General features: G+C 52.4%; 46 protein-coding genes (2 of these 46 running past the window's edge). 23 read left to right on the forward strand and 23 right to left on the reverse strand.

Annotated elements, in window-relative coordinates; translation table 11 throughout:
- Together ACN0XZ_RS14370 and ACN0XZ_RS14375 are read left to right on the forward strand one after the other, a co-directional pair.
- Nucleotides 1–122, forward strand: partial view of a hypothetical protein gene (locus ACN0XZ_RS14370; RefSeq protein WP_417458477.1) — the final stretch only. Its footprint begins 2137 nt before the window's first position; the window shows 122 of its 2259 coding nt (coding positions 2138–2259); its start codon lies off the left edge, out of view; it ends in the stop codon at nt 120–122.
- Nucleotides 122–1987 (forward strand): hypothetical protein, encoded by a 1866-nt coding sequence (locus tag ACN0XZ_RS14375; RefSeq protein WP_417458478.1) that lies wholly within the window; start codon nt 122–124, stop codon nt 1985–1987. The genes ACN0XZ_RS14370 and ACN0XZ_RS14375 overlap by 1 nt, the downstream gene beginning before the upstream one ends.
- A 3-nt stretch (nt 1988–1990) precedes the next feature.
- Here the strand turns inward: ACN0XZ_RS14375 and ACN0XZ_RS14380 are convergent, their stop codons facing one another.
- The gene (locus ACN0XZ_RS14380; protein ID WP_417458479.1) at nt 1991–3700 is read right to left on the reverse strand and encodes a formate--tetrahydrofolate ligase; all 1710 of its coding nucleotides are present in this window, start codon (nt 3698–3700) and stop codon (nt 1991–1993) included.
- Nucleotides 3701–3877: 177 nt separating this feature from the next.
- On the opposite strand from ACN0XZ_RS14380, the gene ACN0XZ_RS14385 reads away from it, so the two are divergent.
- The 5 genes from ACN0XZ_RS14385 (at nt 3878) to ACN0XZ_RS14405 (ending at nt 8847) form a co-directional block, all read left to right on the forward strand.
- The gene (locus tag ACN0XZ_RS14385; protein WP_417458480.1) at nt 3878–4432 is read left to right on the forward strand and encodes a GNAT family N-acetyltransferase; all 555 of its coding nucleotides are present in this window, start codon (nt 3878–3880) and stop codon (nt 4430–4432) included.
- 4 nt (nt 4433–4436) lie between these two features.
- A complete protein-coding gene (locus ACN0XZ_RS14390; RefSeq protein WP_417458481.1) occupies nt 4437–5099 on the forward strand; it encodes an RluA family pseudouridine synthase in 663 nt (220 codons plus the stop codon).
- 288 nt (nt 5100–5387) lie between these two features.
- Entirely contained in the window at nt 5388–5534 is a 147-nt protein-coding gene (locus tag ACN0XZ_RS14395; RefSeq protein WP_417458482.1) for a hypothetical protein, read from the forward strand.
- Between the two features lie 97 nt (nt 5535–5631).
- A complete protein-coding gene (locus ACN0XZ_RS14400; RefSeq protein WP_417458483.1) occupies nt 5632–6813 on the forward strand; it encodes a type III PLP-dependent enzyme in 1182 nt (393 codons plus the stop codon).
- 150 nt (nt 6814–6963) lie between these two features.
- On the forward strand, nt 6964–8847 hold the full coding sequence (locus ACN0XZ_RS14405) for a hypothetical protein (protein WP_417458484.1): 1884 nt from the start codon (nt 6964–6966) through the stop codon (nt 8845–8847).
- 68 nt (nt 8848–8915) lie between these two features.
- Here ACN0XZ_RS14405 and ACN0XZ_RS14410 read toward each other — a convergent pair whose 3' ends face one another.
- Nucleotides 8916–9695, reverse strand: a complete 780-nt coding sequence (locus tag ACN0XZ_RS14410; RefSeq protein WP_417458485.1) for a hypothetical protein — start codon at nt 9693–9695, stop codon at nt 8916–8918.
- Between the two features lie 23 nt (nt 9696–9718).
- A complete protein-coding gene (locus ACN0XZ_RS14415; RefSeq protein ID WP_417458486.1) occupies nt 9719–10420 on the reverse strand; it encodes a hypothetical protein in 702 nt (233 codons plus the stop codon).
- Nucleotides 10421–10682: 262 nt separating this feature from the next.
- On the opposite strand from ACN0XZ_RS14415, the gene ACN0XZ_RS14420 reads away from it, so the two are divergent.
- The 4 genes from ACN0XZ_RS14420 to ACN0XZ_RS14435 all read left to right on the forward strand — a co-directional run bounded on the left by ACN0XZ_RS14420 (nt 10683) and on the right by ACN0XZ_RS14435 (nt 15446).
- Complete coding sequence (locus tag ACN0XZ_RS14420; RefSeq protein WP_417458487.1) at nt 10683–11765, forward strand: class I SAM-dependent methyltransferase; 1083 nt, start codon at nt 10683–10685, stop codon at nt 11763–11765.
- Between the two features lie 83 nt (nt 11766–11848).
- Nucleotides 11849–12946: a non-hydrolyzing UDP-N-acetylglucosamine 2-epimerase gene (gene wecB / locus ACN0XZ_RS14425; protein WP_417458488.1), complete on the forward strand. Its 1098-nt coding sequence runs from the start codon at nt 11849–11851 to the stop codon at nt 12944–12946.
- Between the two features lie 22 nt (nt 12947–12968).
- Complete coding sequence (locus tag ACN0XZ_RS14430; protein ID WP_417458489.1) at nt 12969–13883, forward strand: sugar nucleotide-binding protein; 915 nt, start codon at nt 12969–12971, stop codon at nt 13881–13883.
- A 3-nt stretch (nt 13884–13886) separates the two neighbouring features.
- The gene (locus tag ACN0XZ_RS14435; protein WP_417458490.1) at nt 13887–15446 is read left to right on the forward strand and encodes a glycosyltransferase family 2 protein; all 1560 of its coding nucleotides are present in this window, start codon (nt 13887–13889) and stop codon (nt 15444–15446) included.
- A gap of 2 nt (nt 15447–15448) precedes the next feature.
- Here the strand turns inward: ACN0XZ_RS14435 and ACN0XZ_RS14440 are convergent, their stop codons facing one another.
- Genes ACN0XZ_RS14440 through ACN0XZ_RS14455 form a run of 4 tightly spaced genes read right to left on the reverse strand, consistent with a single transcriptional unit; the run spans nt 15449 to nt 19861 of the window.
- A complete protein-coding gene (locus ACN0XZ_RS14440) occupies nt 15449–16990 on the reverse strand; it encodes a hypothetical protein (RefSeq protein WP_417458491.1) in 1542 nt (513 codons plus the stop codon).
- A gap of 15 nt (nt 16991–17005) precedes the next feature.
- Nucleotides 17006–17980 (reverse strand): radical SAM/SPASM domain-containing protein, encoded by a 975-nt coding sequence (locus ACN0XZ_RS14445; protein ID WP_417458492.1) that lies wholly within the window; start codon nt 17978–17980, stop codon nt 17006–17008.
- Nucleotides 17980–18693, reverse strand: coding sequence for a WbqC family protein (locus ACN0XZ_RS14450; protein ID WP_417458493.1), 714 nt, complete (start codon nt 18691–18693; stop codon nt 17980–17982). Before ACN0XZ_RS14450 ends, ACN0XZ_RS14445 begins: the two co-directional genes overlap by 1 nt.
- Before the next feature lies 1 nt (nt 18694).
- The gene (locus tag ACN0XZ_RS14455; RefSeq protein ID WP_417458494.1) at nt 18695–19861 is read right to left on the reverse strand and encodes a DegT/DnrJ/EryC1/StrS family aminotransferase; all 1167 of its coding nucleotides are present in this window, start codon (nt 19859–19861) and stop codon (nt 18695–18697) included.
- Between the two features lie 215 nt (nt 19862–20076).
- Here ACN0XZ_RS14455 and ACN0XZ_RS14460 point away from each other — a divergent pair, with 215 nt between their 5' ends.
- Nucleotides 20077–21084 carry a class I SAM-dependent methyltransferase gene (locus ACN0XZ_RS14460; RefSeq protein WP_417458495.1) on the forward strand — a complete coding sequence of 336 codons (1008 nt, stop codon included), beginning with the start codon at nt 20077–20079 and terminating at the stop codon, nt 21082–21084.
- Here the strand turns inward: ACN0XZ_RS14460 and ACN0XZ_RS14465 are convergent.
- The 7 genes from ACN0XZ_RS14465 to ACN0XZ_RS14495 all read right to left on the reverse strand — a co-directional run bounded on the left by ACN0XZ_RS14465 (nt 21081) and on the right by ACN0XZ_RS14495 (nt 30999).
- Complete coding sequence (locus ACN0XZ_RS14465) at nt 21081–24359, reverse strand: glycosyltransferase family protein (RefSeq protein ID WP_417458496.1); 3279 nt, start codon at nt 24357–24359, stop codon at nt 21081–21083. The two genes, ACN0XZ_RS14460 and ACN0XZ_RS14465, sit on opposite strands and share 4 nt — an antisense overlap.
- A gap of 44 nt (nt 24360–24403) precedes the next feature.
- Nucleotides 24404–26071, reverse strand: coding sequence for a tetratricopeptide repeat protein (locus tag ACN0XZ_RS14470; RefSeq protein WP_417458497.1), 1668 nt, complete (start codon nt 26069–26071; stop codon nt 24404–24406).
- 32 nt (nt 26072–26103) lie between these two features.
- On the reverse strand, nt 26104–27162 hold the full coding sequence (locus ACN0XZ_RS14475) for a D-glucuronyl C5-epimerase family protein (protein WP_417458498.1): 1059 nt from the start codon (nt 27160–27162) through the stop codon (nt 26104–26106).
- Nucleotides 27163–27176: 14 nt separating this feature from the next.
- Nucleotides 27177–27968: a cytidylyltransferase domain-containing protein gene (locus tag ACN0XZ_RS14480; RefSeq protein ID WP_417458499.1), complete on the reverse strand. Its 792-nt coding sequence runs from the start codon at nt 27966–27968 to the stop codon at nt 27177–27179.
- Nucleotides 27969–27978: 10 nt separating this feature from the next.
- Nucleotides 27979–28944, reverse strand: coding sequence for an ATP-grasp domain-containing protein (locus ACN0XZ_RS14485; RefSeq protein WP_417458500.1), 966 nt, complete (start codon nt 28942–28944; stop codon nt 27979–27981).
- Complete coding sequence (pseI, locus tag ACN0XZ_RS14490; protein WP_417458501.1) at nt 28944–29999, reverse strand: pseudaminic acid synthase; 1056 nt, start codon at nt 29997–29999, stop codon at nt 28944–28946. The genes ACN0XZ_RS14485 and pseI overlap by 1 nt, the downstream gene beginning before the upstream one ends.
- 82 nt (nt 30000–30081) lie before the next feature.
- Nucleotides 30082–30999 carry a hypothetical protein gene (locus ACN0XZ_RS14495; protein ID WP_417458502.1) on the reverse strand — a complete coding sequence of 306 codons (918 nt, stop codon included), beginning with the start codon at nt 30997–30999 and terminating at the stop codon, nt 30082–30084.
- 265 nt (nt 31000–31264) lie between these two features.
- Here ACN0XZ_RS14495 and ACN0XZ_RS14500 point away from each other — a divergent pair, with 265 nt between their 5' ends.
- The 4 genes from ACN0XZ_RS14500 to aroQ all read left to right on the forward strand — a co-directional run bounded on the left by ACN0XZ_RS14500 (nt 31265) and on the right by aroQ (nt 37351).
- Entirely contained in the window at nt 31265–32500 is a 1236-nt protein-coding gene (locus tag ACN0XZ_RS14500; RefSeq protein WP_417458503.1) for a TIGR03862 family flavoprotein, read from the forward strand.
- Between the two features lie 70 nt (nt 32501–32570).
- Nucleotides 32571–35366: an ATP-binding protein gene (locus ACN0XZ_RS14505; RefSeq protein WP_417458504.1), complete on the forward strand. Its 2796-nt coding sequence runs from the start codon at nt 32571–32573 to the stop codon at nt 35364–35366.
- Between the two features lie 92 nt (nt 35367–35458).
- Nucleotides 35459–36352, forward strand: a complete 894-nt coding sequence (locus tag ACN0XZ_RS14510; RefSeq protein ID WP_417458505.1) for an alpha/beta hydrolase family protein — start codon at nt 35459–35461, stop codon at nt 36350–36352.
- A gap of 21 nt (nt 36353–36373) precedes the next feature.
- Nucleotides 36374–37351: a gamma subclass chorismate mutase AroQ gene (aroQ, locus tag ACN0XZ_RS14515; RefSeq protein WP_417458506.1), complete on the forward strand. Its 978-nt coding sequence runs from the start codon at nt 36374–36376 to the stop codon at nt 37349–37351.
- A gap of 19 nt (nt 37352–37370) precedes the next feature.
- Here the strand turns inward: aroQ and ACN0XZ_RS14520 are convergent, their stop codons facing one another.
- Nucleotides 37371–38585 (reverse strand): M24 family metallopeptidase, encoded by a 1215-nt coding sequence (locus ACN0XZ_RS14520; protein WP_417458507.1) that lies wholly within the window; start codon nt 38583–38585, stop codon nt 37371–37373.
- 158 nt (nt 38586–38743) lie between these two features.
- Between ACN0XZ_RS14520 and ACN0XZ_RS14525 the strand changes: the two genes are divergently transcribed.
- A complete protein-coding gene (locus ACN0XZ_RS14525; protein WP_417458508.1) occupies nt 38744–39901 on the forward strand; it encodes a glycosyltransferase in 1158 nt (385 codons plus the stop codon).
- 144 nt (nt 39902–40045) lie between these two features.
- Nucleotides 40046–40576 carry a PAS domain-containing protein gene (locus tag ACN0XZ_RS14530; protein WP_417458509.1) on the forward strand — a complete coding sequence of 177 codons (531 nt, stop codon included), beginning with the start codon at nt 40046–40048 and terminating at the stop codon, nt 40574–40576.
- On the opposite strand, the gene ACN0XZ_RS14535 is transcribed toward ACN0XZ_RS14530, so the two are convergent.
- The 4 genes from ACN0XZ_RS14535 to ACN0XZ_RS14550 all read right to left on the reverse strand — a co-directional run bounded on the left by ACN0XZ_RS14535 (nt 40573) and on the right by ACN0XZ_RS14550 (nt 44988).
- Nucleotides 40573–42132, reverse strand: a complete 1560-nt coding sequence (locus ACN0XZ_RS14535; RefSeq protein ID WP_417458510.1) for a SulP family inorganic anion transporter — start codon at nt 42130–42132, stop codon at nt 40573–40575. The two genes, ACN0XZ_RS14530 and ACN0XZ_RS14535, sit on opposite strands and share 4 nt — an antisense overlap.
- A 182-nt stretch (nt 42133–42314) precedes the next feature.
- Nucleotides 42315–42587 (reverse strand): hypothetical protein, encoded by a 273-nt coding sequence (locus tag ACN0XZ_RS14540; RefSeq protein WP_417458511.1) that lies wholly within the window; start codon nt 42585–42587, stop codon nt 42315–42317.
- 65 nt (nt 42588–42652) lie between these two features.
- On the reverse strand, nt 42653–44452 hold the full coding sequence (locus ACN0XZ_RS14545) for a monovalent cation:proton antiporter-2 (CPA2) family protein (RefSeq protein WP_417458512.1): 1800 nt from the start codon (nt 44450–44452) through the stop codon (nt 42653–42655).
- A complete protein-coding gene (locus tag ACN0XZ_RS14550; RefSeq protein WP_417458513.1) occupies nt 44449–44988 on the reverse strand; it encodes an NAD(P)H-dependent oxidoreductase in 540 nt (179 codons plus the stop codon). Before ACN0XZ_RS14550 ends, ACN0XZ_RS14545 begins: the two co-directional genes overlap by 4 nt.
- A gap of 222 nt (nt 44989–45210) precedes the next feature.
- On the opposite strand from ACN0XZ_RS14550, the gene ACN0XZ_RS14555 reads away from it, so the two are divergent.
- Nucleotides 45211–45585 carry an energy transducer TonB gene (locus ACN0XZ_RS14555; RefSeq protein WP_417458514.1) on the forward strand — a complete coding sequence of 125 codons (375 nt, stop codon included), beginning with the start codon at nt 45211–45213 and terminating at the stop codon, nt 45583–45585.
- Here ACN0XZ_RS14555 and ACN0XZ_RS14560 read toward each other — a convergent pair.
- The 4 genes from ACN0XZ_RS14560 to ACN0XZ_RS14575 form a co-directional block, all read right to left on the reverse strand.
- Nucleotides 45566–46468 carry a LysR family transcriptional regulator gene (locus ACN0XZ_RS14560; RefSeq protein WP_417458515.1) on the reverse strand — a complete coding sequence of 301 codons (903 nt, stop codon included), beginning with the start codon at nt 46466–46468 and terminating at the stop codon, nt 45566–45568. The genes ACN0XZ_RS14555 and ACN0XZ_RS14560 overlap by 20 nt on opposite strands.
- Nucleotides 46469–46548: 80 nt before the next feature.
- Complete coding sequence (locus ACN0XZ_RS14565; protein ID WP_417458516.1) at nt 46549–49758, reverse strand: TonB-dependent receptor domain-containing protein; 3210 nt, start codon at nt 49756–49758, stop codon at nt 46549–46551.
- Nucleotides 49759–49811: 53 nt separating this feature from the next.
- Nucleotides 49812–50801 carry a FecR family protein gene (locus tag ACN0XZ_RS14570; RefSeq protein WP_417458517.1) on the reverse strand — a complete coding sequence of 330 codons (990 nt, stop codon included), beginning with the start codon at nt 50799–50801 and terminating at the stop codon, nt 49812–49814.
- A gap of 38 nt (nt 50802–50839) precedes the next feature.
- On the reverse strand, nt 50840–51442 hold the full coding sequence (locus ACN0XZ_RS14575; RefSeq protein ID WP_417458518.1) for an RNA polymerase sigma factor: 603 nt from the start codon (nt 51440–51442) through the stop codon (nt 50840–50842).
- Between the two features lie 644 nt (nt 51443–52086).
- On the opposite strand from ACN0XZ_RS14575, the gene mobA reads away from it, so the two are divergent.
- The 4 genes from mobA to ACN0XZ_RS14595 all read left to right on the forward strand — a co-directional run.
- Nucleotides 52087–52647 (forward strand): molybdenum cofactor guanylyltransferase, encoded by a 561-nt coding sequence (gene mobA, locus ACN0XZ_RS14580; RefSeq protein WP_417458519.1) that lies wholly within the window; start codon nt 52087–52089, stop codon nt 52645–52647.
- Between the two features lie 240 nt (nt 52648–52887).
- Entirely contained in the window at nt 52888–53094 is a 207-nt protein-coding gene (locus ACN0XZ_RS14585; protein WP_417458520.1) for a cold-shock protein, read from the forward strand.
- Nucleotides 53095–53346: 252 nt separating this feature from the next.
- Nucleotides 53347–56619, forward strand: a complete 3273-nt coding sequence (locus ACN0XZ_RS14590; RefSeq protein ID WP_417458521.1) for a S41 family peptidase — start codon at nt 53347–53349, stop codon at nt 56617–56619.
- 23 nt (nt 56620–56642) lie between these two features.
- A protein-coding gene (locus ACN0XZ_RS14595; protein WP_417458522.1) for a dipeptidyl-peptidase 3 family protein crosses the window boundary here: on the forward strand, nt 56643–57671 show its 5' portion. Its footprint extends 696 nt past the window's final position; only the first 1029 of its 1725 coding nucleotides appear in the window; its start codon is at nt 56643–56645; its stop codon lies off the right edge, out of view.

A 57671-nucleotide genomic window follows, 5' to 3' on the forward strand; every position in this document is an offset into this window, starting at 1 on the left:
TGGGTCAGGCCCTGTGGGCCATGCTACCGAGCGTGACAGCACCACCCCGCGGCAGGGACAGCTTCATATTATTCTCAGACCCGCTGGCGTCGGACATGATGGAAAAAGGGATGAAACCGTAATGTTTGCTGACTGGGTTATCACATCCCCCTCAATGCTTGTTGTTTTTGCCATGCTGGTGCTTTTTGTCTCCTGCATCTCTGTGCTTCGCGCGGCAAGAACACGCATCACAAAGCCGAGCCGCTGGTGGGGTGTTATCACACTCAACCTTATCGCTTACTGCACGATTGCCCTTTTGTTGTGGCAGCCCATGAAACCCCGTGAGGTGACCGGCGCCATCACACTGGTGACAGACAGGGGCTTCGAGGCTGAAGCAAAAAGCGGCTATGCGGCCCCCGGTGTGCTTCATGGCGGCGAAACGGCGGGCCTGACACCACTGCCGAGCGTTCAGATCCTGCCTATGCGGGAGCCAGACCTCGCGACCCTCAACCTTCAGGGCCACGGCCTTTCAGCCAGCGATCTTGCTGCTCTGCCGAGCGATATTCAGGTCAACTGGCAGGCACCCGTGCTTTCAGGGCTAACCGGCGTGCGCTGGCGTAAATCCCTGCCGCTTGGGGATAAGCTTTTTGTTAGCGCCAGCTATCACGCGCCCGAGGGCCGTGAGGGCGATATTTTCACCGCTGAGCTTAAAGACCCGGCTGGCAATACGGTTGAACAAGCACGACTGAAAAGCGGTGACCGTTTTATGCTGTCTGCCACACCGAAGCTTGACGGGCCGTTGATGTATTCGCTCACGCTCGCAGACCGCCTGGGCACACCGCTGCAGCAGGAGAATATCCCGGTTTCCGTTCAGATGCCTGCGCGTGTGAGCATGTTGGTGGTGCAATCGGCACCCTCATTTGAAGCTCGTCATCTGCTTGAATGGGCGGCCCGTTTTGACGCGGAGTTATCTGTGCATACCCGCATAAGCAAGGACCGTTATATCCGCCAGGCCAGCGAAGGCACTGAGGATACTGGCTTGCCGCCGCTTTCAGGCCCGTCACTTACGAGTACAGACTTCCTCCTGCTCGACGGGCGCATGCTCACACTGATGAGCGCGGACGAACGCATCCAGCTTGAAGAAGCCATAACAAGCGGGCTTGGTGTGCTTGTGATCGCGGACAGCGTGCTTCTGGGCGGGCTTGAGGATGCTCCATTCTCGCCGCTCAGTGGTTTCCGCGCGGCAGCTATTGAAAGCCAGACCACAAGCGCCGTGCCGGTGTGGGCGGGTGGCGCAAACGAGACAGCACTGCCGATCCTGCCGATGCAGCTTACCAATCCGGACGCTGAAGTGCTCATTCGCACCGCAACGGGGCGCGCGCTTACCCTCGCCACCAATGTCGGGCTTGGTAAATTTGCGCTGACCACACTCCGTGACCGGCATGTGTGGGCCACCAGCGGCGACAATGCCACTTTCGCGAATTACTGGTCTTTCATCTTGTCCAACATTGCCCGGCAGGGCCGTGACCACATGTTGCTGCCACAGGCAGAAAGCACCATCGCACGTGCGCAGGAGATGGTACCTCTTTGCCTGCTCTCAAAAAACGAGGCTATGGGGCTTAAAATTGAGGCGATGACGGGCGATTTGGTACGCCACACTCGCGCCACACAAACCAGCACACTTTCGCCACACCACTGTGCTTTTTTCCAAAGCGACGCCCCCGGCTGGTATCAAATATCGATCGAAAATTCTGATACTTTAGCGAACGACGCCAAAGCAGGCACGGCAGATGCAGCCTATATTTACCTGCATGGGCCGGATGAATGGCGCACAGACGACCAGTTTAAGCGGCAGAACGCAAGCAAACGGTATCTGGCGCTTCGCCAAACTGAGGGGCAGGGCAACGTCTCCCGGGACCTGCTCCAGAAGGCCATTCCGACCTTCTGGCTCTGGCTGATACTGGTGGTTTCCGCAAGCCTTCTTTGGCTTGAACGCAAGCTCGACTAGGCTTTAGAAAAGCCCGACAACCCTGCCGTCGTCGCCCACCCGGATCGAGTTGGCGGCAGGCACTTTCGGTAGGCCCGGCATGGTCATAATATCCCCGCAAACTACCACGAGGAACTCAGCGCCCGCAGAAAGCCTGACCTCCCGGATCGGCACGACATGCCCTGTAGGCGCGCCTTTGAGGTTGGGGTCCGTCGAGAAACTATACTGGGTTTTCGCGATACAGACAGGGAAATGACCATAGTCCGCCTCCAGTGTCCTGATCTGTTCCCGCACCTTTTTGTCGGCAATGATATCGCTGGCGCCATATAGCTCTGTCGCGACCGTGTGGATCTTGTTCCAAAGGTGCACATCGTCGCTGTATAGGGGCTCAAACTCGCTGCCACCCTCATCCACAAGCTTCACCACGGCCCGCGCAAGCTCTTCCGCGCCAGCGCCGCCATTGGCCCAGTGGTCGGCCTCGACCGCCTCCACATGCAGCCCCTGGCAGAGGGTTTTCACCAGATCAAGCTCAGCCTGGGTGTCAGCTGAAAAACGGTTGATGGCAACCACTACCCGCATCCCAAACCGCTTGAGGTTTTTGATGTGCCGCTCAAGGTTCACAGCACCGCGCTTAAGTGCCTCGAGGTCTTCACGACCCAGTTGGTCTTTCTCAAGCCCGCCATGCATCTTGAGCGCGCGGATCGTCGCCACAAGTACCGCCGCATCCGGCTTCAAACCGCCCTTGCGACATTTGATATCAAAGAATTTCTCAGCGCCCAGATCAGCACCAAACCCGGCTTCCGTCACCACATAATCCGTGAGCTTCAGCGCCGCTTTTGTCGCGATCAGCGTGTTACAGCCGTGGGCGATATTGGCAAAAGGCCCACCGTGGATAAACGCTGGGTTGCCCTCAAGCGTCTGCACCAAATTGGGTTTGATCGCGTCTTTCAGAAGGGCTGTCATCGCACCGTGGGCGTTGATATCCCGCGCAAAAACCGGCTTGCGCTCCCGCGTGTAGCCGATGATGATATTGCCGAGCCTGCGCTCTAGGTCCTTGAAATCCGTGGCAAGGCACAGGATAGCCATCACCTCGCTCGCCACCGTGATATCAAAACCAGCTTCGCGCGGCGCGCCGTTCGCAACCCCACCGAGCGAGGTGGTAATTTGCCTGAGCGAGCGGTCGTTCATATCCACGGCCCGGCGCCAGGTAATGCGGCGGTTATCAAGCCCGGTTTCGTCGTTCTGCCGCCAATACACATGGTTATCGATCATCGCGGCCAGCAAGTTGTTCGCGGCACCAATGGCGTGAAAATCACCGGTGAAATGAAGATTGATATCCTCCATCGGCACCACCTGGGCATAACCGCCGCCTGCGGCCCCACCCTTCATGCCAAAACAGGGGCCAAGGCTTGGCTCACGCAGGCATATCATCGCCTTTTTACCGATACGGTTCAGCCCGTCCCCCAACCCAACGGTGGTGGTGGTTTTTCCTTCACCAGCCGGCGTTGGCGTCACGGCTGTCACAAGAATAAGTTTGCCGTCTTTTTTGCCTTCGCGCGCCTTGATGCCCTCAAGCGACAGCTTGGCTTTATAGTGGCCGTATGGCTCAAGCTCTTCCGGTTTGATGCCAAGCTTGTCTTCCGCTAGCGCCATGATCGGTTTCATGGCGGCTGCCTGAGCGATTTCGATATCGGATTTAGGTTGCGCGTGCTGGTTCGCCGATGTGTTGGCCATCGCGTTATGCTCCGTGGTTCCTGGCTGCTCGTTTCGGCGGCCTTGTTTATCCCTTGCTGTGCAGTGTGGGCGCGGCTGCCGCGCAAGTCAACGCCCAGCTGACGTTGCGTTTATCTTGCCTCTAAGGCGCGGACTGATAGACTGTGCGGCCACGCTAACCTGCGAGCAAACCGCATCATGACAAATGAACGCCCCGCCCCTTCCGCTTTCACCCACCGTGTGGCCGTGGAGGACGATATCCCCATACTCCGCAGCATCATGAACGCGTCCATATCAAAACTGCAGACGGGCTTCCTCAATCCGCTGCAAGTTGAGGCGTCGTTTGAGCTGATGGGCATGGATACCCAGCTTATCAAGGACCGCACCTACTATGCGATCCTGGACGGTGAAGAAATCGTCGGTTGTGGCGGCTGGTCTCGCCGGGCAACGCTTTATGGTGGCAACCATACTAAAGGCCGCGATGCCCGCCTGTTGGACCCCAAGGTTGAGGCTGCCCGCATCCGCGCCATGTACACCCACCCGGCGCACGCACGCCGCGGCATTGGCCGCCTGATTATGGATTTATGCGAAAAAAAGGCTGCGGAAGAAGGCTTCACACGTTATGAGCTGATGGCGACCCTGTCGGGCGAGCCGCTCTACCGCGCGTGTGGCTATAAACCAATCGTGCACGAAAACGTGCCAACGTCCTCAGGGGTGGCTGTGCCGCTGATTAAAATGGAAAAACGCATCTAGTGTCATGAGTGCTCCCACCCTGAAAGATTACGACCCACCAATGGGGCCGCTTGATGTCATCTATGTTGATGATGACATTCTGGTGCTCAACAAACCCGGCGGGCTGCTTTCCGTGCCCGGGCGCACACCTGAAAAGCATGATTGTCTTGCCACCCGCGCGGAGGCCGAGTTTACCGGAGCCCGCATCGTTCACCGGCTGGATATGGAAACCTCAGGCGTTATCATCATGGCCCGGCATATGGACGCGCTCAGGCACCTTGGTCGCCAGTTTGAAGACCGGAAAACCGACAAGATTTATGAAGCCCGCGTTTATGGCCATGTGGCCCGCGATGAAGGGGAAATTGACCTACCGCTTCTGATCGACTGGCCCAACCGGCCAAAACACCGCGTGGATTTTGAGAACGGCCGGTCTGCTTTCACACGCTATAAAGTGCTGGAGCGGGATGAGAAAACCACCCGCGTGGCGCTCTATCCTGTTACCGGGCGGTCGCATCAACTCCGGGTGCATATGCTCAGTCTCGGGCATGCTATCCTGGGTGACAATCTCTATGCGGAGGGCGAAGCCTTTACCCTGGCTGACCGCCTACTTCTTCATGCCCGTGAGTTGACGGTCACGCATCCGGAGACGCTTGAATCGATGACTTTTACGGCGCCAGTGCCATTTTAAGGGACTGATCGGCCACGAGAATCAAGCCCAAAACTGGCCGAAAAACGCCACTTTAAAACTCCAAATACGGCCTCCGAAAAAAAGTCTTGCATTGCGACTAAAAAAAGCGCAAATGCCGCTCAGACGTAAAAAGCGCACGTGCCACGACTCCCGGGCAGACCTGTCGCTCCCCAACGGTAAATAAGGGGATGACATCCGGTAGACACGTACGGGTAACGACGCAAATCGTCCTTTGTTGATTGGGGTACGGCCAAGCCGGACCAAAGTTGATTGAAGGGGTTTGCCGGAATGATCCGCACGACAAAAATGGGCGCGCTTTCGCTACTGTCTGCCTCCCACGAATTTGAAGCCAACCGGCAGTTCCTGCCGCGCGAGATGTTTGATTATTTCTCAAGCGTCATAGAGCTGACCTATATCACCGCGCATCCTGCGTGATGCGCCAAACACCGGCTTATGCTGGTGGTCCTGTTCCGGCACCGATGAATGATCAGGTGCCAGTTTCTGTCATCCTTTTTAGATAGGGATCAGGTCGATGCAGGTTATTGAAGCTTTCCGCCCACTACCACAGAATGAAAACTGGGCGCTTGAGGGACTTAAAACATACATGAGCGCGGAAGAAGCCATTGCCGGTGAGCAGTGCAACGATTCTGTGCACCTTTTCTATCCCGAAAAGCTGATGGAAACCGCTGGCCGGTTCCTTGCTGGCTTTCGGGGCACGAACCTTTATGCGGTGAAAGCAAACCCGCACGAAGCTGTGTTGAAGCACCTGTGGAAAGCTGGCGTGCGTGACTTTGACGTGGCATCGCTTCGTGAAGTTGAGCTCGTGGCTAAAACGCTGCCAGGCGCGAACCTCTATTTCATGCACCCGGTGAAAAGCCGTCAGGCTATTCGCTATGCCTACGCCATGGGCGTACGCGGCTTCTCTTTTGACAGCCTTGATGAGCTTGCGAAAATCGAGGAAGAAACCAGTGGTGCTTCCGATCTGAAACTGTTCCTGCGTCTCGGCGTGGTGGTGAAAGGCGCAGCCTATGAGCTTAGCGGCAAATTTGGCGCAACCCTTGATATCGCGCCTCTGATCCTGAAGCGCGCGCGCATGTCCGCTCAGCGTCTTGGAGTTTGTTTCCATGTTGGTTCTCAGTGCATGAACCCCCGGGCGTTCGCCGATGCCATCACACAGGCAGCAACTGCAGTGAAAACAGCGGGTGTGCATCTTGATGTGATCGACGTAGGTGGCGGCTTCCCTGTGGCCTACCCCGGCATGGAGCCTCCCGCGCTTGAGGAATTTTTCCGTGTGATCCACAAAGCGCTGGATGACAATGGCTTCGGCGACACTGAAACCCTCTGCGAGCCCGGCCGTGCGCTCGTCGCGGAAGCGGGCGCTGTTGCGGCCCGGGTTGAACTCCGGAAAGGTGGAGACCTGTACCTGAACGACGGCACCTATGGTGCGCTGTTTGACGCTGGCGTTCCCGAATGGCCGTTCCCGATCCGCCTCGTTGCGGCAGACGGCCGCGAAACCTCACTTGAGACCATTGGTTATCGCGCCTATGGCCCCACCTGCGACAGCTGCGACAAGATGGCGGGCCCCTTCCCGCTGCCCGCAGACGTGCGTGAAAGCGACTGGGTGATCTTTGAACACCTCGGTGCTTACGGCCACTCAATGCAAGCGCGCTTCAATGGTTTTTATTCAGAAACCATGGTCGCAATTGTATCGTAAATGATTGACGCATCTCGGGCGCTTCGGCGCCCTGGATATCCACCCCCTCGGGGCTTTCCCGAATACCCTTTTTAGGGGTAAGTTATATTCTCAAGCGCAAAGTCGATGTCCATAGGCACTATCTGGCCAGAGTTTTGGGGATGAAAACACGTGAAGAAGAAACTATTCGTCACAATATTTATGGGCCGAAGTGGCTCAAAATACTTGCGCAGCCTGATCAATCAGCATCCTGACATAGCAGACTACGGCGAAGCGTTTCATAACCGGGCGCAACATTTTCCGGAGGGTCAAGATCCTCGCGTAAAATTAACCACTATGTTGCTAAGCCCTGAGAGTCTGGTTGGTTTCCAGTATCGCTATCCTCGACACCCACAGGAATTTCCTGAAATCATTGAGGTATTGGAGGAAAACCAAAAGAATATCCGCATTATATTTCTAGAGAGAAAAAACAAGATCAAAGGTGCAATCTCACAGCAAAATTGTGAGAAGCTTAAAAGAGAGACCGGACATACCCACTTCTATAAACATCTGAACCAAAAACAAGAGCCGCTCGAACTGGATATAGATAGGGCGGTGAAAGAAGCTCTTGAACGCGAGCGATTAGATGCTCAGTTCGGGGCTTGGGCCGAACGTTTCTTTGAAACCCTGCATATTACCTATGAAGATCTTTGCATCGACGCCGCGACAGAACTGTCACGAGTATTTGATTTCCTTGATGTACCCAGACTCAAGAATACAGACTCACTACAGTCTAACTTTGTCAAAGTGATGCCCAACCGCTTGCAAGATGCGGTTCTGAATTACTCTTCCCTTGAGACTGCCATCAAGACAATTAATCGAGATCACTGGCTCGATAACTTTACGGTCAAGCCGAAACGTCGCACTATTCACCCTAGACAAGAACAATTATTTGAAGATGCGCGAGAGGTGGCGGATTTGAATTGCCGGCTCATCGCAAGCCAGTATGCGTATGCTGCAGCTCCATATTTCTTTGAGCATATTCCAGCATTCAAGACCAATGGCGGAGACATGGGGCGTGTCATTACTCAGAAATCGACTGAAATTCTTCAGTCCGATGATTTGGGGATCAGTTGGCAAGGATACGATATAGAACGAACATATGACCGTTGTTTTACTCTCGCGAGTGGCACGCATCTCTTGCAAAATAACAGCGGTACAATTTCTCGTTTCGACCAGGAATGGCGACACCTGGGAGATGTGGAAACCGGGCTATTCCCTTGGCATGGCAGTTGGAGCATCGACGAGAACGTCAGCAACAGAACCGTTATCTGGGCCGAATATCCTTATGCTGCGCCCTGGATAAAAGTATGGCGTTCTGTGGATGACGGGAAAACTTGGCAGATAGTCTTCAAACAGAAAGGGCAGTCGTTAAATCCTGCTGGAGGAGAAGTCCGGCACTTTCACACTTGCCAACACTGCACCACAAAGAAGGGACGATGGTATCTTTCCAGTGGCGACACGGAAAATCAGTCGAAATTGTGGATAAGCGAAGATGACGGTGCCACTTGGGCCGAGATCCGCCTTTCAACAATAGACGGTATGCCTGATAGCATCCCGCAACATCTACACGGTCGCTTGTTGCGCTTCACCTCTCTAATCCAAACGGAAACTCATCTGATATATCCGACAGACGACACTTTCAGAGGGCACGGTGCGCTCGTTGTTGCTCTGGAGAAGGCCGATCCATCCAACGCCACGGTCTTTGCTGGCGATTGTGGCCAGAATGAAGTGCGAAACATAGTTCGAGTGAGCGATCGCTACGCGCTCGCCTTCTCGGAATCCAAGGTGGATTTGACACAGGTTCATGTTTCTCTGGTTGACTTGGAACAATTCGAAGTTCATCCGCTGACGCGCATTGAAAATACATCACGCTTGAAGTCCAACTTTATGAACAGCATCAGTTCGACGACTAGTGAGCATGGCGTCTTTTTCTCCTACTCAGATAACACGATCTTTAACCCTCAAGGAAACACTCGCTTTTTACGTTGGGACGTAAATCTTGTCGGGATGTAAATCTTTCTTAATAGAAATAATTTGGTGCGAAACGTCGATCGCCAACTTGGCTCCCAACGCAGATATGATCAGCCTACCGCTATTGCTGATACACCTGCCTGAAGTGCCGTATTGTAGCCATACATGACCTCATCAAATGATTGCACCTCGAGTATGAGTACTCTGCGTTCATGTCCCGGGTGAACGGCGCCGTGAAAATGCGGCTGACTGCTGTCAAATACCACAATGTCCCCCACTGATGCCTCAACCTTTCTGAAATCTCCATCGTATCCTTTCAGTGCATCGTCAGGTATTTTCAGATAAGAGTATCCAGCTTGTTTATATTTCAGTCTAATCGCCTCGCTCCGGTCCACCCAGTATGTATCACCGATGTAGAGGTGGCCTCCCGTTCTCTGCACATCGTTCAGGTAGACATAGAACTTTAACGTTCTAACCCGATCAAAATGCGGAACATAGGGAATGACGCTGGGCATAGGATTAAGATGCCGGGAATGCACCAACTGCAGGCGCGCACCAAAAATCGCACGCGGCCCCAAGTAGGCTGACGCCAAGTCTTGTGCAACTACTCCGCTATATATTGATGATATGAACTCTATCGCCACCGACTGATGCTGACCAATCCATAAGGCATTAGACAACTGCACACCGACCGCATCAGAAATGATGAAACGCGCGACATCATTCGAGTAATCACGGCATCCCTGTGTCTCTCCTTCAAAAGCAGCGTTTCCAGCAAGTCGGAAACGTTCTCGCTCCTCGACCGAAAAGAAGTCCTTTAACACGGTATATCCGTGTTTTTTCAGTTGCCGCTTGTGTAGGTGAGCAGGCGTATCCCCAAATTGCTTCATTTATCCTTGCCTTACCGTTGACGTTAGCCAATCAGTAAGCGAGAAGCAAAATCCGTACCATGAACACGCGATGCCATTATGTGCAGAGTCTCTCTGTCCCGTTCGGTTACGGGGAGGTCGATTGTTGAGGACCGAACCTTGCGGGGGTTCGCCGCGGAAAACATCTCTATAGATTTGTTGTCTATTTCTAAGCCGAAAGTCTCGTTAATTTCCCCCAGAACCGCCGCGCTGTGATGCTCCAACTCCCTAAAGTCAACTACCTTCAAACGGTCAAACCTGGCAAATGAGTTTTCCCAGTTCGCCACATACTGAATGTACCATGGTGCGACATTCTCTATCAGAAAGCTGAGCTGCGCCTCCGGAGATAGCTCTATATATCGTCTTAACGCCGGAAATGGTATCTGCAGCGGGGCCCAAACCGCCTGCCCGATAGTTTCCAGCTCTTCTTGGCGCTTATAAGCTTGGTCCACCATTACGTGATGCCAGCTCAAAAGGCAGTCAACCAGGTTTCGTCTATTAAAGATAACCGCCAAATTGTTACTGTTCGCCTGATACGCAAGTGACGGCGTCGGTTGAGGGTGGAAATGTGTAATGAAAGGTGCTTCCTCGTTTAGCCTTTCGGTCAACTTCGCAATAGACAAGGAGTGCGTATGCCAAGAGTTTTGATTGTCTGTTGAGCTTGGCTCCGTCGACGCGTGCGCGAGCGAAACCAAGCTCCAGTTCATCAACCTCGTAAACCCCCGAGCAATAAAAGACGTACCACTACGAGGCATACCAAACACGCATATGCCCAACGGCCTTCCGGCACCTTTCATCCCTTTTTACTCCCACAGTCCCGCTAGTTTCTTCTCAAAATGCGGCGTTGGCACCACGCAGCCTTGATCCGAGCACCCCTGATAAAGACCTGCTTTCACGCTTAACTATTCACCCTAGCTTACGAATTTTCCTCAGTGTACCGTAAACCAGATTCAAGCATGAGTATGCGAAATGAGCCAAACAAAAAAGACAATCTTAATCTTCCCTTTCGGGCCACCTGCTTCAATAAGTCATGCGAAGGCCTGCGAGAATATGGGCTATCAGGTAATAGGTGCGTCCTCCCTCACACTTGAACCCACAAGAAAGTTGGCAGATCATTGGGTACAGCTGCCATTTTTCAATGCCCCAAATTTTGAAACCGAGCTTCTACAATGTTTGCTGACATTCGACGTTGACGAAATCTATTGTTGTCACCCGGTTGTGTACGGGCGACTAGCGGAAATAAGCTCCAATCATCATCTCCACGCAACGCTGAAATCAAACAGTGGCTGGCAGGAAGAGTTTACCAATTTTCGGACCGCCGAGACACTTGCTGATCTGTACCATTCAGCGAAAGGTATTCCGCCATTACCTCACCCACATTTGGCTTCGATTTACTATCAAACCCTTACAATCCCTGGGTGGTGCAGCACCGAAAAGATAGCCGCCTTTATTGATATTTTTAATAGTGTACCGCGCGGAGATATCGTTGAAATCGGTGTGTGGTGCGGCAAGTCCGCAACGGCTCTGGCGATGCTAGCCAAGCATTTTGGTCAAGGCAAACTGCTCTGTATCGACCCATGGGCTAATATCAACACCTTCCAGAAAGAGGATGGGGGTGTCAATGGAGCCATGTTGAACTTTGATATGGACGAAGTTTGGCGCCACTTCACTTGCAGCATGCTCTCGCTTGTCCCCAACCATGTAAACTATATCCGCGCTACCTCTGCAAAGGCCCACGCGTTCTACGAGAAAGGTGCCTCATTAAAAACGGCAGAGTTTGGTAAAACCTCATATATGGGTGAGATTGCCCTTCTCCATATCGATGGGAATCATGACCAAGACATTGTGACCCAAGACCTTAATAAATGGTGCCCACACCTTGTTGCAAACGGCTGGTTAGTCATTGATGACTATGTCCATGCGTGGGGGCAAGGACCCAGAATCGTCGGCGATGCATTCTTAACAAAATATAGCGGGGAAATTGTCCGGTCATTTGTTTCAGGGTCGGCTCTTTTTATACAGTTAGGCAGCACCGTAACACCGCAGTTTTGAAGCTGAACATCGACAATTGTGTTAGCGTTCTGTATTCAGTATGGTCTTATATTGTTCAAGCACTTAGCAGACTGAAGGCGCTGATGAAAATCTTGACCATCTTGGGAACGCGTCCTGAAATCATACGCCTGTCACGCATCATCCCCAAGCTTGATGCTTGTAGCACGCATATAGTGCTGCATACAGGGCAGAACCACGATCACGAGTTAAGCCAGGTTTTTTTTGACGAACTGAACATCCGAAGGCCAGATGAATTTCTTGGTTTGAAGGGTCAGACTTCCCTTGAACGGGTAGGCGAAATACTGCGCGGCTGCGAAAAGACCATGCTGCGTCTCAAACCTGACCGTGTTCTTATCCTTGGCGATACAGATTCCGGGATGGCCGCCTTCGCTGCAAGTCGCCTAGGTATTCCGGTTTTCCACATGGAGGCCGGCAACAGATGCTTTGACAATCGCGTACCAGAGGAAACCAATCGCCGAGCCATCGATCATTCGAGCCGCATCCTTTTGCCTTATACAGAAAGCAGTCGGCAAAACCTATTGCGCGAGGGCATCTCTTCCAACCGGATTTATATCACCGGCAACCCGATCTATGAAGTCATCCGAAGCATGACGTCTGAGATCGAGGCTTCGAGTGCTCTTGACGTTTTGAAGCTTAGAAAAGGCGCCTATTTTCTTGCAACCTTTCACCGAGCCGAAAATGTTGACGTCCCATACCGCCTAAACAATATCATCACAGCATTAGATGAGTTGGCAAAAATAAATGACACGCCTGTCATCGTTAGCTGTCACCCTCGCACCAAAAACCGACTTACTGATTTAGGCATTGAGCTACCATCCACAATTCGGCTCATGAAGCCATTTGGTTTTGTCGATTTTCTGAAGCTGCAACAAAATGCCCGATGCGTTCTGTCTGACAGCGGCACGGTGCAGGAAGAATGCGCCATCTTGAATGTACCAAACGTCACCCTTAGGGATGTCACAGAGCGTCCGGAAACACTAGACGTAGGTAGCAACTTCATAGCGGGGATTGACCCGACTTCGATCATCAATGCAGTGAAATTTTGCCTGGCTGACGATGGTGTATGGAGCGCTCCGAAAGAATACCTTGTGGAAAACGTAAGCTCAATCGTTGCCCGCATCATGTTAAGTCATATTGAGAACCTTGAAGCCAATCTGTAACCGACGAAGTAGAACCAGAGAAATGAAAACCGGGAAAAAAATACTCGTTCTAGGGGGTACCGGGATGCTTGGCTGGGCTACGGCCTCAATACTTTCTCATCGACCTGACTATAACGTCACGGCGACCTATAACAGCTCGCAGCCGCTCAACTTGCCTCATATTACTTGGCAGCGTCATGACTGCCTATCATTTCAGCCAAACTCGATTGAAGGGTTTGACTATGTGATCAACTGTCTCGGCCTAATTCGCCAAAGGATAGGGAAGGACAATCTAGAGCACCATATTCGTGCGATTGCTGTGAACGCGCAGTTTCCTCATAGACTGGCTTTAGCCTGTGAAAAATACGATGTTAAGTGCATTGCCATTGCTACAGATTGCGTATTTTCCGGCCTCGACGCGCCATTCAAGGAAACGAACCCCCACACGCCGACAGATATCTATGCCGCCTCCAAAAGCCTTGGGGAAGTGTCTTCAGATAACATGGCCCACATTAGGTGTTCGGTGGTAGGCCAAGAGTGGAGCCAAGCTCCCGTATCACTCATGAGCTGGATTCTGAGCCAGCCCTCCGGAAAGCATGTAAGCGGTTATATCGATCACTTGTGGAATGGCGTCACCAATATGCAGTTCGCCAAGGTACTAGCTGGCATGATTGAACATGATATTTTTTGGTCAGGCACTCAACACTTGGTTCCGGGCTCTAAAGCCAACAAAGCCGAACTACTGAAAATAATTGCGTCCTCATTCGGGCGCACTGACATTGTGATTGAACCCGCGCAATCTGGGCACCCCAGCAACCGACTACTAGCAACCATAGATGAAAGCCGAAACTCTGCACTGTGGCAAGCCGCCGGCTATGACCGGCCTCCAAGCATTCCCGCGATGATACAGGAACTGGCCAGCGGAACCGCGCAGATACAGCCGCAGGATGCAATATAGTTGATGGCAAAACGGATCCATATTTCCAATCTGCCAGAGCAGGAATATCTGGATACACTTCATGTGTTGATAGCCGATCAAACCAACTCTGACGACAGCACCTCTATTGAGGTAACCACAGCAGAGTACGGACCTACCCCTAACTGGTTGTTTGATCTTGGCGCCGATGCACACCGCGTAACAGCAGATCAGGCGCTGTCAGAGCAACTTCTAACAGCAGTCGCACCATACATTAGGCTGGTAGTTCATGGCGCGAGCAACTTGGACCTTATTACAAGATATCAAGTATTATTGCACGCCGCCGACAACAGTTGCGCCGCTATACTTGCTTCGCTCTCAGATCTTGAGTTGTTGGATTCTACACTTGGTGATGAATGGATATTCCTGTCCTGTATGGAGGATATCCGTACATCAGGCCACAGTCTCTGCGCCATATGTTGGTGCAACCGCGGACGGGTCAAAACCAATCGCCCGTCATTCTCGGTCATGACCCCACTCTATAATCACGGCCCCTTCATTGAGGAGACGCTCAGGTCCATCCAGAATCAAAGTTACGAACATTGGGAAGCGGTGGTCGTCAATGACGGCTCAACCGATGATGGCCCGGAGCGGGTTGCCAAACTAGCGACACAAGATGATAGAATTCGCCTGATCAACAAACCGAATGGTGGTGTCGCAACAGCCTTGAACTGCGCCATCGATGAAACACGTCATGATTGGCTGGCTTGGCTATCCAGCGACGACCTGTTCCTTGAGCATAAACTCGCCTTACATGCTGCTTTCATCAGAAAAATGGATGACGGGAGGTACGTCTCTTTCACAAACAGTCTCACCTTCACAGACAGCCTCGAGGACGCGACCTACCCCTACCCTAACGGGCCATTACAGTTCGCTTCAAACAACGACCTAAGCATTCTCATGTCCGCGAGAAATATCATCAATGGGATCACTCCCATCGTACATCGCGGTCTTTATCAGGAGGTTGGTAAGTTCGACACGAACCTGAAGTATACTCAAGACTATGATATGTGGACAAAACTCTTGAACACTGCACCGTTCATCTATCTTCCCAACACAACAACAGCAACGCGGCTTGGGCCACAACAGACCGGCAATCGCCAGTATCTGGCATCACGGCTCGAAATCATTAGTGCCTACTATACGCACCTCGCCAGCATCTCATCACGGCGCACTCAAGGTTTTGAACAATCAGAGCGCACTGCGGTGATGAAGGACGTAGTCCTGCTTGTGTCCGCTGCAGCAAACCCTCGCTCTTTCTTTACGGCTATTGGCATGGGAAACCTATTCCTAGACAAAGCAGCCGAGCTGCTTGAGCCATTCGTTTCCTGTGAGGCCGCAATACAGAACTTGAAGCGCGATCTCTATACCCTGATGCCATCGGTACCATGGTCGCTCGCGGTTCACGCCGATATTGATTATCTTTGCAGCTTACTACGCGAGAGGCGCTCCATCACGTGGAACTTGAGAACTGGCCTCTCTCGCATACAAAAAGAGAGCTCCATAGAGGAAATTCGCGACATCCTGAGTGAGGCCCTCCAATAGAATTAGTCCTGCGTCAGTAGATGCCGATAAACGTCCTCATGTAACTTTGTCATCCTGTCCGGCCGCCCACGTAACTTCAACACATGCTCGCGGCACCGCTCTTTTAAGCCAATATAAAAGGCGCGGTCAGATAGGCACCTGATGGCGAGATCAATAATGCGACTTTCTTGCCCCAGCTCAACAACCAGCTCCGGAAGCGCAAACTTATATGCCACCGACCAATGGTCGCTTCTATATGGGCGGGTAAGGTCGTCGCCAACGCATATGCTCGGGATTTCAAGTGCCATAGCATCTTGAACGGTTACTCCTCCTCCCGAGGGGAAGGTATCAACCAGCAAGTCACCCACCGCGAGATACTCTATATATTTACGCCCCCACGGTACGACCCGGATATTCTCTACTAGCTCATCAGGAAATCGGGCTAGAAAATTGGCTTTCTCGAGTTCTGGCACACCCAATACCAGCAAGATGGCTGATTCATGCCCTATAAGAATTTTTGCCAACGTTGCGCAGTATTCCTCGCTGAACTTGGTATATCTGCCCGCCGCCACTATCACTTTCGCATCTTCAGCAATCGCCATTTCAGACCGTGAGACGGGCATGATGTCACCGCGTTGCGGAAGGGCTGTTTCTACCGGAATCACGATGCCGTCCGTTGGACATTCCATTAAAAGACGCTCATCACTGGCAATTACGAAGTCTGCGTTTGGAGCCGCGAAAAGAGGTGGCGGACCCACCACCAGAGAACACCTAGCAACATGAGGTATTGCTGCCGACAACAACAATCCCTCCGCCGAAGCCAAGGCACAATTTGTCACAAGCAAATCAGGTTGCCATTCGCGTATACGCCGGGAAAGTTTAGTGACACGGCCTGTTACAGTTGTATCTGCCTCCAGGAAAAGCGTCCAGCCTCTGTCCTCAGCACTATTGATGAGAGCGACAGTTTCCTCAGTAGCCCGAAGTTTCTTCTCGTCATCCGTGAAGACCAGCCCAAACTCAAACACCGACGCGTCATGCGCTTTCAGCATCGACAACAATACCTTGGCCAATACCGATCCCACCTGTGCCAAATTGGTACCTATGTATACTATCTTGGGCCGTGGAGAAGCTATCTCTGCATCCCTGTGAACAACGATATTACTCAAGTCTTCTTTGATGTCTGAGACCGCTGTTTCCATGTCCGTCAAAGCGGCGAAATCAAAACGGTAATCCTCAACTCCCAATGTCAAGGTAGTGTAATATTGCCAGCGCCGATAAGCGTTAACAATCTTATCAAGATCTCCAGACCTAGTGGCTTGTTGCATCCCAGCCTGCAAGACTGCCCGTGCTTCTCGGTACTGACCTAACTCCGTCAAAACCGCAGCAAGCTTGTCCGAAATTTCGGCAGCATGTTTCGACAATTCGAAAGCACGCCTTAAACACACTGCCGCCAAGTCTGACTTATCTTTTGCTAACCATTGCTCCGCCGCTCGAAGATTTTCCTCAATGCGGACCGAAAGGTCCCGGCTATCGAGATTTTTGATAACGCCGCTTACCCGCTCCATCCAATATGACTACCCTTATTCAGTGTCCTTAAATTCCTGGATCATATTGGCATATGATCTGCCCTGTTCTGGCCACCGAGTTGCCTCCCAGTCCGGGCAACCACCGCACAGTGCGTGCCTCTTGAAATTATTTTCAACATGCGCCTTACGAAGACTTTGCATGAACTCGCCATCCCAGACATCTTTAATTGTTGTTTTTCGGTAGTCAGCAATCGTTGCCCCTTTTGTCCAATCCGCTGGACAAAAAGACAAGAACCCACGCGGATTAAGTACTATACGCTCCCAAGGATAGAGACATGGTCGCCTTGGACTTTGAGAAGCATCGGTCATCTCCTGAACACGTTCCTCCTGAAACCCTGCGCAGGAATGTAACCTTCGGATCACCACAAAATCGACGCCTTGTGCCTTCCAGAATTTCTCGAATCTATCGGTCTCGTTAACGTTGAAAGGCTGCTCGACGTAGGAAACCACGATTTTTGGGGGCACCGCCCTCTGTTTCGCCGCAGCAAGCAACGCCAGAATATTGGAGCGCACTTTCTCAAGTTTACCGCCAACACGAATTCGTTCGTATGTCTCATCCTCGAATGCATCAACGCTTATGTCGATCACATGCAATCCAGTATCCAAGAGACGGTGTAGCCGACCCTCATCCAACAAGGTGCCATTCGTAGTAATTGAAACCGTCGTTTCCGAGTGATCTACGGCATACTTAAGCATTTCGAATATTTGTTTGTGAGCCATTGGCTCACCTTCTGCGGTGTAACGAATATAGCCCGTGACGCCACGCCCATGATCCCGCACCTCGTCCACCATGCGCCTATTAAGTTCCGGTTCAAGCATTCGACCCGTATAGACGTTGCCCTGTTTAAATTCCGGATGTGGGCAGTGCACACACGCTAGGTTGCACACTTCGGTAACATCAACATTGATCTGAGAAGGGAAAAGCTCAGACAACCTGTCATAAAATCCATACTGTTCGATTGCGTTCATCAATTCCTCAAACCACGCGGCACGATGTTTTTAGTTGCACTTTTGAGATAGAACAACGCGTCTGGCCCTGTATTAAAAAGTAAGTCCAGCACCGTAACATCTCCGGAAAATCCTTGCCACATCTGTGGATATTCGCGGTAATCATACGATTTGTATTCTAGGTTCACACCACATTCGTCAAAACGCTTTTCATCAATATATGATTGCGCAGCAGGGCCACTCAAATATGTTGTCCCCCCTACCTTCTCCAATACTGACAACAACCGTTCGCCCTTCCTACCCGTTGCTCCCAAGCCTACTGTAGAACGAACCTCTGTGGTGATACCTAAATGGCCCATGAGCCAGCGGATCAAACCCTCGTTCAGCTCAGATAAATAAGTCCAATCCCTGCTTAGCTGAGACTGAAGGTCTTCATAATATGTCTCGAAATAAGGGGCGTTTCGATACGCGTCCCTTATCTGGTTCAGGTGGTGCTCCGCCCAATGCTCATCGTTATCGATCTGCATCTCACATATCAATGTACCACGAGGCATCTTTTTAACTGGCACGCTGATCCATTGTGTTCCACTACGTGCCTTCACTTTATTCCGGGTACGCCAACTACGCTTTACATACTGAACATCGTCAAAGAGTAAAAAGAGGTCGACGTCATCGATGAAATCGAAATAGCCGCGCCAAGGAAGATATGCAGATTGAATAATACCTACACGCATCTCACACCTTGACCAGCACGTCGTGTAGTACCTCGCACACATAATGTGCGTCTTCAATGCTCATACGCCCACTTATTGGCAGAGTCAGAATACGGTCCATCACACTATCCGCACCTTGAAGAGGACAACGACAATAGTCCTCATATAATGGCAGAGTGTGCATTGGCGTGTAATGCAACGCGGCACCAACATTGCGTTTTCGCAGCGCCAGGATCACCTCATTGCGGGTGGTCTTGGTGTGTGTTTTATCCAGAAGCAAAACAAAGAGATGGCGGGCGTGTAAGCTACCCTCAACCCCTTCCTGTAAGGTAATACCCATATTCAAGGCACTAATGTATTTTGCATAGACTTTCGCGACCGCACGACGATGTGCCTGCATCTCCTCAAGTCGCGCCAGCTGTACCCGGCCAATAGATGCTTGAAGGTCCGTATAGTTCATTTTGTATCCAAGTTCGACGGGGCTGGCCGTAAACATCGTGGATGGCGTTTGATAACGCTGCCATGCGCTGTGATGCAGTCCGTGAAGACGAAGGCTGCGCAAACGCTCCGCAACTTCCTCATTCTCAACTGCTATGAAACCCCCTTCCCCTGTGGAGAGGTTTTTGTTTGCGTAGAAACTGAAGCAGACCAAGTTATCTGAGCTACCAACGCGATTTCCATTGAGATACCTGCCCCCCATCGCATGAGCAGCATCTTCAATAAGCGTCACTGAAGCTGGAAGGATCTCACGTATGCCTTCAATATCCACCGGATAGCCACCAAAGTGTACGACAATCACCGCTTTGGTTTTGGGTGTCAGACATGCTTTAACCGTTTCAGGCGTAACATTAAAAGTTGTCGGATCGATATCGCAGAGTACCGGCGTGGCGCCGCAATAAAGCGCCACATTCGCCGTCGCATACCAAGTCAAGCTGGGCACGATAACTTCATCCCCAGCTCCCACATCGTTGACGATTAGCGAAAGAAACAATGCAGAAGTGCAGGAGTTAACCAATACACCATTTGATCTCCCACAGTATGACGCCAGTTCTTGCTCAAAACATACTGTTTGCTGACCCATTCCGACCCAGCCAGAACGTACCACATTGGCAACTGCCTCTACCTCTTCATCTCCAAAGTCCGGGCAACCAAAAGGTATAAATGGTCGTACATCAATCTGATCACTCAAGGTATGTCTCCGATCAGGGTTCCGCATGGTATATGTATACTCAAGTATCGGACCAGAAGTTGCGCAACCTGAAATTCATGTTCATATCTGAATATGAAAACGATAGTTACAAAACAAATTTTTCAACCTAACATACTAAAATTAAATGAATTTTTAGCAAGATTGATGATCGTATGATCGGCAGTCCACCCTGAAGGCGATAAAGGGAGAGCCCAATGACTATTGAAGACGAACGGCTTTTCGAAGATTTATTCTTTGCATTAATGCACAGGCACCCCAAAGAAGGGGAATTATCTGCCTATTTCGACGACTTGAAGCTGCCGGAAACATTGGTAACTGGCCTGAAGAAACTGCTGCAAACAGAAGAACGAACCAACCTTGCGCGAAACCAACCATTCCCGCCAGGCCACTATTATTCTCCGGTAATAGATGTGGCGGATATAGAACGTAGGCGCGATCAAATATTCCGTATCCGCGACCCCTTCTTTCAAATTCAGCTCGATATGAAAAAATTGCAGAAAGTATGGAACAACTTGCTCCCATACCTCCAAAATATTTCATTCCCCTATGAACCTTCACCTACCTCGCGGTATTACTGGGGACCTAAAAATCAGTCCTTCCCGTTTGCGGACGCCGCCGTCCTCTCGGCAATGCTTCAGTGGATCCGGCCAGGAAAAATAATTGAGATTGGCTCTGGTTTTTCATCAGCTGCACTGTTCGACACACAAGATTTCTGGCTAGACTATGAGATTGATATTACTTTTATACAGCCCAATCCGTACGGCATTAACAAGTTGCTTTGGCCTAAGGACCATCAAAAATACTCCCTGAAACAATGCATCGTGCAAGATATCAATCCTGATCTATTTTCATCCCTTCAAGCTGGCGACATTCTCTTTATTGACTCCACCCATATCGCCAAAACTGGAAGTGATGTGCTGTTCGAGATTTTTGAGATACTGCCTAGGTTGGCCGAGGGTGTTCATGTTCACTTTCACGATATATTTGATGGCTTTGAGTACCCTCAATCATGGGTAATCGGAAATGGCTGGTCGTGGAATGAGCAATATCTCCTACGCGCCTATCTCATGAATAATCGAGATTATGAAGTCCAAGTTTTTAATAACCATTTTGTGCCACATAATCTGCGACCTGACCTGCCGCACCTGGAAAACTTCAGGGCCAACCCAGGGGGCAGTTTATGGTTGAGAAAAGTGGCCTAATTCGCAGGCCGGATAAGCGCAAGTTCTTTATCCAACGTTTGCTCTGGAGAACACTGGAGCCTCGTTCTCGCCGCCGCAGCCCTTGACAGTCGCAGAAACTGTTCAGGGGAGTTTGCTAAGTCAAGGATACGTTGGGCCATTGTTCTCGCATCCTCGGCGGGCGCTAAAATGCCCGTTGTATCGTCAACAAACTCGGGGATTGCCCCAACAATATTCGTGACCGGCACCAAACCGGACGCCATTGCCTCATCACGGGATACCCCCTGTGTATCGCTACGTGTGGGGACCAAAAAGACGCCATGTTCACGATGAAGCGAACGAATTTCTTTACGGGTTACAAAGCCCCGCTGAATGCTCACATTGGAGAAACGGCGAAGTGGCGCCAAGCATTCATCGAAATCGGGCCCATCGCCAACAATACTAAAGTAGAATTTCGAAAAATCACCACTTTCCGACATCTTTAGAATAGTCTCAACCATGAGATCATTGCCATATATTGACGAAGAAAACGGCCTTATAGTCAAGACTTTGAACCGCTGCTCGGACCCCTTGGGGGTAAAGGTATAAAAATCAGTATCTATGACGTTATGTATGACGTGACACTGTTTCGGCGGCGGCAAGCATCCAACATCGGAGCAAACCCACTGTTTAAAGGTCTCCGAAACAAAAACAAAGTCTACGTTAGGAGGAGAGCTGGAGAAGAGACGGTTCCAGAACATCATCCTACGATCACATGCTTGTTGATGAGCTTGTCTCTCCTCCTCGGTTTTGAAATATTCGATACGACGAGAAGCGGCCTGCGCCTCATATCCGTGAACCCATATGATTATTTTCATATCGCGGATATAGGGTTCTATTTTTACCCACAGAGAAGGTTCCAAGAAGTGTATTGAAAGGGTTTGCACAGCCCCCATCCGCAACATCCTAACTAGGTTGCTGTAGTCTCCCTCCACAATATCTACGCCTTCGAAGGATGAGCATGCGACATGCTTGGTTGGCTGAAGCCTAAACACCTCGGTTTCAACGCCGCGCTTCAAATACCCCAGCACTCTTGAATGCACAAATCCCCCGCGATACAGATGGGCTGAGCTCGGATATATAGGTGTAATCAACAGATGGTTTGAATTCGGCATGGGCGGGTTTTGCAACTCGGGAATGGCAAAAAACCTAATCGATTTTAGACGCAGATCTTGTTGTTGCCTGAACCTCAGGCCTAACTGCAAAAATCTCGCTCGATCAGGTACCGGAACTGTCATATACCGCCCCGCCGAACGGGTCGTCGTCTGGATAGGCTTCTTATCATGATCTAGAAACCTGAAAACAACCCGAGACTGCAGGATACCGGTTTCAGCGCCTTCGCGCTCCCAACGGCAATAGAATGCAGACTCTAACGCACCCCGAAGCGGCAACGCCATATCATTGACATATACGAAAATCTCCTCTTCTCCGGTTCTTATCCCGCTAAAAAATGTATTTTCGGGATCAGGGACAAAAAGCCCTTGTTCACCAGATTTGAAGACATCAACAGCGAGTGGGGTTGAGTTGTTGTGTTCTCGCATCGAATGAAAATAACCAGTAACACGACCCAACCCAATCTGCTCTGCCATCTCAGCGCCCTGCATGACAAATACTTCTTTAAAGTCAGACGTGATGGGGTCTTCGCTGTAGCTTCCAGCTCTAACATTTGCGTCCAGGTAGTCTATCTCATTCCCACAATTTAGACCTTCGATATCAAGGAGGTCTACTACGGCGCCCTCCGGCAAACTGGCACCATACTCGCAGTACTGCAATCGCCCGACGGCAAGAGCTTCTATCTCTCGCCATGGTTTTTCATCTTCGGTCAAGATGGTCAGGATGTTCTCCATATCCAAATGTGCTATTGGCACCGCGCTTCTGCGCATAGACACCGACCTTTTCCCAAATGTATATGGTCTACCTGAACCAACAAACCTCCAACTCTTGGTGTTTTTCGTTGCGAAGCAAGCCTTGGTTAAGACACTGTCGGGCGCCGCCTCTGCCATGTGGGCAAAGTCTTCCAGATAGTGGGGGCCATAATAGTCTTCCGGTGAGACAACTGCGAAGTAGTCACTTCGCTCACGTGCTTGAAATAGGATTTCCTCAGCTTGCTGTATGGTACACAAAGTTTGATGTGCGCCAACATGGTTATCCAACAATGTCTCAGGGACAAAAATATACAAAAACTTGGATGGGTAGGACTGACGTTCAAAGCTCGCCACAATAGAAAGTAACGCTTGTTGTGTCGTGACATATGCAAAGCAGGAAAAAGAAAGTGGCCTCAATACCTCATTGCGTTTCAAGGCCAAAGCGAGCACCCTAGCCATTCTATGCTTATACAAATGCCTTGAAAATATCTGGCGCATCAACATCGCCCTTAGGCGTTCGCTATAGAGTTCATCGCTATAACGCTCAGCAAATCTTTGCGACAGCTCGCCTTCATCATCGCCAGAGACAATGAGGTCACCAAAAAGGCTACGGATCGCACGTGAATAGTTGGAAACGATCAGGGTATTGCATGCAGCCAACTCGAACAGGCGACGTGCCATCATTGTTCCCGAGTTTTTGACTGTATTAATATTGATGCTGACTTCAAACCCTTTATACGCTCGGTCAATCTGATCAAAAGGAAGATATCCTACGATCCTATCCCTGTAGCTGTCAGGAAACTGATAATCTGGATGATTGTCATTAAAATGCCGGTCATAGATATCAACAGACATGCCATTTTTCGCCAAAGCACCAAGGATAGCGTCAAGGTCCTTCGCTCGCTGCGGAAAGTTCCGATAATAAGTACCTGCGAAACTTGCTTTTTTTCGGCGGATTTCCGTTTCAATCGGGTTGTGTAGCCCAGGGCTAGCTGCAAACGGTAGCGCGTAAACCCTGTCGTGCTTGGCATGAAAGCGATACAGCGGCTTAAGGCTTACATCTGTTGTAAAAATGTAGTCGCAGAGGAGGGCTGTGGGTAAAAAGAGATCAAAATGGATGGGGTCCTCTTTATTCCAGAAGACAGTTGGTATGTTGGCCGCTTTATATGCCTCAATAACTATCCTGATTTCAGGTTCACAGTCCTGAATAATGAGAAACCACGTATTCTGATACCCGTGCCAAGCACTCTCAATGAAAAGAATATCTGGCTTGTCCGTCTCTAGGACATCTATAAAGTTAGCAGGTGTTACGTGAGAAACGTTGCATAAGGCGTCAAGCGCCAACGATGTAAATTCGTCAGCTATCAACGCAACATTTACCTGCATTTTCATCTGAAGCTTCTTTGTTATTCTTGTCATCCTGCGTAGCCTGACGCTCACCGTCTATCGGACAACCATTTCTCTATCTCGTCCACTATTTGCCGCTCAGATTCAGCACGGTAATTTTTCGCATAATTAATGTAGAGAAAGCGATAATTCTTTGCGAAGGGCAGCCTTACATCTTTTCCCAGACCAAAAACCCACCATGGCGTACCTCTATGTACACACCAGGTTTCTACGCCTTGGGCCATCGCCAAGGATTGTGTAGCCGTGGATGAGCCAATAACAAGATCGAGATTCGCCATAATCGCAAGATTTGCCTCTATATCCTGCTTCAGGTCCAACTTATCCATGTTGATAAATCGATCTCCGGCGATAGACGACAGTATTTCCAACTCATTGTCATCCGCCTCATACTGCAAATTCACAATCTGTATGCCAGGGATGGCCGCGATAACTTTTGCCATTTCCAAGCCAATATAGCCATGCTCGCGGCCTTCACGGAGATTTCCGCTTCGCCAGGAAAGCCCAATACGAGGTAACTTACTGTTCCGAGCCAGCTGCTCTGCCATCTTTTGCTGTCGTTCCGGATCCGCTTTTAAATAGCCGCCTTGGAACGTACTGATCTTGTCCAGTGATTGCCAAAAAACACGGGGAAGAGACCCAATCGGAAGTGCTTTATCCACTTTCAACCCCGCCATGCCTGGCCCCAGAGGCTCAATCTCAGGAAAGCTTCTGGTTCTCACCCCAAGACGCACGGTATCCACGTAGGGAACAATCTTGACCCCAGGAAAACTACGTTCATAAATGCTTTTAAGTCGGGGATCACAACCGATCACCAATTGACCGACCATCTCTCGAACGCGTTCAAAAAAAATCGCAAAGAAAACTTCATCCCCAAGCCCTTGTTCGGCTGCCAAGAATAGTGTTCTTCGTTCGAGGTTTTCACCGTGCCAATATTGAAACTGATGGCTATAGGTTAAGGATTTGCTCGAACCACGTTTCTCAGAAAAACGCGCTTCATAGAGGTCCCACGCGCGTTCAAATTCCTGTTGCTGCAGTAGTGCCATCGCCAGGCCAAGCTTTAGCTCTGGGTTTTCTGGGTCTGCCGCTAAGGCTTGTTCGTATTTGCCTAACCCCCCCCCCTTATTGAGATTCACTTCAGCTAGGTTGGCCAGTGCTTGTACATGGTCGGGGTCATATTTCAGAGCTTCATTAAAAAAAGCTCTGGCAGAAGGAACATTGTTGAGATGCTGAAGAGTTATAACGCCCAGCACGTTCCATAAACCAGCACTTTGAGGGAATTGGGGCAACGTGGCCTGCATAAGCCCTATCGCCTCATCAGACTCGCCCAACCGGTGAAGACATTGCGCGTAGGCAATATAGTGATCGGGCTCAGATGGGTTTAGATTGATTATTAATTCTAACACCTTCTTGGCGATATCTGGCAACTCAAGATCCATCGCGATCTTAACTATCAATGTTAGTATTGCCTCTGTCGGTTTGTGAACCTTAAGGGCCTCCATCAGAAGCTCAATTGCTTCGGTCCTACGCCCGAGCTCAGCCAAACCATATGTCGCGACAGTCAAAACATTAATACTGGACGGACACATTGCCCAAGCCGCGTTTATCTCACGCACAGCAAGGTCCACATCGGCCAGCCTCGTGGCCTTGTCTGCCTTTGAAATGGCAGCTCTCTCTACCTGTTTTGAAAAACTTCCCAATATACCCCCACCTCGGATGTCAGATACACAAATCAGTTATTCGCGCAGAAAACACCATATCTATACAACGTCCAACGCACTAAGCATGCCTCAAAAGTACCGGGCCGCAACGCCTCGAACGCTGATAGAACACGCACGTGAACATCATGATAGCCAAGGCGCGCGGGATTTGGAGGTAAATGCTCGTTGCCAACCTGCAAGTGTGTCAAATCATAAGAGCTCCGGTCACCCAGATCATAGAAGGGCAAAGCTCTTGCCAAAGTCTTGATACCATCATCAAAAAGTCGCAGTGCATCCTCGAAACCATACCTCTCCCACGCATCATGAAGCCCCAGCAAGGAGTACATAAACCCATTCAGCACCAGAGAGGGACGAGAGGTTGGATATTCTTCGTAGAACGGGTGCTGACCTAAAAACTGGGTAACGACACCCCCATTTGAAACTAATCGACTGAAAGGAAGCAGTGCTTTTCCCACGACCATCTCCAGTTCCGGGCTCCGCATTTCCTCAGGCGCTCGGCAGAGCGCAGAGATGCAAAGGCCCTGCGCCAAAGCAGAAGTCCAGTTTTCTGTCAGCGCACCACCTGTTCGTCCAGGAAAGAAATCATATGCAAAGGGCACTGCCCACGCCCCGGAATCGGCATTCTGCGTTTTGACAAGCCACGACACAATTCGCTTATATCGCTCAAAACAATCTTTATCGCCTGTATGATTGTACTTACTAATTTGGTTTATCGCGATCAACCCAATGGTAACGGGGTAGGCTTGTCGTTCGTTAGACCAACCATATTTGTTTGTGGGTATCCCCAGTTCCTCATCAAACTCCACAAATCCATTATTCCGCATATAATCAAATATGTGAAAATTGAAGTAATCTGCGTCTACCGAGAAGCTGTCGACCCAATACCCTTTGGCCTTCGCATCGGCGAGAATTTCTGAAATCTGTGGCGGATGTTCCATTGACGCTGATTTACAGATATAGGGCTTGGCCTCTCGCTTCAATTGATCAACCGGTACGGGCGATGGGTATAATGCATCATAACCGTACTCTCGGATCTCGTCGGTAGCTTTAGTTTCCGATTCTGACTTCACTTTACCGCTCTATCTCAAAGTTTATTTGTTCTACCTGGTGCACCATTCGAAGCGTTACTATAAATTTGCTTATTTTTTTCATGCCATATTGGTGCAAGATGGCCGTTGATTTCGCGCAGTTCACCATTTTTCTCTATAATTGCGAGAACCTTCCTCCAGGAAGTTGTCTCCACTTCACCCGTTAAACAAAATAGAGCATTCAGGAACTCATAGTCTTCGGGGTAATCCAGCACCCAGCGATTACCCTTGTGATAGTCAAAGTCAGGCTTATGGATATATTGGCTCAGGTTTTTCTGCCTTTTGATCCAAAGCGTTACATGCTCTCGGTCAAGTTCATGGCTCGCATTTGTACCTGCTGCCTCCAGCATATGTGCGGTCATCACTTCACAGTCGAGGCCATGCGGCCACCACGCAGCTGCACCATAGTCTACGTTCCGTTCTTTTACGCCATCAAGTAAGCCCTGACACACCTCCGGGTCGAGCAGCGGACAATCAGATGTTACCCGCATGATATAGTCTGCGGGGAAAGCCTCAAGCGCGGCGACATAACGGGAAAGTACATCCTGTTCGCTGCCACTAACAACGCCTGCGCCGCACTCTGTCGCAAGATCGGCGAGGGGCTTATTATAGTCCCCGACAGGGATCGCGACGATCACCTTGTCAACGCCCGCTATCTTTTGGCACCGCTCAATAACCCGGCGCAGCACGGGCACCCCACCAAGCGGCATAAGCACCTTGTCCGGCAACCGGGAAGATGTGCGGCGCGCCTGGATCACACATATGCAGTTGAGTTTCCTAGTGATCACAAACCACCCTCTATCCGCTGGGCATTACAAGGCGGTCGGTTGCATAGCGCAGGGACGTTAAGCCAATTCTTATGGGGCGCGCGAGGCGGGCTTCTGCCTCCGCACCTTGCATGAGCTGAACGATGCGTTCAGGTGACGAAAGCCCACCCTGAATGCTGAGGTTGGAACAACCGCCAAAACGCGCATTGACTTCAATAAGGCGCGGGCCTTCCGTGTCGCTATAAAACATCTGTACCAGATTGTGCCCTCTGAGCCCCAGATCCTGCGCAAGGGTCAGCGCAAGCTTCTCTGCGTCTGGCAGCGATACGATACGAGAGCGCCAACTCTCACCGTTCACGAGTTTAAGTCGCTCCCGCGCAACCGCTTGCATCGGCTTACCTTCAAAATCGAGGAGAAGGTCGCAACTAATCTCTCTGTCCTGCACATAAGGCTGCACCACATAATCATTGATATCGACCTTCAGCCGCTCGAAAGCAGACAGACTTTCAACCAGAACACCGCCGCCCGTGAACGTACCGTCCCGGTGACGCATGAAAATCGGGAACGCATTTTCCTTATGCACATCCGCAAGCGGCAGCACCGGAAAACCTTTTTCAACGCAGTAAGCCTGAAAGTTTTTTTTGTCCTGACAGGCGGCAAGAACGGCTGCGTCCGGTAGTGGTACCGTCACGCCCATTGCTTCAAGCGTCGGTTTCAAGCTCGCAAGACGCTGCAACTCGCCGTCTCGTGTCGGAATTAAAAGTGCAATCTGGTGCCGCTCACAAATGTCTAACAGGCGGCTTTCATAATCTGGCGCATCGTCTTTCGGCAGCCATTCAAAGCCATCGGCAAAATGCCCCGCGCAACAGTCCCGGTCCATATCGCTTGCAATGACCCGCGCGCCTAAAGGATGCAACACGGCCTTGAAAGCCTCCACCAGCAGCACCTTTGCGGATGCACTGGTAATCAGACAGTTGATAACACCCTGCTTTTTCATCAGGCCAACATTTCCCATGTCAATGGCGTGCCCGCCGGTGCATCTTCTAGTACGCTTCGCCCGAGAACTTCATCCAGATGTCGCGGATGCAGCCCACCGGCAGGCCGAATGCTGCGAATGTTTTCGCGTGTCAGCGGCTCACCTTTGCGGACATTTTCTACGATATAAAGGGAGCGTTTAAAGCGCAAACTTTCTTCTTCGATGCTCAACGGGGCTATCTTGTGATCATGGCTCGCCTTGTGAAGGTCACGGCACTGTCTGACCAAAGAACCAAGCTCATGCGGTTCCAGTGAAAAAGCACTGTCAACCGCGCCATCGGCACGAGAAAGGCAAACGTGTTTCTCAATAACATTCGCGCCTAGCGCCACAGCCGCAAGCGGCGCGGCCAAGCCCTCGGAATGGTCAGAGAAGCCTATCGGAATATCGTATTTGCTCCTCAAGTGCGCAAGAGACCCCAAGTGCGTTTCAGATAGAGGGGTTGGATACGCGCTTACACAGTGTAGGATGGAGAGGTCCCGCACCCCGCCCTCAACCAACACCTGAACAGCTTCGTCAAGCTCTGCATCACCTGATGCGCCTGTGGAGATAAAGACCGGCTTTCCTGTTTGCGCGACGCGGCGGATTAGGCCAACATCTACAAGCTCGCACGAAGCAATTTTATAGGCTGGCGTATCAAGGCTTTCGAGCAGATCAACCGCCGTTTCATCGAACGGAGCGCTGAAAGCAATAAGCCCGAGCGCACGCGCATGGTCAAAAAGTGTTTCGTGCCACTCAAACGGCGTATGAGCTTCTTCATAAAGGTCATAGAGCGTTCGCCCTGCCCAAAGGCCAGCCTCATCCACACGAAAAGCGGGCGCAGTGCTGTTCAGCGTAATTGTATCTGGGGTGTAGGTCTGAAATTTAACGGCCTCTGCGCCGGCGTCCTTACAGGCCGAGATTAGTTTGAGCGCCTGATCAAGCGAGCCGCCGTGATTGCCGGATAGTTCTGCGATAACAAGCGGCGGTGCCATGCCGCCGATCTCCCGCCCCGCTATCTCAAAGGTTCTGTTGAACATATGAACGTCTTTCGCAACCACCGAATTCAAATCTATAATTCGTTGGAATCGCTACCTTATGCAAGGTTGAATATGCTTCTGTTCAGGCGGGGGAAGCACCAACATGCCGAGCAATAGACATGGCCGCGCCTTGAGACACCGAGGCCGACTGAAGCCCTTCAGTGCTTTGGCTTACCGCAAGCTTTGATATCTTCAACGCATCAAAGGTATCCAGAGCCGCTACACCCATTGAAGGCAGGAAACCGACATTCCGGTGTTGATCTGATTGGGTGGCTGCTGCACATACCTGGCACCCGGCCGCCAATGCCTCAAGCACAGTAGCCCCTGCAGCTCCCACATAGGTGCGGGCGCCACCGAGCAGTGCGGCCATATCTGGCGCACGTAAAATCTGTACCTTGTCACCCTCAAGCGCCAGAAGGGCGGCACAGGGTTCTTGGTATGCCGGAATGGGCACGTAAATGGGCTCATCCGTTTGTGCGGCCAATCCTGCGGCAACCGGCGCAGCCAGGCTGCCATCATCCGTACCGCCAAAGCTCACTACATAGCCGCATCGCGCGTCGCGGGGCTGTGCGCGCTCAAAAAACACGTCATCCACAAGCGCATAAGACGGTCCGCGAAATATCTCCTGCGCCTTATAGGCCGAGTAATCAAGCTCAAGTGCATAAAGGTTGGGGTTGATGACAAAATCACAAGTAATGGGGCGTTCAGCCAAATCGTCAATCACGCAGCTGACGCGCGCGGTTGCGCAGATGGCGCTCACCTCCGCTGCGGAAAAACTGCAGGTATCCATGATAAGAAGATCGTGGGAAGCACCCAGTTCAGCGATCGGACGCGCGGTAAAGCCCATAGCACTTACCAGGTCGCTACCTTCATCGCTGGTGACAAAAACATCGCATACAACGCCTTGAGCCACAAAAGCGCGCGCAAGGGTTAAGGTCCGGCGGACCCTTCCCAGGCCAGACTTTTTACCACACTCAATAATGATCGACGCATGCGTCACATTCATCTCCCAGTTCCAGACATTTCGGCAACATCTTGCCGTACCTCAAGAATGTCTGAAGCACCCATAATGAATGCCACTATGCATACTATATGCCAAGCGTTAATAAACTATATCATAAAGAGAAATTGGAACGGCGCCTCTAAACAGGCGCCTTCAGCCCTGCAAAAACTACCCTCAAAAGACCAATGCTGGCGAAACTTGCCGTGCCTGCGCCAAAGGGCTATGGTGCGCGCTTATCAACCTTCTCGATCGTGAAACCCGCATGCCAGACCCAACCGATGTAGTAGATTTTGCCATAATCGGCGCTGGCCCTGCGGGCTTGATGGCGGCTGAAGTGTTGTGTGCAGCAGGCCATAAACCCCATGTTTTTGAAGCGATGCCAACGCCCGCGCGCAAGTTCCTTATGGCGGGCAAATCCGGCCTCAACATTGCCCACAGCGAGCCGATTGACACCTTTCTCACCCGGTATGGTACAGCTAAAGGCAATCTTGAAACGGCGATCAGGGCTTTCTCACCGGATGATGTAAAAACCTGGGCCAACGGCTTGGGCATTGAGACCTTCACCGGCAGCTCAGGGCGTATTTTCCCAACAGCGTTCAAGGCCTCGCCACTACTGCGCAGCTGGCTCAAACGTCTGGAAGCAGGCGGCGCGCACCTTCACGCCCGTCACCGCTTGGTCTCGCTTGGCAAAAATGGTGATTTGACATTCACGACACCGGAGGGGGAAAAAACCGTCGCCGCATCTACAGTGCTTTATGCACTTGGCGGCGCAAGCTGGCCTAAATTGGGCGCCAACGGCGATTGGCAAAACGCCTTTAAGCATGCGGGCGTGGATCTCGCAGGCTTTCAGCCGTCCAATTGCGGCTTCGACTGTGGCTGGAGTTCCTTCTTTACGGAACGCTTCGCCGGTGAGCCTGTTAAGAATGTGAAATTATGCCTCGGCGATCAGATCGTACAGGGTGATTTTGTTGTCACGCAAACAGGCGTGGAGGGAAGCGCCATCTACGCGCTGTCTGCCCAAATGCGTGAGGCGATAAACTCGGCCCACGCGTTCAGCCTGACACTGGATCTCACTCCTGATCGCTCACTAGAACGGCTCAGTAGCGCCCTTTCGCAACCTCGCGGTAAAAAATCATTCGCGACCTTCCTCAAGAAAACAACCAGCCTTACAGGTGCGAAAGCCGCGCTGCTTAGGGAAGCCTGTCCCGACCTCCACACGCAGCCAGCCGATGTTTTGGCGGCACTCATCAAAGCCTGCCCCCTTCCCATTAAGCGGCCACGCCCCATTGAGGAGGCGATCAGCTCCGCAGGCGGTGTAAAGTTTGAAGCCCTTGATGAGAATTTGATGCTGCGAGCAATGCCCGGGCACTTCTGTGCTGGTGAGATGATCGACTGGGATGCTCCCACCGGCGGCTATCTGCTGACAGCCTGTTTCGCCCAAGGGCGTCAGGCGGCGCATGGCATGCTCACATGGCAGGCAAAAAGACAACCAAAATAGTTATTCTCTCAACCGATCTTTAACGTTTCCTCCGCCAAAATGCCTTCGCAAACGGAAGGCTCGAACTCAGGTGACATCCCAACCCCTATCTGCGGCGCTTAAGCCCAAACCGCCAAAGTATTTTTTGCTGCAGGTTTTTCTTGTGGCGTTGCTGTATTTTGCGACAGGAAAATTGGGTCTTTTTCTTGCAACCGACAATGAATATTCGACCCTGATCTGGCCACCGTCCGGTATCGCGCTCGGCGCCATACTCCTCCTCGGCTACCGGATCTGGCCCGCCATCGCGTTGGGCGCGTTTGCTACCAATGTCTCTTTCAGCATCGAAAGCATGACGTTGATCGATATCCTCACCACACAACCGCAAAACTATTTTATCGCGCTGGGGAACACCGCACAGCCGCTTCTTGCCGCTTATCTGTTGCAGCGCTTCAAATCTTACCCAAACCCACTAACCCAGATTGGAAAGATCGTTCAGTTCTATCTGATCGCTGGCCCACTCGCCTGTCTGGTTGCTGCCACAGTCGGCGCGGCAAGCCTTTACGGTTTTGGGGTGATACCGGCTGCGGATATCTTCAATACCTGGGGCACCTGGTGGATTGGGGACACCAATGGGGTCATCCTCATCACACCGCTCATCATCGCCTGGGGTTTACCACGGGACAACGCCTGGGTGCTTCGGCGTGTCGCCGTCACAGCGGGCCTCTTGCTTGTGCTGCTGATGCTCACCATTTTTGTCTATCACTCGCGCAAATGGAATGACGATGAACTTCAAAAGCGAGTGGCCTTTGAGACGGATACCATCGCCCGCGCTCTGCAAGACGAAGTTGCCAACGCCGTCACCACTGTCTACGGGCTAAGTGGCGTAATGGCGCTTGCGCCGGGTATTCGTTTTGATGAGTTCCAAAGCTACGCCCGCATACTGCTGGACCGTGCACCTGGGCTTTCGGGCCTTTCATGGAATCCGCATATCACCGATACGGACCGGGCATGGCATGAAGCGCGATTGTCTCGCGACTATGGCGAAGACCGCACCATCACAGAACGTCAGTCAAACGGTGCATTGGTTGCTGCGGCTCCAGCGGACGAGTATGTCTATGTGCATTTTCTCGAACCTCTTGTGGACGGCAAAAGCGCGGTTGGCTTCAACATCTGGTCCAACGATGCGCGACGTGCTTCGATTAATAAAGCGAGAGAAATTGACAGTGCCGTCATCACGCCTCGCATTTCCCTTGTACAGGGCACCTATGGCGCGCTGATCCTTCTGCCGGTAAAAAACCGCGAGGTTGTTTCTGGATATGCAACAGGCGTCATCCGCATCGCCCATATTGTCGAGAAAGCGATGGTCGCTGCATCAGCACAGGGTCTTTATATCAAGCTTGATGATCCTGAGGCTGAAGCCGACCGAACACAACTTTATGAGGGTTTTCCTCTTCAGTCCCCTTCCCTAGACAAAACGCGCGATAACCTGACCCATAGAGCAGACATCAAAGCCGCAGACCGAACATGGCAATTAAGCGTCACACCAACGGACAGTTATGTTTTTGCGTACCGGTCCAAAACTTCATGGCTTGTCATGCTGGCGGTGTGGACATCTGCGGCAACCCTCGGTGTGCTATTTCTGGTGCTCACCGGCCGACATTTTGAAACCGAGCGCTTGGTAGCAGAACGCACGGAGGAGCTTATTCTGGCAAACCGGGCCAAAACTGATTTTCTGGCAAATATGAGCCATGAAATCAGGACTCCAATGAACGGCGTTCTTGGCATGCTGAACTTGCTTGACGATGGTGATCTGTCAACTGAGCAACGAGACCTTGTTGCCGTCGCGCGCAAATCCGCAAAATCGCTCCTTGTGGTGATCAACGATATCCTTGATTTTTCAAAGCTACAGAAAGGCGAGGTAAGGTTTAATGCAGAACCAATAGAGTTGGAGCCTGTGGTCGCAGATACCGTGCAACTTCTACGTCCCACCGCTGACGAGAAAGGCCTCCAGCTCAATTTCCACAGCTACTCGAAGCAGAACCTGCCAGTTGAGTTCGACCGCGCGCGTCTGCAGCAGATACTGTTCAATATCATTGGTAACGCCATCAAGTTTACAGATACCGGTAAGGTTGACGTTGACATCACGGTCACCGCCCAACGCTTCAATAAAGCCGCCGCAATTATTGAGGTGCGCGACACAGGCATTGGTATCGACCCTAAAGATCAAAAACGCATATTTGACCGCTTTGTGCAGGTAGATGGCTCATCGTCCCGCCGGTATCAGGGGTCGGGCCTCGGCCTCGCTATTAGCCGCCAGTTGGTCGAACATCTCGGCGGCGCACTGTCCCTTGAAAGCACATTGGGTGAAGGTACGCTTGTGACCATTCATCTGCCAAACCTTGTCCGGTGCGAGCGCGACCGACGGCCACCCAAGGCGGAGGCACCCAAAGCCACCCCACCACGAACTGCATTAAAGGTGCTGGTGGCAGAGGACAATATGGTGAACCAGATGATCGTTCAGAAGCTTCTGACCCGGCATGGCCACAGCGCGATCATGGCTTCAAACGGTGCGGAAGCCGTTACCACGCTTGAGCATATGGTGACGGAAGGAGCCCCCTTGCCGGATTTGGTATTGATGGATATCCAGATGCCGGAAGTTGACGGCGTTGAAGCAACCAAGCGCATTCGGGCATCAGACGGGCCCATCGCCAACATCCCAATCATTGCCCTCACTGCAAATGCTCTGCCGGAACAACATGCCAGCTATCTTGCAGCAGGTATGAATAATTGCGTCAACAAGCCTATAGAGTTTGGAAAATTCTATAGTGTGATCGCGGAGGTTTTGGGGCTGAAGGTAGCAGACCTTGCCGAGCGCAGAAAAGCCTGACACCAGAACCCTATCCTTATTGCGAATTGACAAGCGAAGCCACATAGCGAAATTTGACAGCAAGATTTTCCCACGCCTGTCAGGAGACGCTCGTGCCAACGCTTACTTCTCTTATAAAACTGTTAGCCCTTGTTATCGGCTTATCAGCCGCCGCTGCCGCCCGAGCGCAAGACCCGGTACATTCTGATCCCGTGGCAGTGGACCGGGCGGCACCGCCCGGCCTGGTTGAGCTGACAGTCCCGAGCGCTGGTCATCAGATGGCAGGCCACCTCTATACAGCGAACGGCCCGGGCCCACACCCAACCGTTGTCATGCTGCATGGCTTCCCGGGAAATGAGAAGAACCTCGACCTCGCGCAAGCCTTGAGGCGTGCCGGGTTTAATACCCTTTATTTTCACTATCGCGGCGCGTGGGGTAGCGGCGGCACCTATAGCGCCCAACATGTGATCGAGGATGCTCATGCTGCACTTGCGTATGTGCGAGCACAGGGCGCAGCCGGTAACTTTAGGATCGACCCAACACGGGTTAGCCTTTTTGGGCACAGCCTCGGTGGCTTCAACGCGATCATCACCGGTTCAACCGACAAGGATGTGCGGTGTACTGTGGCCGCCGCACCTGCCGATCTGGTGCCTTTTGTGAAAACCGCCACCAGCGACGTTGTATCCGGCACAGCGGCGGAAGCTCCTGTGCCCGGGCTTGACGGCTATTCCTTCGCGGACTTGGTGCGGGAAACCCAACAAAACGCCGATGCGTTCAGTCTCGTTCCACGGATGGTTGGTTTTACCGGCCGCGCGTTGATGATTGTCTCAGGCGACAAGGATAATGTGGTCCCACTTGCCACGCAAACACCGCTTGCGGACGCCGCCAGAGCTGCTGGCGCAAGACCCTTTGAACATGTAGTGCTGGATGCAGACCACGGCTTCTCGTGGGGGCGCTTCAAGTTTCTGGACACGGTTGTACCGTGGATGCAGAAGAACTGCCAATAGGCAGCGAAAAAGGAACGGGATATGAAACACCAGTCAATGCGCCAGATCATCACTCTGCTGTGCTTACTGCTGGCACCCGCTACCTTGGGTGACAAGGTTTGGGCAGACAGTAAAATCTATCTTGTGCGCCACGCTGAAAAAGTCGCCGATGGAAGCCGGGATCCTGCTCTCACAAAGGAAGGGCAGGCACGTGCGAACTGGCTTGCGACTTATTTCAAAGGCAAGTCTCTCGATACCATATTTTCAACGGATTACCGCCGCACCCGCGCAACCGCGATGCCGACAGCGGATGAGCATAACCTGAGCCTCATTCTCTATGACCCACGCACGCTTGAGGATTTTGCAGAAACGCTGAAAGGCCGCAAGGGACAAACCCTCGTTGTTGGGCACAGCAACACCACTCCAGTGCTAGCTGGGCTCTTGATTGGCGAAGAGTTTGAGGAACTGGATGAGCGTGTTTACGACCATATCTATGTAGTGAGCATCGCTGATGATGGTACCGCCAGCTTAAGCATCGAATATAGCGAACCGCGCACCGTGCTTGAGGTCACTGAACTGAAATCCTCGATTGAAGCCCGTCTCGCTGTGATGGCCGAAGTGGCGCACTATAAATGGGCCCACAAGCTTGCCATTGAGGCACCTGAGAGGGAGGAAGCCATATTGCGCTCGACTGCCATGCAAGCCGTAGAGCTTGGCCTTGGTGCCGGAGAGGCTGAGATGGCCGTCAAGGCCCAGATGAAAGCCTCTAAGCTCGTGCAAAGCGCTCAGTTTAAAGCATGGAAAAACTCACCTCCCACGGGTCCTGTTCCTGACCTTGAAGGTAACCTGCGACCAAAGATCAGCAAGCTAACAGAGGCCTTCTTGAAAAGCCTGAAGGCCGCGAAACCTTACCTATCCAGCTGCCACACCGCCGCCGCACTTTCGCGCACAGATATGGCCACACCAGATGTATGGCATGCTGCCACATCTGCGCTGTTGCCGGAGGGTGGGTGCTCCTAAAAGTACCACGGAAGTTTCTCTAGGCTGCTTCCCCAAACGGATCATCGATACTGTGGCTTGGCTCGGTAAACCATTTGGGGCCATCCTCGGTCATATAAAAATGGTCCTCAAGGCGAACGCCGAACTCGCCGTATAAGCACAGCATGGGTTCGTTTGAAAAACACATGCCTGGCGCAAGCGGTGTATCATCTGAGCGCACAAGATAGGGCCATTCATGGATATCAAGCCCGATACCGTGCCCGGTGCGGTGCGGCAAACCCGGCACGTTATACTCTGGACCATAACCAACACTCTCGAGGTAAGAACGTGCGGCATTATCAACATCTCCGCAGCGAACGCCTATCTGAGCGGCCTCAAAAGCTCTCGCTTGCGCTTCTTTTTCATGCGCCCAAACCTGTCGTTGTTTCTCGCTGGCTTCACCAAAAACATAACTGCGAGTGATGTCTGACTTATAGCCAAGAAGCTCGCAGCCTGTATCGATGAGCACCATGTCACCATCTTTCAGGGTTTGCGGGTTTTTCACGCCGTGCGGATAAGCCGTGGCTTCGCCAAACAACACAATGCAGAACACCGAACCACCAGGCGCGCCCACCTTTTTATGTGCCTCATGAATGAAGGCCGTCACCTCAGTGGTACTGATCCCGGCCTTTAGGATGCGCGCCGCCGCTTTATGAACTTCTATCGTCATATTCTTGGCGCGTTGCATCAAGGCTATCTCAGACGCGGACTTGTGCATGCGGCACGCAGCTGTCACCGGCCCCGCATTCACAAATTCGGTGCCGGGAGCCGCCGCCCGTAAGCCTTCAGCAAGAAAGAAAGGAGCGGCCTCGTCAATGCCGATCTTGCCGGTTGGGGCGAGATCAGCAAACAGCCTTGCCGCCAAGGTGTAAGGATCTTCATGTTCCTGCCAGCCATATACCTTGCCGGGCAAGCACATATATTCGTTCAAGGTGCTAACCTCAAAAGCGGGAGCAATATAAACGATATCACCGGAGCGCGGAATAAGCGCGCCGACCATGCGCTCGCTCGGCCACCAGCGGGTGCCGGTAAAATAATAGAGGTTGGTGCCAGCATTGATATAGACGGCGGAAAGGCCCTGCTGCTGCATGACTTGCTGCACTTTGGCGACCCGCGCCTCAAACTCATCAAGCGTGATGGGCTCAGCGCCCGCTGTCATATCCTGAAGTTTTTCCAGTTCTGTTTGCTGGTCTGACCCACCAATGCCCCGTGCCATAAACTGATCCTTGTTGCTTTTTTTGAAGACCCTTGTGAGGCGGGAGCCTATCATGTTCATCTAAGACCGAAAGCAAAATTGTATACAACATGATATTAGCCCCCGGCTGGAGCTTATGATAAGCAGAAACAAAGGCTATGAGGGGCCCACGACCAGCCATGAAATCTAAGCTCACAATCGTTATTGTTGCCAGGAATGCAGAAGCAACCATTGCTAGGGCGGTTGCGTCAGTCCGTGCATCCGGTGAATGGCCCATTCTTCTGATTGATGATTGTTCCGATGACGAAACAATTAATGTAGCCAACGAAGTTGGTGGTGAATTCCTTAAAGTACACAAAACAAAACAAGCGGTTGGTATTGGTAACGCACGACAAACAGCACTTGATCATCTCACAACCGATTTCGCCATCTGGCTGGATGCAGACGATGAAATCCTACCGCACCGCCCAGCAGCCATGCTCGGAGCATTGAAAGCCGATGCCGATCTTTGTTTTGACGATGCTATTCTCTTTGACCCTGCAACGGGCGACGATAAGCACCTGCTGCCGATCCCCGCGTTCGTAAAGGAACCTTGCGGCATCCTGAGGTCTTATGAGCGCAACTGGATTCCTGCCCTAACCGGCGGCTTTAAAACCGCGTTTGCCCGGTCAGTCGGCTACGACCGTTCGTTCCCGTGCGCTGAAGACTATGACTTCCTTCTGCGCGCGATCGCCGCGGGCGCTAAGATTCGTTTTCTGGATAGTGTGGGCTACCGCTATGCACATTCCGCTCAAACAGCATCCCGCTATATTGAACTCACACAGAAATTCTGTGAAATCGCGTTGGCCAAGCACGACTTTTCCAGCCTCCGGAAACGCCTTGAGGGTAGCGGGCTACCGGAAGGCGACCGGATTTTCACGCTCGCGCAAGTCGCCGATAAGCTTGGAGACATTCAAGCATGGCATGCGGCGGTACAGGACCTTGGCACCACCGAAGGGCTCATACCGCCCTATGATCGTCCGGGTGCGTGGTTGTCGGCTTACCTTCGGGCGACATCTGCCCTCAGAGCCCATGAATATGCGGCTGCAGCCCAACTGCTTACGCCCCTAGTAGGCAACGATCCCTCTGCGGATATCTACAACAATCTCGGTGTCGCCCTGTGGCATCTGGACGATCACGCAGCCGCCAAACAACAGTGGCAAAGGGCGGTTGAGCTTATGCCACTGTATCTGGACGCCACCGAGAACCTGAAAATGTCGCTAAGTGGCACACCGCAACGGGTTACCGAAGCCCCGCTCAGGCGAGCCGCCAACCGAAGCTCTTATGTGCCCAGATGAAAATCTTTTTTTAAACAATTTCAGCAAGACTGTTGGCTTGGGGGTCACAGGGATGTGGCGAGGAATGCTTAGGTCATACAGAGAACTACCTGCCCAACATTGGTTGGTGTACATGGGTAGCTACACAAAAGCCGCAGTAAACTCATGTTAACAGAACACGGCAAAACACTGCACAGAACATGGGAAGATCTACCCAAACGCCCCAATGAGGCGCTTCCCATTTGGCAGGATATAAAGGCCGTTTGTATCGCTGCGATCATGAAGCACCTCTGGATACTGGAGTATCAACCTCCCGAGGCTTTGATTGTACGGTTCATGGGATCGGAAGTTGTCAGGCTGGGCGGGCAGGACAACACAGGGAAGGACTTCCTTAAAACAAGAACCGCGCCCGAAAACAGGGCAAAAATGCTGCGAATATACAGCGCATGCTGGACCACACCCTGCGGCGCGCAACTCACCCGCATCCTTAGGACCAAAGGGCAAGACACTCAACTTCTGCAAACTGTTTTTTTTCCGCTCGCGCATGAGCGGGAGGGGCATTGGGCACTGCTGGGCCTCAGCGAAATTGTCAAGATCGCGCCAGGCGGCGAGGATGACGGCATTGCTGATTATGCCAGCAGTGAACTGCTGCCACCTGAGTTTATCGATATCGGCTACGGCATCCCCAAAATTTAAGATGCAGCTTTCGCGTCATTCTCGTCATCAAACGTGTGGCCATAGTCAACGGCCACACCATATCTGGGATCTTCAACCTCAGAAGCCCGCACGAGTGACCCGGCCTTTTTCAACAGCTTTCTACAATCTGCACTCAGGTGGCGGAGCTGGAGAGTTTTACCCGCCCGCTCATACTTGTCGGCTAGGCTATCAATAGCCTGCAGGCCAGAGTGGTCCAGCACCCGCGACCCCGCAAAATCGACAATCACCTCGCCCGGATCAGTCTTGGGATCAAACAGGTCAGCAAAGCTTTCAATTGAGCCAAAAAACAGGGGTCCGTTCAGGCTATAGACCTTGCGCCCATGCTCATCAATTTCTGCGCGGGCCGATATTCTGCGCGATGCTTTCCACGCAAAAACGAGCGCGGAGAAGATGACACCCACCACGACCGCGATGGCCAGATCACTGATCACCGTCACGGCGGAAACAAGCACCAGCACAAAGGCGTCTGAGCGCGGTATCTTGTGCATGATACGGAAGCTGGACCACGCAAACGTACTGATCACGACCATAAACATCACACCTACAAGCGCCGCAAGCGGTATCTGCTCAATGGCGCCAGAGGCAAACAGGATAAACGCCAGCAGGAACATCGCGGCAGAACCAGAGGAAAGCCTGGTACGCCCGCCGGATTCGATGTTGATCATGCTCTGGCCGATCATGGCGCAGCCGCCCATGCCACCAAAAAATCCGGTTACGATATTGGCTGCACCCTGCGCGGCACACTCCTGGCTCGCGCCGCCCTTGGTCTCGGTAATCTCCGCAACCAGATTGAGTGTCAGTAAAGACTCGATCAACCCGATCGCAGCCAGTATCACGGCGTACGGCAGAATAATCGTCAACGTTTCCATGTTGAAAGGAACAGAGGGGATATGAAATTTTGGCAGGTCACCCGCGATGGAGGCCAAATCACCCACCCGGCCGACGTCAAGGTTGAACACTGTCACAACCGCTGTGGTGACCAGAATGCCCACAAGCGGTGCCGGGATAAATTTAAGGTAGCGCCCGGCAAGAACAATCACCGCCATTGTGGCCGCAACAAGTGCCAGCATGAGGTATAGTTTCTCGCCCGTAAGCCAAACCGGTGCACCGTCAGGTCCTGCAACCTTAAACTGCCCGAGCTGTGCCAGGAAAATAACAATCGCAAGCCCATTCACGAACCCGAGCATTACCGGGTATGGTACCATGCGGATAAATTTCCCCAGCCGCGCGATGCCTGCAAAAACCTGTATAATCCCCATCAATACGACCGTCGCAAACAGATACTCAACCCCGTGGTTGATCACAAGCGAGACCATGACCACGGCGAGCGCGCCGGTCGCGCCAGAGACCATGCCAGGACGGCCACCAAAAAGAGCGGTTATGAGACCAACGATAAATGCGGCATAGAGGCCAACGAGCGGGTGAACATGCGCGACAAAAGCAAAGGCAACCGCCTCGGGCACAAGAGCGAGTGCAACCGTAAGGCCGGAGAGAAGCTCGGTTTTAATACGGGCCGGGGTGAAGGAAACGGTCATCTTTTTGTCCAGATACTGAGTGAAATAGTTAGGCCTAGATTTCGCCCGCAGGCCGGTAGGCTTGAAAATTAGCGTGCCTTCTGCGCCATATGGCGAGGAAAAGCAAGCCTCGCAAGGCATGGAGTCTATACTCAAGCGCCTTGGTCAGCATGTATATTGCCCCACAAAATTGAGGCGAAGCGTTAGGCTTCCAATGGTATCTCGATTGCGGTCTCACCAGCATCAAGCATGTAGACAACGGCGAACATGGCAATCTTGCCCATCTCTTCGGTTACCTGGCCAGCGTCCCGCGCATGCATGTAACCGCTGATCAGGCTTGCTGCCTGCCCGTGATCCATCTCCACCTCACCAAGCAACCCTAGAACAACTTTATAGTCATTGTCTGAGACGTCAAAGGTGCCATGAAGAAAGGTCTCTCCGTCCTTCAGGACTGTTACGGACAAACTTTTGGGCATGGGAATTCCTTATTCGGCTTTTGGCCTTAGGTTCGGCCCTTTAGTGCCCGTGACCGTTCACCTTGTCAACGCCAGTCTTTGTCTGAGACGTGCTCTGCCTCGTCTGCGCTCATCAGCCTCTCAAGCTGTTCGCGTGACTTTTTGGCGTAGTCAATGGACTTTTTCTCGTCACCACGGAACGCCGCGGACGCCACCAGCATCTTTTCATCATAGGTGCGGAATTTATGGGCAGCCCGGTGTGCTTCATGCGCACCAAAACCAAGCTCCCTGAGCGCTAGCTCTCCAAGTTCAAGGGCGGAGGCAAATGTCTCCCGCTTCACAAGCGTGACCCCCAGCTCCCGAAGATCATTCACGTTTGGGCGGTTACGCGCACGTGCAAGAATTGTGAGGTTGGGGAACTGTTCGCGCGCAATCTTGGCAGCGGTATAAACCGCGTCCGCATCATCCATCGCGAGCACCAAAAGACGGGCTTTATCTGCTCCTGCAGCCTCAAGCAAATCAAGCCGTGTGGCGTCGCCGTAGAAAACCTTGTAGCCAAATTTGCGGATAAACTCGATATGATTGGGATCATGGTCGATAATCGTCAATGGCATCTTGAGCGACATAAGGAAGCGTCCGATGATTTGGCCAAATCGCCCAAAACCGGCGATGATTACATGCCCTTGGTTGGCCACCACATCGCTCGGGCGTGGCACCTGCTTGCCCGCCTTCTGATAGAAAAACCGGTCATACAGATAAAGCAGCAGTGGCGTTGTTAACATTGAAAAAGTGGCAACAACCACAAGAAGGGCCGCCAGTTCCGGCTCCAAAAGGCTGGCCCCAAGCGCCACCGAAACCAATACAAAGGCAAACTCGCCGCCCTGCGAAAGTAGTGCACCGAGCAACAAGCGGTCTGTCCTGACGTGCCCGGCCAGGCGCCCTACCGGCAGCAAAACCAGTATCTTAACAGCCACCAAAAGAGCAACCAAACCAAGGACCAATGCGGGTTCTTCTACGAGGAGGGAGAAATCCACCGACATGCCGACCGCGATGAAAAACAGGCCGAGCAAAAGCCCCTTGAAGGGCTCAATATTCAGTTCTAGCTCATGCCGGTATTCGGACTCCGCAAGCAGTACACCGGCCAGGAAGGTGCCGAGCGCCATGGACATACCGACCGCTTCAGCCAGCAAGCCCGCGCCCACCACCAGGAAAAGCGAGAAAGCGGTGAATATCTCCCGAAGGCGCGTAGAGGCGATAAAACGGAGAATGGGGCGCAGCGCAAAACGTCCGCCAATGACGATGAGAGCAAAAAAGGCAAACACCTCAAGGGCAGCAGCCCAGCCATCGCCGCGTGAGCTATGTGCTCCGGGCTCTAGCAAGGGTACAATCGCCAGAAGTGGCACCACCACGATGTCCTGGAACAGAAGGATGGCAAACGCAGAAATGCCAACGCCTGCACGCGCCAACCCTCGTTCTTCAAGCGACTGCAATGCAATGGGCGTGGATGACATCGCGAGCGCTGCACCGATAATCATTGCAGCGGTGAAACCAAGGCCGAGCAAGAAACCAAGCAACGCCAGCACCAGCGTGGTGCCCACAACCTGCATGCCACCAAGACCTATGGCTGGTCGCCGCAGTTGCCACAGCTTCTTAGGGTTCAGCTCCAGCCCGATCAGGAACATCAAAAGCACCACACCAAATTCTGAGAACTTGAGGATCGCATCCACGTCGCTGATGAGCTCAAACCCCCATGGGCCGATGACCATGCCGGCTACGAGATAACCGAGTGCTGCGCCAAGCCCAAGCCGCTTGAAAACAGGCACAGCAATTACCGCGGCGCATAGATAGATAAGAGCATTGCCGAGAAAGCTTTGTTCCATGATCATTCTTTCTCCCGCGCGATAGCATTCAACCGCTCGATGTACTGATCCGCGATCGCACCACGTTCTTTGGTGTTCAGGCTTCGCGCGGCATGCACCACGAAGCTTGGCAGCAACTTCATGCCGCAAAATGTAGCGGTTTGATTGAGCGGGGTGAGATAGGTGTCTATATGGCCGCCATGCGGCTGCGCTTCTGCATACGACGTCACCTCACCGCCCGTGCTGGCTGCAATCATAAACTCCTTGCCCTTGAGCGCCGTACCACCCTGACCAAACGCAAAACCGGGTGTGAGCACGCTGTCTTGCCACTCCCGGAGGATTGACGGCACGTTGAACCAGCGCACAGGAAACTGCATCAGGACAATATCGCTGTTTACCAGATGTTCCTGTTCAACCGGCGCGTCGATATAGAAGTTAGGGTAGAGCTGATAGAGATCGCGCACCAACACATTTGGCAAAGTGGAGAGGCGCTGCATCAGATATGCATTCAGGTAGGAGCCTCTTGGGCTTGGGTGGGCATAAAGCACCAGAATACGTTTCATAGAGGCGCGACCTTCAGATGGAATTGACCATAAGTCTAAAGCCGAGGTCCCGCCTAAGCCAGTGCCCAGATCAAAATATTCTCTAAACCCGAGTTAAAATGTTATTAATACAAAAGATGCATAGTCATATGTCTGTGCACGATGGGCGAAATGAGGTCACTTCCCTCGGCCCTATTGTAGTGGTGTAGTCTTTTCTCTCACGTCAACAAAATGAGCGGCAAAATGAAACTTTCTGCATCTTCACTGATCAAAACCTCAATGCTGGTGGCAGCTTTGATTTTTAGTGCACCTGTTTCACATGAAGCATTCGCAGACGCCATGTCTGACTGGCAAAAAGCGGTTGTTCAGAAAGTCGCCGCAAAGCAGGTTTATCCGCGAATGGCTGTCGCTCAGCAGATAGAGGGCAAAGCCAAGGTAAGGCTAACAGTTGCAGCAGATGGCACCATCAGCCACTTTGAGATTGTTGAACCAACCGGCGAAGATGTGCTCGACAACTCGATCCCAAAACTCGTGGAACGCTTAAACCCATTACCCGCGCTGCCGAACGGGCAAAACGAAATGTCGTTTGTCCTGCCTCTTAATTGGTCGCTTGACTAAAAGGCTTGTGTATTTGGCCCGCAAGGGCCAATTCAATCTGCGGTGCCCGGTCCAGAATATACTGCCGAAATGCACGCATACGCGCGGCCGCCCGCATGTCACGGTGCGACAGCAACCAGACATCTAACGTGGCTTCTGGCTCGCTGATACGCACCAACTCAGGGTACGCATCTGCCAGCAAACATGGCACGTAACCTATGCCAGCTCCTCTCCGGATCATTGAAAGCTGTATCTGCACATTGTTGAAATGCCCTCTGACCTTCAGCTTGGGGAAAGGGGAGTGTGCAACCCAGTCGGGGCAGTCAACAGGGTCACCCCATGCGACCCATCTGGCGTCACTGTCTTCGGCATGAGGGTCGTGCGCTTCCAGATACTCTCGTGCGCCATAGATGGCCTGATGAACATTGCCTAGCTTGCGACCGATCAGATGCTCGGGCGGCGCGGACGTAAACCGAATGGCAACATCTGCCTCGCGTTTCGAAAGGTCAAATACCTGCATCGAATCTTCTATCCGGAGGCGAATATCCGGATACTGATCCATGAAGCCCATAAAGAGATCAGTAAAACACCCAATCGCAAGCATAGCGTCAGGCAAAGTGACCCGCACCTCGCCACTTAGGGCGTCATCTCGTCCTGCCACTGCTCGCCCAAAACTGTGCAGGTTTTCGTCCGTTGAAAGCGCAACAGGCATAAGTTCCTCACCTGCTTTGGTAAGGCGAAAGCCGTCCGGCAGGCGGTCAAATAGCCTGACGTGCAACGCTTCTTCAAGCGCATCAATGCGGCGTGACGCAGTGCTATGGCTGATACCAAGCTGCCTGGCTGCCACACGCATTGATGGCGCTTCCGCAACGGCCAGAAAAATTTTGAGGTCATCCCAGTTCATGGCGCAAATTTGCACCACATGCCCGCAATCATCAACGCATTATTGCACCAGAATGGATTTATAATATCACGAGGGCGAGACTAAAAATCTACGACGACACCAACATAAAAACGACGACCGATTACGTCATAATATTCGGGGAAGGTGTCTCCGACCGACCCGCCATAAACCGGGTTTGGCTTTGTATCGAGAAGGTTACGAACACCGCCATAGATGGTCGATTTTTGACTAATCCGATATCTGGCCGCGAGATCATGATACCAGACAGACTTTATCTGCACCGCATCAATTGCATCGGGGTTCGTTGCTTCAAGCGCCGCTCGCGCGGCCTGATTGGAGATAGCGCTGCTCCGGTACCGCGCGTCCCAGTCAAGCACCCAGTCGCCTATGCCAACACTCATACCTACCTGAAAACGGTGTTTCGGGAACCTTGCCGTACCGCGCTCATGAATGATGCCCGCGCCCTTGAAAGCTTCCCAGTCCACCTTGTGGTTATAGGCATAGCGGCTGACCACTGAAAGCTCGTTGATAAAACCGAAAAGCTCGCTTTCCTGAAAAGTTGTGACGTACTGAAAATCGATGTCCATACCCTCAAGGGTCTGACGGCCCCGGTTAATGTATGTTGTCTCAATCGCATACAATCGGCCGGTATCTCTTTCGCGACGAATGTAGTGCTCACCGGTAACCGGGCTGATACCGCAAAATCTGTCGCTCAGGCCTTCACTCTCGTAACAGGCCTTCAATATCTCGTCGCCCGCAGCGGCGACAATCAGGTTATCAATTTCCATATGATAGAGATCGACCCCTACCCTGAAACGTCCGGCAATAGGTGACGTGACACTTTCACTGTCATACACAAAACCAAGCGTGAAGTTGGTCGAATGCTCTTCTTCCAGATTGGGGTTTCCAAAAATCAACCGTTCAACAAAACCCGATGAAATATTCGTTTTGCCGCCCACCCCGAGAAGGCCGGTAGTTGCACAGTTTTCTTTAACGGTGTCGGACACATCCGCACCTTCAGCGCATGGGTCTGCATATCCACCAAATGTATTGGGGCCTGCTGAAAAAAGCTCGGCAATATTCGGGATACGGCGGCCTTCCTGATAGGAAACCCGAATGCCAAAGCCAGGCACGGGTGACCATAACCCGCCCAAATGCCAGTTGGTCACAGACCCCACCGTTGAGGCAGAAGAAACCCGCCAACCTGCTGTCAAGGTAAGCTCGTCTATGGCCGGAATGTCCGCGAGCAGAGGCAAGGTAACGTCCGCATAGGCATCAAAAACGCTGAACGACCCGGAAGAGCCTGGATACCTTAACGCCCCGGCAACCGGACGGTTAGCAAGCCCGCTGTCAGGCTTGTCATCGAGCCCTTCGAAACGATACTCAACGCCAAAACTTACACGTGCAGGCTCCTCAGTGAAAAGGTCCACCGGCCCTGCAAATGCGGAACTTACAATATGCTGGTCTGCGTGCAGGCGCCGCACAGCATCGGGCGCCGTCAAAAACTCTTTCTGTTCCGGGCTTATTACACCCGTGCCAAACGGGTTAATGACCGTGCAAGCATCGATCAAACCACACAAATCAGGATCAACGGCCGCCTGATAATTGGTGAGATCAAGCAAACCAGACCGCACCTCCCGCACCTGGCTACGCCCAAACTGGTAGTAGATATCGTATGACCACTCAGGGGCCAGCATGCCCTGTAGACCAAGCATCGATCGTATAGTTTGCCGCTTGATGTCGGTATGCCGCGGACCAAGCTCAACAAAACGGCGTTGGACGATCAGACTGTCCACGTCGGGAATGCCCGCGAGCACATCCCGCAGCGCATCCGGCACGTAAGGGTTGCTGAGCGGGATGGTGATCAAAGTGTCTTTGTCGACCAACAAACCACTTGAATAGTAAACGGGAATAGGTGCCAGCGTAGTAGTGACGTTTGTGGTTGCAACACTGTTCTCAAAAATCAGCCGGTCGCCTGAGGAAAATTCATACTTGGCATTCAGTGTACCAAACACCCTGTTAAGTGGTGTTACCAGTGTTTGGCGTTCAGCGTAGTTATAGAGCTGGTCCTCGCGCCCCTCAAACAGTTCGAGATTGCGGCCATGTTTGTCGAAAAAATAATACCCATCGAGCTCGATCTCTTTACCGTTACTGTCAACAACAGTCCCGATGGCGGCTTGCCCTCCAAGCCCACTGCCCCCAAAGCCCGGAAGGAATGCGGCACCGGGAACGCCAAGAAACGTCTGTACGCCATTCAATGCAAAACCGCTGGGTTTCTGGGTTAGAGACCTTGAGTTCATCAAAAGCCCGGATTGGTAATCAACAGCCAGATTGGCTACGACACTCCCTCGGCCTTCAGCGAACTTGGTACCGTAGGTAAGCGAGCCTGCAATCTCCTCCCTATCGCTTCTGCCCGTGACACCGGTTTGAACTGCAGCGGAAAGGCCGTCGAACGTATCTCTCAGCTTGAAGTTGATGACCCCTGTCACCGCTTCACCGCCAAAAGACGTGGCTGCGCCACCGCTCACCAACTCCACTCGCTCAACCAGCCCCGCAGGAATAGAGTTCAGATCAACGCCGTAGAGCGACTGATTGCCACCATAAGTGGGAACAAAACGGCGTCCGTTGACCAGCACCATGGTGCGTTCTGGCCCCACACCCCGCAGGTCTGCCATATTGAGGCCCGCGACTGTGCCAAACAGTGTTGTGTTGGCGGACGTCACATCGCTCAGCATCGCAGGCAACTGGAACAGATAGTCGGAAACATTAATGTTCCCGCTAAACTGGATGCGGGTGCCCTCAAGCGACATGGTTGGTTTAAACTTGAAATACGGCGGGTTGCTCGTGCGCGTGCCAACAACAAGCAGCTCGTCTACAATCGCATTGGCATCAACTGCCAGCGACTGGAGTGTGCCGTAGGTATCGCCGTCAGCCTCCACACTCGCCAGCGCAACTTCTTTGGGCATCTCCTCCGGCACGATCGCCAGCATGTCACCGCCAACATCCACAGCGCGCAGGCCAGTGCCGTCCAGCAGAAGATCAAGCGCGACCTTCGCCGTAAAATCCCCCTCAAGGTTGCGGCATCTCTTGTTATCAACAATGCGGCTATCAAAGACGAGCGCGAGACCAGTCAGGTCGGTAAATTCGATCAGGGCATTAGAGAGGGGCTGGGTCGCGAAGTTAAAATGTACATAGGTATTCAGGCCGGCAAATTCCTCCGCCAATACAGAGGAAGATAGCAGTATCGCCATCGCCCCCGCTGATACCGTAGATTTCAACTTCAAAGCCATTCGCCGCTTTCAACACCCAGCATTAACGCCCCACAGATCGAGAATGCAGATGTTTACTCGTTTTGGCTGGCGTACAAAAGAATAACACCATCGATACGCTTAACTGCCATCAATGAAAAGGCAGATTCGAGTGCATCAACCACCACATTCTGATCGTTGAGATTGAATGTGCCGGTTACGGGCAAGTTTTCGATTTCGTCATCGGCGATTTCGAGAGGCGATTTGAAGTAACGGTTCAAATCCTCAACCACTTCAACTAGCGGTGTCTTTTCATACATCGCCTTACCGGTGCGCCAGGCAAAAACCGACGATTCATCAAACTCGCTGACCACAGCGTCGTTCATTGATGGCATATGCTCGACTTGCTGCCCTTCTGTGAGCCGAGCCAGTTCTTTACCAGCTTGGCCGTCACGCGCATGCTGAGACACGGCCACAAGGCCAGAAAGAACAGAAACCAAATTGGATGAGGCGCCCAAACGTACGTTAAACTGCGTACCCAAAACGGTAACATCCGTCTTGCCTGCATTCACAACAAAGGGGCGCTCTTTATTGTGAGCGACTTCGAAAAACGCTTCACCACGCTCAAGACTTACATGCCGAACACCCTCGCTGAACTCAGTTTTCAGCTTCGAGTTAGTATTGAGCTGTACCTGGCTACCATCCTCAAGTTGAACAATCCTGCGCTCGCCAACTGCCGTCTCATAATACTGTGCGTCGGGCGCGGGTGACCACATGGCCACACTCAAGGCAACAGCCGCAACAAACGTTGCCGCAATAGAAGAAACACCTGCGAACATACGGCGGCTGCGCTTGGCTTCAACGGCGGCATGCAGTGCCGCGACCATTTGCTCTTGGAGCATGTGCTCACCAACCTGATCTAGCTTCGCGAGCATCACCTCGAGCTCGGCCTGCGCGGCATCATGAGCCTGGTCCTCAGCCCTCCAGACCGCATTCGCGCGCTTCTCATCCCTTGAGGCTTTGCCGCTCAGGAGCTTCGAAACCCAGGCTGCGGCCTGCTCGTTTATGTCCATTCGTTGGTTCATTGTCATCATCTCAAGGCCCTTTACTGCCCCCTAGAAACTCAGCTTTTGCCTCGTCGCGCTTTGCGCGGAAGTGGCAAAACTGTACTATTTTCCTTACGAACAAGACGCGCTCTCAATCTCTTGAGCGCATCCATCATATATTTCTCGACCGTACTCTCCGACACACTCAACTCCAGTGCGATGTCTGAGTAGGTCTTTCCCTCAAATCGATTTTTCACGAATGCCGACCGAGCCTTTTCCGGCAATTGGCGAATGGCCTGAACCATCGCATCGACATCCTGTTTGTGACCAAGCGCCTCTTCAGGCGTTGGGTCATCACATGGGACAGCGGCCACAGTGTCCGCCACGCCGTCCTCTTCAACCTGCACATGTCGACTAAGAACCCTGCCGCGGCGTTTCAACTCGTTGATCGCCAGATTGGCTGCAGTCTTGAACAGAAGCGCCTGCGGGTTATCGATCCGTTCAACAGACGCAAATCTGTAGACGCGCATGTAAACATCCTGCGCCACATCGGCGGCATCGGATACGCTGCCCAGCTTTTTGGTCAGCCACCCAACCAGCGTTCCGTGGTGCTCCTTGATACAACGCTCAAGGGCACGCACATTCCGCTTGCGGGTTACTTCGTCCAAAATCCCACTCACAGCTGACTCACATGTTTCTTCGTCAGAGCGTCGTGTCGCGAAGCCGTCGGAAACCAAGCCAATATGCGGTGTACGCTGAAGCAAAAACTATCGATCCTATCCCTGTAAGCCTGAGCAAAAACTATTGCGCCCAAAGCCCCAATAAACCGAAATCTCTGTGCTAATCTTTCGGTCTGAAAAGTAATAAATCTATGGAAATAAGCCATCAATAAAAAAAATTGGAGGGAAACCCCAATTCCCGCTGTCATAGAGGGTGAAACACTTTTGGTGTTTCCTCTCATGTTTTACCTTGGTCGCGGAGAAGGTGTTTTACTTTCTCCGCCCCATTTTTTATTTTTTTTACACGCCTTAACTTTCGAAATATTTCAGGATTTCCTGTATTTTTCGTTACTTTATTGTAGTCAGTCTTGCTCGCCAAGCTCACTGCTGCATATTTGCAACACACCCTCAGAAAGTTCCATTAACACCCACGGACAATCTTCCCTATGTCTAGAGTGATACGGATTCTATAAACCAAAGATATAGGGATGCTTAACGCAGACCTATTAACGCGCCTTTCCGATTCGTTTTCTATCGTCGGCCACGTGCTCCATAGCTATCATGTTTTGCTAAAATATAAATAGAGATCAAGAACGGAACTGTGTGTGAAGGGCGATCCATCACCGAAAACAGAGACGCACAAAATCACCGGCCTCATTCTGGCGGGCGGGCAATCTCGGCGCATGGGCCAAGACAAAGCGGGCCTGATATATCGCAGCAGATCATTGCTTGATCGTGCCACCGACCTTCTCAGACACCTACCCGTCGGCGATATCGTGGTTTTGGGACGGGAGGATACCAAGTACGGCGTCCGTGATACGGAACCTCATCTCGGCCCTGCCCGCGCCATAAGGAATTGGCTACGCCGTCAGGACAAACCTATGAATCTGTTGGTGATACCTGTTGATATGCCTGAGCTTGGGCGAGAACAGCTCTATGAGCTTCTTGCTCACGAAAAGGGCGCTTATTTCCATGATCTCTACCTGCCTTTTTATGTGCGCGCCGCCAAAGCCAGCGCGGTCCATGCCAGCACTGAGCGCATGCGTGATCTCATATCAGCCTTTGACCTAACGGAACTTCCGGTTCCCGTTCACTGGCGAACGGCCCTGATGAATATAAACACACCAGACGATCTTCGTGCCCTTGAAGAAAGGCAGCTTGGTTAACACCACACTGCTCAAAACGTTGTGGTTGCTGCGATATTTGAGCCACAGCCACGAAAATTTAACCAAACTGTAGCTTGATTCCGCTGGACAGTACCGATGGTTGTTATAAGGTGCGCATGCATGGTGCGTGGGTTCAATTGTCTGCGCCCCGCATGCGGACTGCGACTGATCTGCCTGGTACCGACCTGTTAACAACACCGATGCCAAGACTGACTTCGCGATATTATGGAGACCATGATTATGGCAAAAGGTACTGTTAAGTGGTTCAACACCACAAAAGGTTTTGGGTTCATTAAGCCAGAAGCTGGCGGCGATGACGTATTCGTGCACATTTCTGCACTGGAGCGCGCTGGCCTTCAGACTCTCGACGACAACCAGGCTGTTTCTTACGAGCTGGTTGAAGACCGTCGCGGTCGTATGTCTGCTGGTGACATTCAAGTTCTCTAATCAGGGTTTCACCTGGTTACTGAAAGGGGCGGTTTTCCGCCCCTTTTTTGTTGCGAAAACATAACACTCCTCCCCCACCCAAACGCCTTGTCGCAGAACTCTCACCAAGCATCGCTTTCTGTCGCCGAAACAGTTGCAAAAGTAACTTCCGGGTGGCAGGAAAATAAGCGTATGGTTCGCAAACATAGCCAACTGCCATGGGGACAACATCGGCAAAGCTGATGATCAGGGCAGCGACGACAGGGGGATTTTATGTTCAGCAAGAAAATGAAGCGTGGCGCTATTGCAGCGACGCTGGTTACCACATGCCTCACATCCGGCGCAGTCGCGCAGTCCAGCGCAGAGATTGGACCAAACTTTCTGCGCCATGCAGCAATTTCTCCAGATGGCCGCACTATCGCGTTTAGCTACCGGGGTGATATCTACAGTGTCCCATCTGGCGGCGGCACCGCTACTCCGCTTACCCTGAATGCCGCCTGGGAGGGCCACCCCGTCTGGTCGCATGACGGCAAATCCATCGCTTTCGCGAGTGACCGCAACGGCAATCTTGATGTTTATGTCATGCCGTCAGCGGGCGGCGAAGCCAAGCGTCTAACCTTCCACAGCAACGATGACATCCCCTCAGATTTCAACAAAGCGGGTGACAAGGTGCTGTTTTCGAGCGGACGGCTAAAATCCGCAAAAACAGCGCTGTTCCCGACAGGTCGCGTGCCGGAACTTTATGAGGTGGCAATCACCGGCGGCACGCCACAGCAGGTGTCCGCAAGCGGCATAACAGAAGCGCGCTGGGCCAGTGACGGCAAAACGATCCTCTACCGGGAGGAAAAAGCCTACGAAGCCGCCAATCGCAAACATGACAGATCTGCCTTCGCCCGTGACATCTGGGCTTTGGACCCTAAATCCGGCACCCACACCCAACTGACCACCGAGGCCGCTGGCGACCACACACCCATACCTGACGGCAAGGGCGGCTTTTATTTCCTGAGCGATCGCGACGGCACCTTCGATGTCTGGCACCAGAATAAGGACGGCGAAGCCGAGCAGATTACCAAACACGGGCCTCATGCAGCGCGTGCGCTCAGCATGGCCACCAGCGGTAATGAGAAAGGCAAACTGGCTTACCTCTATCTCGGAGACCTATACACAGTTGTGCCCGGTGGTCGTCCCAAACTGGTGGATGTGACCTTTGCTGCCGATGGTCATGGTCGGCCCGTGGAAACTTTCCCGGTCGCTGACAATATCGAAGAATTTGCGGTGTCGCCAAACGGCAAGGAAATAGCTTTTGTGGCGCGCGGCGATGTTTTTGTGACCGCCACAGAATATGGTACGACCCGCCGTATTACAGAAACCCCGGTACGCGAACGCCACGTATCCTTCACCCCCGATGGCAACGGCCTTCTCTACGCCGGGGAACGGGACGGCAAATGGCAGATATTTGAAAGCAAGCGTGCTGACGAGGCAGAGCCCTACTTCTTCACCGCAACAAAGCTTGAGGAAAATCTGCTTTTCAGTTCTGACGAGAACGCCTTCCAGCCACAATCATCTCCTGACGGCAAGAAAGTTGCTTTCATTGCAGGTCGAAATGCCCTCAACGTCTTTGACCGCGACAGTGGGGCAATCACGACGACCCTCGCCAAAGACTATAATTATTCCTATGTGGATGGGGACATCACATTTGAATGGGCGCCTGATAGCCAGTGGCTGACGGTGGATTTTGCGCCCAATGGTCGTCTCTTCTTCACCAACATTGCCGTTGTAAAAGCGGACGGAAGCGAAGCGCCGCATGATATCAGCCTCTCGGGCTATACCGACATTGCGCCAAGCTGGCATAGCTCAGGCGGTATCGTGACATGGTCGACCGCACGGTTTGGCCAGCGGGATCATGGCAGCCATGGCACCCAGTTTGATATTCACGCCGCTTTCCTCAACAAAGATGCCTGGGATACCTTCAACCTGAATGCGGAGGAGTTTGCCCTCAAGAAGGAAGCGGAGGAAGAAGCCAAAAAGGCGAAGAAGGAAGGCGGGAAGGCCGACGACAAAAAAGGTGACGAGGAAGACAAGAAAGTCGATCCCATCACTATCGACTGGGCTCGTATCGAGGACCGCCAGAAGCGCCTGACCATTCATTCATCAGACCTGGCCGGTTCTGTTCTCAGCAAAGACGCAGACAAGCTTTATTATCTCTCTGCCTTTGAGGGCGGTTATGACCTTTGGGTCCATGACTTCCGCGAAGAGGAGACCAAAAAACTCCTGCCTCTCGGCGCCGATTATGCCTCCATGGAACTATCCGAAGATGGCAAAAGCCTTTTTGTTTTGGCGGGGGGTGCTTTGCAAAAAGTTGATCTCGGGAGCACCAAACCAAAGGGCATCAAGGTTGCCGCGAATCTGAGTGTGAACCCAAGTGCCGAACGTCAGTATCTTTTTGAGCATATCTGGCAACAGGTGAACGATAAATTCTACCGGCCCGACTTCCACGGTGCTGATTGGGATGCGATGTACCGCGACTACGCTCGCAAAATCAAATCCCTCGGCAACAACCGTGACTTTGCCGAGCTGATGGATGAAATGCTGGGCGAACTGAATGCCTCGCACACAGGCGGGCGGTACCGTCCGAACCTGGGGGGTGACGCCACGGCATCGCTTGGCCTTCTCTTTGAGCCCGGCAGCTTCAAGGTTGCTGAGGTGCTGCCCAAAAGCCCCATCACGGAGCAAGACAAAGCTGTCTCAAACGGGTCGGTTCTAACTGCCATCAATGGTGTGAAACTAGGTAACGGCGTCAACTACCATGCCCTTCTTCAAGGTACAGCTGGCAAACGCACGCGCCTCTCCTTCAAGGGGCGGGCAGGTGACGCTTTTGATATTGTGGTGAAACCCGCCAGCCTTGATGACGAATCCGACTGGATGTACGAGCGATGGGTCGAAAGCCGCCGTGCGTTGGTTGACAAACTCTCCGGCGGTCGGCTGGCCTATGTGCACGTCCCTAATATGAGCGACCGCACATACAGAAGCGTCTACCGCGAGATGTTCGGCCGCGGCATGGCCAAAGAAGCCATTGTTGTGGATACCCGCTTCAACCGTGGTGGTGACCTGACGGACGACCTCATTCAACTGCTGGGCGGCAAGCAGTATATGACCAATGTACCCAATGGACGGAAAGCTCAAGGCGAGCCGCTGACACGCTGGACCAAACCCTCCATCGTGCTGATGAATGAAGGCAACTATTCAGACGGTCATTGTTTCCCAACCGGTTACACAGCCCTTGAGATGGGCAAAACCATTGGCATGCCGGTTCCTGGCACCTGTAGCTATGTGTGGTGGGAGGGTTTGATGAGCGGGGATGTTGTTTTTGGCGTCCCGGAGCTTGGCATACAAGATAACGACGGCAACTGGCTTGAGAACAAGCAGCTTGAGCCCACCATCAAAGTGAAAAACGAGCCTAAAGCGCAAGAAACAGGGCAGGATCAACAGCTTGAGAAAGCGGTTGAAATCATGCTGCAGGACCTTGATGCTTCTGGGCGAAACTAAAGAACAAGACGGAAGGGACACTGATGTCTAAACGCATATTGGGCTTGGCGGCCGCCGCGATCGTGGTGGCTGGTGCCTACTATTATTATAATGAGCAGCAAAAAACCTGTTGCACACAGGAGCCTGCTCCAGAGGCCACTGCCGGGCCTGGACATATGACGGCAAAAGAAGATGCCTACAACCTGGCGGCCCAACGCGCCAAGATCGCCCGCATCGACATGAACACCGACACGAGCTTCCTCTCGGATGAAGAGAAAGCCGTCGTCAACAAGCTGATTGTTGCTGCAAATTATATGTCGGACATCTACCTGCGCCAACGCAGTGAGCATAACCCTGAGATCAGGGCGGAAATCGCATCGTCCAGCCTTCCCGACAAAGACCTGCTGCTCGATATGTTCGACCTGCACTTTGGCCCATGGGATACGCTTGATGAAGCACATCCGTTTTATGGTGACAAAGAGATGCCCGCAGGCGCTGCCTTCTACCCGGAGGATATGAGCAAGGAAGAATTTAACGCCTGGCTTGAGGCCCACCCCGAAGACCGCGAAGCGTTCACGAGCCTTTATACCGTTATTCGCCGAGACGGGGACAAGCTTGTCGCCATCCCTTACCGCGAGCATTACCGCGAGTGGCTTGAACCAGCGGCACAAGCCCTTCGGGAAGCAGCGGAGATCACCAGCAACGCCAGCCTGAAAGATTTCCTGTCTAAACGCGCAGAAAGCTTCCTGACGGACGAATATTTTGAAAGCGAGATTGCCTGGATGGACCTGGAGGGCACCCCGATCGAAGTCGCGATCGGGCCCTATGAGGTCTATACCGATGGCCTGTTCGGATATAAGGCAGCGTATGAGGCTTTCATCACCATCAAAGACCCGGAAGAAAGTGCGGCAGTTGCGCGGTACAAAAACTACCTGCGTGACATGGAAGCCAACCTGCCAGTGGACGAAACCTACAAAAACTTCAAACGCGGGTTCGCGAGCCCTATCGCCGCAACGGAGCAAATCCACGGCGGCGGCGACAATGTGCCGGGCGTTCAAACCATCGCCTTCAAC

The organism is Kordiimonas sp., assembly GCF_048264555.1.
Classification (GTDB): Bacteria; Pseudomonadota; Alphaproteobacteria; order Sphingomonadales; family Kordiimonadaceae; genus Kordiimonas.

Bases quoted from the DNA above. Each gene is read 5' to 3' on its own strand.
- ACN0XZ_RS14380 (WP_417458479.1), bottom strand. From the start codon at position 3,700: ATGGCCAACACATCGGCGAACCAGCACGCGCAACCTAAATCCGATATC.
- ACN0XZ_RS14485 (WP_417458500.1), bottom strand. From the start codon at position 28,944: ATGAAAAAGCAGGGTGTTATCAACTGTCTGATTACCAGTGCATCCGCA.
- ACN0XZ_RS14560 (WP_417458515.1), bottom strand. From the start codon at position 46,468: ATGAACTGGGATGACCTCAAAATTTTTCTGGCCGTTGCGGAAGCGCCA.
- ACN0XZ_RS14585 (WP_417458520.1), top strand. From the start codon at position 52,888: ATGGCAAAAGGTACTGTTAAGTGGTTCAACACCACAAAAGGTTTTGGG.
- ACN0XZ_RS14525 (WP_417458508.1), top strand. From the start codon at position 38,744: ATGAAATCTAAGCTCACAATCGTTATTGTTGCCAGGAATGCAGAAGCA.
- ACN0XZ_RS14590 (WP_417458521.1), top strand. From the start codon at position 53,347: ATGTTCAGCAAGAAAATGAAGCGTGGCGCTATTGCAGCGACGCTGGTT.
- ACN0XZ_RS14460 (WP_417458495.1), top strand. From the start codon at position 20,077: ATGACTATTGAAGACGAACGGCTTTTCGAAGATTTATTCTTTGCATTA.
- ACN0XZ_RS14570 (WP_417458517.1), bottom strand. From the start codon at position 50,801: ATGAACCAACGAATGGACATAAACGAGCAGGCCGCAGCCTGGGTTTCG.
- ACN0XZ_RS14520 (WP_417458507.1), bottom strand. From the start codon at position 38,585: ATGGCACGGGGCATTGGTGGGTCAGACCAGCAAACAGAACTGGAAAAA.
- ACN0XZ_RS14530 (WP_417458509.1), top strand. From the start codon at position 40,046: ATGTTAACAGAACACGGCAAAACACTGCACAGAACATGGGAAGATCTA.
- ACN0XZ_RS14540 (WP_417458511.1), bottom strand. From the start codon at position 42,587: ATGCCCAAAAGTTTGTCCGTAACAGTCCTGAAGGACGGAGAGACCTTT.
- ACN0XZ_RS14390 (WP_417458481.1), top strand. From the start codon at position 4,437: ATGAGTGCTCCCACCCTGAAAGATTACGACCCACCAATGGGGCCGCTT.
- ACN0XZ_RS14565 (WP_417458516.1), bottom strand. From the start codon at position 49,758: ATGGCTTTGAAGTTGAAATCTACGGTATCAGCGGGGGCGATGGCGATA.
- ACN0XZ_RS14435 (WP_417458490.1), top strand. From the start codon at position 13,887: ATGGCAAAACGGATCCATATTTCCAATCTGCCAGAGCAGGAATATCTG.
- ACN0XZ_RS14415 (WP_417458486.1), bottom strand. From the start codon at position 10,420: ATGAACTGGAGCTTGGTTTCGCTCGCGCACGCGTCGACGGAGCCAAGC.
- ACN0XZ_RS14440 (WP_417458491.1), bottom strand. From the start codon at position 16,990: ATGGAGCGGGTAAGCGGCGTTATCAAAAATCTCGATAGCCGGGACCTT.
- ACN0XZ_RS14450 (WP_417458493.1), bottom strand. From the start codon at position 18,693: ATGCGTGTAGGTATTATTCAATCTGCATATCTTCCTTGGCGCGGCTAT.
- ACN0XZ_RS14430 (WP_417458489.1), top strand. From the start codon at position 12,969: ATGAAAACCGGGAAAAAAATACTCGTTCTAGGGGGTACCGGGATGCTT.
- ACN0XZ_RS14465 (WP_417458496.1), bottom strand. From the start codon at position 24,359: ATGAAAATGCAGGTAAATGTTGCGTTGATAGCTGACGAATTTACATCG.
- wecB (WP_417458488.1), top strand. From the start codon at position 11,849: ATGAAAATCTTGACCATCTTGGGAACGCGTCCTGAAATCATACGCCTG.
- ACN0XZ_RS14420 (WP_417458487.1), top strand. From the start codon at position 10,683: ATGAGCCAAACAAAAAAGACAATCTTAATCTTCCCTTTCGGGCCACCT.
- ACN0XZ_RS14535 (WP_417458510.1), bottom strand. From the start codon at position 42,132: ATGACCGTTTCCTTCACCCCGGCCCGTATTAAAACCGAGCTTCTCTCC.
- ACN0XZ_RS14545 (WP_417458512.1), bottom strand. From the start codon at position 44,452: ATGATCATGGAACAAAGCTTTCTCGGCAATGCTCTTATCTATCTATGC.
- ACN0XZ_RS14445 (WP_417458492.1), bottom strand. From the start codon at position 17,980: ATGAACGCAATCGAACAGTATGGATTTTATGACAGGTTGTCTGAGCTT.
- pseI (WP_417458501.1), bottom strand. From the start codon at position 29,999: ATGTTCAACAGAACCTTTGAGATAGCGGGGCGGGAGATCGGCGGCATG.
- ACN0XZ_RS14500 (WP_417458503.1), top strand. From the start codon at position 31,265: ATGCCAGACCCAACCGATGTAGTAGATTTTGCCATAATCGGCGCTGGC.
- aroQ (WP_417458506.1), top strand. From the start codon at position 36,374: ATGAAACACCAGTCAATGCGCCAGATCATCACTCTGCTGTGCTTACTG.
- ACN0XZ_RS14385 (WP_417458480.1), top strand. From the start codon at position 3,878: ATGACAAATGAACGCCCCGCCCCTTCCGCTTTCACCCACCGTGTGGCC.
- ACN0XZ_RS14555 (WP_417458514.1), top strand. From the start codon at position 45,211: ATGAAACTTTCTGCATCTTCACTGATCAAAACCTCAATGCTGGTGGCA.
- ACN0XZ_RS14550 (WP_417458513.1), bottom strand. From the start codon at position 44,988: ATGAAACGTATTCTGGTGCTTTATGCCCACCCAAGCCCAAGAGGCTCC.
- ACN0XZ_RS14400 (WP_417458483.1), top strand. From the start codon at position 5,632: ATGCAGGTTATTGAAGCTTTCCGCCCACTACCACAGAATGAAAACTGG.
- ACN0XZ_RS14395 (WP_417458482.1), top strand. From the start codon at position 5,388: ATGATCCGCACGACAAAAATGGGCGCGCTTTCGCTACTGTCTGCCTCC.
- ACN0XZ_RS14410 (WP_417458485.1), bottom strand. From the start codon at position 9,695: ATGAAGCAATTTGGGGATACGCCTGCTCACCTACACAAGCGGCAACTG.
- ACN0XZ_RS14375 (WP_417458478.1), top strand. From the start codon at position 122: ATGTTTGCTGACTGGGTTATCACATCCCCCTCAATGCTTGTTGTTTTT.